Raw genomic sequence first — 57,671 nt, forward strand, 5'->3', positions numbered from 1 at the left:
CTCACACTACCGGTAACGGTGACCATGCCACCTGCTTCGCTGGCATTGACAATGTTGTCGTCAGTGATTGGATCAATCGTTAGGATAGCTGTAGGTGGCTTGGTATCTATTTCATAATTTTCACTAATAGCACCCGTTCCACCATTCCCCGCAGCATCAGTATAGGTATTCGCCACAGTAATAATATTGGTTGTATCTTCAATATCTGCAGTTGGTGTAAATATCCCAGTCCAGGTGATACCACCATCATTACTGGTTAAAGTGCTTAGTGTGCCGTTCTCAACCGTTACATCCGTATTGTCAAATCCGGTCACAGCTTCACTAAAGGTAATCGTTACAATAGAAGTCTCACCACTTTTTAGCTGTGTATCGCTCATCACAATTGAGGTTACTGTCGGTGCTGTTGTATCTCCTCCACCGCCACCTCCACCTCCACCGCCACCGACTGCTGCCAATGGACTTAAACCGAGTAACCACCATGGATTAAAAGCAAAAGCTGCTGGTACCAAGGCTTCACCACCTAGTGCCTGTGCAGAAGTAATTTGGTCAGCGAGCATGCTGACTGCACCTTCTTGCAACCCACTTTCAGGCACATACGCGTAATAACTGCCATTCTCACTTAAACCAATCAAAAGATTGCTAGACCCTCCATTCGCCTGGTAATAGTTCGTGATGATCAGGTCTGGATCATTTGGAAGACCATCCGCATCTTCAAAAGCAATATGTAGATCTTGGCCTACGCGTTGAATTTTAATGTTCTCAGGCGCGAACTGAGTCATATCATCAACCAGCTCATAATTGAGATTCGCTTTTGCCTGAATAATGACTGGCTGATCATGAGTCTTGGTAACTTGAAAGGTTGAAATAACTTTTTTAGCGTCATGGATTTTGACGGTAACTGTTTGTGTAGACATAGTGCTTCATCCTCTTCGTGATGAATCAATCATTCAAATGATTCAAATTCTTTTAATTATTTGTATTTATTAAAAATCTATTCGGGTTTAACACCATACGAGATAACTTCAACTCGTCGATTTGGCAGGTTGCATTTATCACGCGCGACTTTATTTTTAGGAAAGCGTGCACGACAATCTGAAATCAGCGGTTCAGTCTCACCACGGCCTTCGATGTTGATGGTTTTATTCTGAATACCACTGCTCATCAATAGACTACGTACAGTTTCAGCACGATGGATAGAAAGCTGCTCGTTATACTCGTTAGTGCCTTCTGGATCAGTATGTCCTACAACCATCACATGCATGATATGGTCACCGTCTTTCGCAATATCTTGCGCAACCGCATACACCTCTTCTCGACCTTTTTGCAAAATGTCGTTGATTCCTGATTTTCCAAATGCAAATAATGCATTGGTTTGTAAGGTATATTTTTTATACGGAACCGGTACACGCTGTTTGACGACCTGAGGACAAACTTTTTTCTGGTCGACACGTGAAATGGTGTTTATTTGTTCAAGATACTTTGGCATCAAGTCTCTGGTGGTCTGCTCATCAAGATGCTGTAACTGGATTTGTCCATTTGTACCTGGAATAAACTTGATAAAATTGACCGAACCCGGCTTGAATGTCTGGACATTTTTTTGACGGCGAATGTTGTAATAATCTGCTTTGGGATCAGTAAAATTTGCCACGATGTTGCCATATGCTGCGCAGACTGACGTGATTTTATATCCCCCATCCTGTAAAGAAGTAAGATATTCACCATCAATAAAAACATTCACAGCAGGCCCTGAAATTTGTCCAGGTTCACGAATAAACACCACCAAAGCACGATCCACAGGAAGCTTACTTGTATCTGCATCAATTGCAGTCACGGGTTTAAAGGTTGTCCACCGTTCTAACGGCAGTTTTTTCGGAGTTGATGTGCAGCCAATTGCACTTAAGACAACCGCGGCAATCAAAGCTGTTTTTTTAATATTCATATAAATCCAACCCTCTTATTTTTCTTAAAAAGCCCGGTAGTTCAACTGGGCACTTTCAGGTTTATTTCTTTATCATCATGTTTTATTTTTAACCCACATTACTGATCAAGTACTCCCCAACCAGAAATATAATAAATACTATTTAACACCTTTCGAATAAATAATAAACCTAAAACACAAACCCCATAATCAAAAACCAAAACCCACAAAAACAAAAGTTCACAAAAACAAAAACACCAAAAACAAGGAAATTAGGGGCTTTGGCTTATTTTTTACAAAACAAATCCCATAACCAATAATATAAAACACCGAAATATTTATTTTCAATTTAACTACTACAAAAAATTAAAAATAAATTAATTTTAAATCAAAAAAAATATTAAATTTATCTATAAATTATTGTTTTACAAAATTTATTATATTTACAAATCAAGCAATAGCATCTTTTGAAAATAAAAAAACCAACCAGAAAATTAAAATTAAATAAAAACTCCAAAACCAAAGAAAAAATTAGAAAATTAAAAACCACAAAAATACATTTAAAATTAAATTAAAAATAAATAATAAAAATATTAAATATATTTAATAAAAACAAATCCAATAAACTTTAAAATTCAACAAAATCATAAATCAATAAAACCTTAAAAACCCTATGGTTTTAACATGTAAATTTAAATCAATATTAAAAATAAAAAACCATGCAAAATAAAAATAAACAACAATATAAAATCAATTCTACCCTTCAATATAAAAATAAAATTCAAATAATAATTTCACTTTCAGAGCAAGAATATCTCAATATAATTTATTTATTTTCAATAGCTTATTTACTCTTTTCCTAAGCTCATAATTTCATTTAAGTAAATTCTTTTTAAATTTTTTCTTTAATATTCATGCGTTGTTATATGTGAAAAATCAAACAATAAATATTTCTATAAAATCAATAAGGTAAACCCGATTTATTCTTATTTTTTACATTCTTTCTTACTTGATGAGACTCTAACTTTCCTGGAGAAGATCTCCTAAATGGATGAATAATTCATAAAAATTTCTTGCGAGATTTAGCTATAAACAGCATCAATCACCTTACATTTTTTCGTATTCCATGCAGAAAACGGTAGATTCATATCGCAAAAAACTATCTAAAGGTTATACAATTCTCACTTGAGGAAGGCTATCATTGCATTTCAATACAATTAACCATTGAATGCTGCCAGGACTTTCCTTGATGATTTTGGCTCAGCGTGAGCGCATCCCTCGATTAGACCTTTCATCAAAGTACTGTCATATGGCACAAGGAACGGTTTTATAATTCTGGAAAGATCATCATTTACTTGAATGATTCACCCGAAAAAACTGCCTCCCGCTGAAACCCAAACGATGCCTCAGCAGCTCAAATTGGATCGTAAAGCTCAATTTGAATCAGCCTGATGTCTCTTTTTTACAGTCTTTTGACCACCTCAGTTTAGAAGGCTATTCGAGAAAGAAATCCAAAAATTGATGGAAAGCTGAGCAGTTTTACCCTCAAATCTACATTCAAGAATAAAAAACAATTCAACAATACGGTCGATGGTCTGCAAATAAAAATCCCCAGAGCCAAAACTCTAGGGATAGTCTTCTTTCCAGCTAGATTCGAAAGTTACTTTACTTTTTGTAAACGTAGGGCGTTCATAACGACCGAGAGCGAGCTGAGCGACATGGCCAACGCTGCCAACATCGGCGTCAACAACAGTCCGGTGATGGGATAAAATAACCCAGCAGCAATCGGAACACCCAAGCCATTATATACAAAGGAAAATGCCAGATTCTGTTTCATATTGCGCACACCGAGTTTAGCCATATGCAAGGCATCCGCTACACCACGAATATCCCCTTTGACCAATGTCACCTGCGCGGTCTGTTTGGCAATATCCGTGCCGTTGCCCATGGCAATCCCAACATTCGCCTGTGCCAGTGCAGGTGCATCATTAATTCCATCACCCGCCATTGCCACAATACGGCCTTGTTGCTGATATTTTTTCACAATATCTAGTTTCTGTGTGGGATCCAGATTGCCATAGACATACTGGATTCCAAGCTCCGCAGCCACCCATTGTGCATTCTGCTGATGATCTCCCGTCGCCATGATCACTTCGATATGGTCAGCGCGTAACTGCTGGATCACTTGCTGTGCATTCTGCTTAATCGCATCATAGACAATAATATACGCCAGCACTTCCTGTTCACTGGCCAGAAAACTGACCACATCGCCTTGAGCACGGGACTGATCCAGTTGTCGTTGCAGGTCAGGTGTTAAAGACAATTGCAACAGTTCCAGTAATTTCTGGCTGCCTACATAGAGCAATTGTCCCTGTAAAGTACCTTTTACCCCAAAGCCTGTGACTTCTTCAAAATCATTCACCGCAATTAAAGCTGAAGGATCCGCGAGTTTCGTCAAGCTTTGTGCAATCGGATGAGTGGAATACTGCTCAATCGATGCAATCCATTGCTGCATTTGCTGTTGGGATGCGGATGTACTGAGTGCAACAACCTCTTTCACACTCGGTTTCCCTTCAGTTAAAGTACCGGTTTTATCAATGATCAGTGTATTGACTTTACTAAGTGCTTCAATCGCTTCAGCATCCTTGAACAGCACCCCTTTTTGTGCAGCACGTCCTGTTGTTGCCATCACGGACATTGGCGTAGCCAATCCCAAAGCACATGGACAGGCAATAATCAGAACTGCCACGGCGCACATTAAGGCCAAATCAAAGCCAACCTGCCCGATCAGCATCCAGGCGGCAAAGGTAATAGCACTAATCAGTAACACCACAATGACAAAATATTTTGCCACCACGTCCGCCAGACGTTGTAAAGGAGCTTTTGAACGCTGAGCCTCTGCCACAGTTTGAATCATTTTCGCTAAGACCGTCTGATTCCCAACCGCTGAGGTTTTAATCCGGATACTGCCTTGCTGGTTGACCGTGCCTCCAATGACCCGGTCATCCTTTTCTTTTTTGACTGGCACCGGTTCACCCGTCATCATGGCTTCATCAATGTAGGTTTTTCCTTCAACAACAATACCATCAAGTGGTACCTGCTCACCCGAAGAAATCTGCAAAATGTCGCCCTGTTTAATTTGGCTAATCTGCACATCAACTACCTGGCCATTCTCTACACGCTTGGCTTTGGCAGGCTGCAAGCGCAATAAGGCACGTAGCGAATCAGCGGTCTGAGCTCGTGCTTTCAGCTCCATGACCTGCCCAAGCAAACTCAAAGACACAATGGTACAAGCCGCCTCGTAATACACTGCGACACCATGGCCAGTTTTAGCCGCATCCGGAATCAGGCTTGGGAAAATGGTTGCCACCAGACTATAGAGAAAAGCAGCCAATACCCCTACCCCGATCAGGCTCCACATATTGAGATGACCGGTTTTATAAGAAATCCAAGAACGCTGGAAAATCGGATATCCCGCCCAAAGAACGACCGGCAGGCTCAATACCAGTTCGATCCAAGGCTGCATATGCTGTGGAATCAGTGGATACAGATGCGATCCCATCGCCAGCACCAGCACGATCAAACTCAAAGGTAAGGTCCACCAGAAACGTCGGCTGAAATCTACAAGTTCCGGGTTTGGACCTTCATCTAAAGTAGGTTGCATCGGCTCAAGTGCCATACCGCAAATCGGACAAATCCCAGGACCTTTCTGCACAATTTCTGGATCCATTGGGCAAGTATACAAAAGGTCTTCTGCACCTTCAGGCACAGGTCGCTGATCTGCTGGAATCAGATAAAACTCCGGATCCTGCTGAAACTTATCCAGACAAGAGGGATTACAGAAATGGTAGATTTTACCCTGATAATCGGTTTTTAAATCGGTGTTAGGATCAACTTGCATCCCACATACCGGGTCAATTTCAGCCGTCGTTGTGGCTTGATCATGACTCCCACTACAGCAAGATGACTTTTTAACAGTTTGCTGCTGCACAGATTGAGGACTACAACAGGTGCTAGCAGCAACTGTTGGCTGCTTGTCAGACTCGCCACAGCAGGAGGATTTTTTTGCCGTCGTTTTCACATACTGCTCGGGAGTCACCAAAAATTTATCCAGACATTTTGGATTACAAAAATAGTAGGTTTTACCCTGATATTTGGTTTTTAAATCAGTGCCGGGATCAACCTGCATCCCACACACCGGGTCAATTTCAGCCGCCATTGTGGCTTGATCCTGGCTCCCACCACAACAAGATGACTTTTTAACAGTTTCCTGCTGCACAGATTGGGGGCTACAACAGGTACGAGCAGCCACTGTTGGCTGTTTCTCTGATCCGCCACAACAGGTAGATTTTTTTGCCGTCGTTTTTACATACTGCTCTGGAGTCGCCAGAAACTTATCCAGACATTTTGGATTGCAAAAATAGTAGGTCTGTCCTTGGTATTCGGTCTGTGGTTTTGCAGGGTCACTAACCTGCATGCCACAGACAGGGTCAATGGCCGTAAACACTTCTTTAGATTTACTTCCACAACCACAGCCTGTTGGAGTACTTGCATTTAAAGATGTCCGCACACAACCTGAGTCCACTACACTCGGTTTAGTTGATGACGCACAGCAACTGGTTGCTGTCGCTGAATCGGAATCGCCAGACTGTAAATACTGCTGCGGACTCTGACTAAACTTCTGTTGACAGCTCGCGCTACAAAATAAATAGCGTTGATTTTGATAATCGACGAAATACGCTGTGTCCTCTTGAACGGACATCCCACATACGGGATCTCGCTGGATTACTTGTTCAGAATTTTTTGCTGCGGAACAACAGACCGGTTTTTGTTGTTGTGTCATCAGAAGTTCCTCCTTTGCAATGACGTTTATGCTAAGATAAAGTCCGTACTCGGGTACAGAGTCAAGTCTTTTTTGTGAGGTGGTCAATGCTCACGATTGGAAAACTGGCAAAGCATTGTCAGATAAATGTGGAAACCATCCGTTACTATCAGCGTATCGGTTTGATGCGGGTGCCAGAAACCACGCAGAGTTACCGCTATTACAATGATAAAGACATCGAAACCCTAAGTTTTATTCAAAAAGCCAAAGATGCCGGCTTACAGTTAAATGAAATTCAGGAATTATTGCAGCTCGAACTGGATGACCGTACACAGGTGCGTCAGGTCATCGAACAGCGTCTGGCCAAAATTGATCAACGTATCGAAGAATTACAGGCCTTAAAAAAACGTCTGTCCAGCTGGATTGCCGAATGTAAAAATACTCAGGAAAGTAGCTGCCCGATTTTAAAACAGCTTAAACATAAGCCACTCTAGTCTGTACTCGTCTTAAACCGCTTTGTGCGTGTTTATCATGAGGTGGATATATGAGGGTCACCTTTTATTCAGGATTTAAGATTCATGCGCGTTTCACTGCAGCAACTCCGTCAAACTCTGCGCCGCCAACGCAGAAAGGTGAACCGTTTCCAGCAACGTCAGGCTGAACAACGGGTTTGGCAACAGTTGATTCGTTTACCTGAATTTCATCAGGCTAAAAACGTTGGCGTATACCTTGATGCCTTCGGAGAGATCGCGACCCAGCGTATTATCCGCTCCTGTTTTCAGCAGAAAAAAAACGTCTATTTACCGATGATCTGTAGCATGAACCAGCATCTGGTCTGGGTCCGAATCAATGCGAATCAGTATCAAAACCGACGCTTTTCCCATCACCCCCTTGGGATGCGTGAACCGATGGCAACTCGTGGACATCAGGTCAAAACACTCGATATGCTACTCATGCCATTACTCGCGTGTGATATGCAAGGAACCCGTATTGGCATGGGTGGCGGCTATTATGATCGAACCCTGTCCCGTGCACCTCGACAACCCTTTCGTCTAGGTCTCGCCCATGAATTTCAGCGCATCGTGTTCCCTTTACCGCGCGAAGTATGGGATCAGCCAGTCGATGCGTTATTGACACCAAAAAACTGTTACCGTTTTAAACGCTAAAAAGAAAACCTTATAAATCGTATTGTTATAAAACTCTTCATCATGTAAGCAATTTTTGAACAATTTATTAAAACTCACCCTTGTAATTTCTAAAATACCCATCACTATAAAAAACATGGCAACACCGTTGTCACTCATTAGGAGTGCCCATGTCTGAACTTATTATGAATGAACAAACCTTAGAGCCTCAGGTTCCAAGTGTATTACCACTTTTAGCGTTACGCGATGTGGTGGTTTATCCACATATGCAAATTGCGCTATTCGTAGGTCGTGAAAAATCGATCAATGCAGTTGATGTGGCTCGTAACAGTGACAATTTAGTATTTGTAGTTGCACAAAAAGATTCGCTTACAGAAGAAATTGATCACGACAATCTTTATCAATACGGTACTGTCGCGAAGATTGTGCAAGTTGTGAATCACGAAAATGATGAAAACTGTATTAAGGTTCTTATCGAAGGCTTGTATCGATCTAAACTCGACAAGATTATCGATGCTGATACGCACCTGACGGCAGAGCACAGCTTAAGCCCGATGAGTATGCATCTTGATGAAGCCACTCGCGGCACACGTCTGCAAGAGCTGAAAGTTCTCTTTGCACAATATGCAGAAGCTAAATTACGTAATGCGCGTGAACTGGTCGCTGCGGCAAATAAAATTGATGATCTTTTGCAACTGCTGTTTTTTGTTGCTACTCGTGTCCCATTAAATATTGATATCAAACAGAAGTTTCTGGAACATGACGAATTCGAAGCACACTTGCAAGAATTGATGACTTATTTGTTGCAGCAGTCAGAAGAGCAACAAATCGAGCAAAGTCTGCATGAAAGCGTAAAACGTCAGATGGAGAAAAACCAACGCGAATACTTCCTCAATGAAAAGATGAAGGTCATTCAGCGTGAACTGTCTGATATGAATGGCGGTGCAGAAGATGACGTCGCTGAAATTGAACGCCGTCTGGCAGAAGCCGATCTGCCGGAGCATGTCCGCAAAAAAGCCGAGGCAGAATTCCGCAAGCTGAAAGCCATGCAGCCGGCATCGAGTGAAGCAGCCGTGGTGCGTAACTATCTGGAAGTCATTCTGGATACTCCATGGAACAAGGCCAGCAAAGTCAGCATCAACCTGAATAAAGCGCAGGAAATTCTTGATGCTGATCACTACGGTCTGGACGAAGTCAAAGAGCGTATTGTTGAATACCTCGCGGTACAGTCACGTGTGAAAAAACTTCGTGGTCCAATTCTGTGCTTGGTTGGTCCTCCAGGGGTAGGTAAAACTTCTTTAGGTGCATCGATTGCGAAAGCCACAGGCCGTGAGTTTGTACGTATGGCCCTCGGTGGTGTGCGTGACGAAGCGGAAATCCGTGGTCACCGTCGTACCTATATTGGTGCGATGCCAGGTAAAATCGTGCAGTCATTGACTAAAGTCGGTGTGAAAAACCCATTGTTCTTGCTCGATGAAATCGACAAGATGGCGCAAGATTACCGAGGCGATCCGGCTTCTGCATTGCTTGAAGTACTTGATCCATCACAAAACAACAAGTTCAACGATCACTATCTTGACCTTGATCTTGACCTGTCTGAAGTGATGTTCATCTGTACCGCAAACAGCATGAATATTCCTGAAGCATTGTTGGACCGTATGGAAGTGATTCGTCTGCCAGGTTATACCGAAGATGAAAAAGTGAACATTGCCGAGCGTTATTTAGTGCCAAAAGCCATCAAAGACAATGGCTTGCGCAGTAAAGAACTCAGCGTGCATGAAGAAGCAATCCGTGACATCGTACGTCGTTATACCCGTGAAGCCGGTGTGCGTAATTTGGAGCGTGAAGTTTCTAAAATTGCCCGCAAGGTCGTGAAAGAAGCAGTTAGCTCGAAAGCGAAAAACCTGCATGTTGAAGTCACTGAAGCAACATTGCCAGATTATTTGGGCCCGCAAAAGTTCGATTACGGCATGGTGGAAGAAGAAGCTGAAGTCGGTCGCGTTAATGGTTTGGCGTGGACGTCAGTCGGTGGTGAACTGCTCACTATTGAAGTGGCAACCATGAAAGGGAAAGGCTCTTTCATCACCACCGGTTCACTCGGTGATGTGATGCAGGAATCGATCAAGGCCGCAATGACCGTCGTGCGTACACGCGCAGACAGTCTGGGCATTGAATCTTCCGTGTTTGCCGAAACGGATGTGCATGTGCATTTACCGGAAGGTGCAACACCCAAAGATGGTCCATCAGCAGGTTTGGCACTGACGACTGCTCTGGTCTCTGCATTTACTGGAATTCCGGTACGTCCAGACATCGCCATGACCGGTGAAACCAGCTTGCGTGGTCGTGCAATGCGCATCGGCGGTTTAAAAGAGAAACTTCTGGCAGCCCATCGCGGTGGTATTAAACTGGTGTTTATCCCTCAGGAAAACGTGCGTGACCTGGCAGAAATCCCAGAGAATGTAAAAGAGGGGCTGGAAATTAAAGCCGTACGCAGCATTGATGAAATCTTGCCGCTGGCTTTAATCAGCGCACCAAAACCGTTGGCAAAAACACCGATTGTCAAACCGGTAGAAGAGTCTAAAGTGGCACGTCATTAATTGAAGTGTGCAATCAAAAAAAGAGAGCTCCGGCTCTCTTTTTTTGTAAAGACAACTTGAAAAATGCGACACACACCTCATTTTATTTTTATATGCGATTGGTTTCATCATGATTTGATTGCCGAATCGTATGGCCATCTGTATCTCCAGACAGATGGTCTTTTTCGCAGTCCGGATTCCCCCTTGAAGGACTGCGTTTTTTTATCTTATGTATTCCCTCATTGATGTTAATGATGTTTTTTAAATCATCAAATTCCCCTCCCGTAGCGATCTATCTGCAATGCTCGTTATAATGCTGAAAATTCACGGCGACCAGTAATTATGAAAATTCGGATTCTGACCATTGGCCAAAAAATGCCTGCCTGGGTACTGACCGGGTTTGAAGATTATTTCAAACGTATTCAGCCTTTTGTGCAAACCCAGGTCATTGAGCTTCCCATGGCTAAACGCGGAAAAAATGATTCTGAAGCGGATATTCTGAAATATTGCCAGTCAGAAGGTGAAAGTATTTTAAATGCACTAAAACCCAATGAAACCCTGATTGCACTGGAAGTGGGTGGCCGTGAACTCAGTACCGAAAAATTGGCCGAAACCATGAAGAACTGGATGCTGGAAGGCAATGATATTGCCCTCGCGATTGGTGGCCCTGATGGTCTCTCCGATCAAGTCCGTCAAGCAGCAGCTTGGCACTGGTCACTATCCAAATTGACCCTGCCCCATCCATTGGTGCGTGTCATGCTGATCGAGCAGCTGTATCGTGCCATGAGTATTAACCATAATCATCCGTATCACCGTGCCTGACCCTCGCTGTACAGCGTTGCAGTATTGCAACAATATGTTGAAGCAATCGTGCTTTTCAGCCCTAGCGAATGTTTGGCATCATGGCAATATCGCTTTCATTGCAAGGTTTCTCCCATGAATATGCAAACTTTACCTGGCCTTTTTGTTTCACATGGCTCACCAATGTTGGCTATTCATCCGGAACAAGTGGGCCCTGCACTACAACGGCTCAGTCTGAATCTTCCTAAACCACACGCCATTATTGTCATGTCGGCGCACTGGGAAAGTGAGGCCCTCGAAGTCAGCACGGCGACTCGTCCGGAAACATGGCATGACTTTCGCGGCTTTCCTGCTGAACTCTATCAGTTACGCTATCCCGCTCCGGGGCATCCGGTACTGGCAGAAGAAATTCTACAACGTTTAGCCGAAGCCGGTTTTAATGCACATGCACATAGCACCCGTCCACGCGATCATGGGGTGTGGATGCCGTTATTACATATGTATCCTGAAGCTGATATTCCGGTTCTGGAAATTTCCCTGCCCATGTCGATGAGTGCACAGGAAATTTACCGGATTGGGCAAACCTTGGCTCCCCTGCGAGAACAGCAAATCCTGCTAATCGGTTCAGGTAGCATTACCCATAATCTGGCAGAACTCTCCTGGCAAGGTCAACACAGCGATGTGCCACATTGGGCCTCAACGTTCCGCAATGAAGTGGTTCGTAAACTCAGCCATAGTGATTTTGAGGCGGTATTGGACTGGCCAAGCCTGCCTTATCTACAACGCAACCATCCGACCCTTGAACATTTTGCACCACTGTTTTTTGCAATGGGTACTGGACCACGCTTTAGCCTGGTGCATAGCAGTTTTACCATGGGTGCCTTGGGAATGGATATTTATCGATTTGATTAAAACACGAGGAGTTTAGTTTCACTCGATACCCTCTGTTCGGATTGGTAATCATCATTCAGCCATAAAAAAACCGATGCATGTGCATCGGTTTTTTTATAGCTTGTACGCGGTATGAATTAATAAACGCCTTGAGCGAGCATCGCATCAGCCACTTTCACGAAGCCTGCAATGTTAGCGCCGTCTACATAGTTCACTGTACCGTCTTCTTGTGTACCGTATTTTACGCAGTGGCAGTGAATGTCTTTCATGATCGCATGCAGACGTTCATCAACTTCAGCAAAACTCCAGCCCAAACGAATCGCATTCTGTGACATTTCTAAGCCAGAAGTCGCAACACCACCCGCGTTAGATGCTTTACCTGGTGCATAGAGAATTTTCGCAGCAATAAACTTCTCAACCGCTTCAAGGGTTGATGGCATATTGGCACCTTCAGCCACACAGATCACGCCATTCGCCAACAATTTATCAGCATCTTCGCCATCCAGCTCATTTTGTGTCGCACATGGTAACGCGATATCACATTTGATACCCCATGGACGTTGACCTTCGAGGTATTCAAAACCGTGCTTAGAAGCAAATTCAGAAATACGGCCACGTTTAACGTTTTTCAACTCCATCACTTCAGCAAGAAGTTCAGTGGTTAAACCGTTTTTGATGTAAACTGTACCATTCGAATCAGAAAGTGAAACCACTTTCGCACCCAAGAACATGGCTTTTTCAGCTGCGTATTGAGCAACGTTACCAGAACCGGAAATCGCAACAATTTTATCTTTGAAGCTTTCGTTACGAGTTTTTAGCATTTCTTCAGCAAAGTACACCGTACCAAAACCTGTCGCTTCAGGACGTGCCAAAGAACCACCAAATGAAATGCCTTTACCGGTGAATACACATGAAGTGTCATTGCTGAGTTTCTTCATCATGCCAGCCATGTAACCGACTTCACGACCACCCACACCAATATCACCCGCAGGGATATCTGTATTTGAACCCAGATGACGATACAATTCGATCATCAAGGCTTGGCAGAAACGCATGATTTCGCCTTCAGATTTACCTTTAGGATCGAAGTCTGAACCACCTTTACCACCGCCCATCGGCAAAGTAGTCAAAGCATTCTTGAAGGTTTGCTCAAAACCCAGGAATTTCAAAATAGACAGGTTAACGGATGGGTGAAAACGCATGCCGCCTTTGAATGGACCAATTGCTGAGTTGAACTGCACACGGAAAGCACGGTTCACCTGGGTTTGACCTTGGTCATCAACCCAAGATACGCGGAACTGGATCACGCGTTCTGGTTCAACCAAACGTTCAAGTAAACCATGTGCAGCATATTGTGGGTTCTTTTCAATGAACGGCCACAAACTGGTCATAACCTCTTCCACAGCTTGTAAAAACTCTGGTTGATGCGGATCACGTGCTTTCACGTAGTTTAAGAAGTCGTTAAGGCTGTTATATTTCAACGCTTAATCCTCAGCAGAAGGTGATTCAAAATTGGTCAAATTTTCAAATAATGATAAATTTTGGCGCAAAATATTAAATATCTTTTAACCTTGATCTACAACACTTTTTTGTAAATATTTTAATAAAACAATATTAATCAAAATGTTATTTAAAAATAAATTCATAAGTTAAGCTTAATTCCTGGCTTTCTTATTGTGCATCTGATGAAAATTTACGCACCATAATAATGCTATAAACGAACCATAATGGCGCAATAATAGTTCTAAAAAACATGATAAAATTTATTGATAGAATATCCTTTTTCTCGCAATATCCTCTCGTTTTATTTCACTGGTTCTCGGCATGAATTCGCACATTTCCCTCATCCAGCAAATTGATGCGCTGTTACCTCAGACCCAATGTGGGTTATGTGGACATCGTGATGGTTGTCTCCCTTATGCAAAATCCATTGCGGAAGGCGAGGAAGCGAATAAGTGCATCCCGGGTGGCCAGCCTGTCGCAGATGAACTGGCAAAATTACTACAACGCCCTCGCCTGGTTGCTGAACCGAGCGTATGGCCGATTCAGCATGATGGCCGTCCACAACGCATGAAAGCACTAATCCGTGAAGATGAATGTATTGGCTGTACCAAATGTATCAATGCCTGCCCGGTCGATGCGATTATTGGTAGCGGCAAGTTGATGCACAGTGTGCTAAACGACCTATGTACTGGCTGTGAATTATGTATTCCACCCTGCCCGGTGGACTGTATTGAGCTGGTGGAAGATCCCTTACCCGTACCAGATGAAACACAGCGCATCGCAGAGCAGGATGATCTGCGCCGACGTTATTACGCACATATTCAGCGTGAGGAACAGCGTCGACTTCATCGTAAAGGCCCAGTTGTTCGTGCTGAAATTTCAACCGAAATCTTTGCGGAATTTTCCCAGCACGTCAATGTGGTGCCGACGATTGAACTGGTTGAAACGGCACATCTGGGCCAGCCTTCAGCTGATGCAAAGACAACCATTGAACTGGCCAAGCTGCGTACACAGATCAAGAAATTGGAAAAACAGCTCAGCGTACGAGAAAACCCACAAAAACGTCAGGAACTGATGAGCTTACAACAGCATCTCGCGGATTTGCAGGGAGTCTGACATGGCCGTGAAAAATATGACAAAAAAGCAGATTCAGCTGTTTTTTGAACGTCTGCGCGAACAACGCCCTAAGCCGGAAACGGAACTGAATTACAGTAGTCCATTTGAACTTTTGATTGCCGTCATGCTCTCGGCTCAAGCCACCGATATCAGTGTCAACAAAGCCACGGATAAACTCTTCCCGGTAGCCAATACCCCACAAACCATTCTCAATTTAGGTCTTGAAGGACTCAAGGACTACATTAAAACCATTGGCCTGTATAATTCCAAAGCCGAAAACGTGATCAAAACCTGCCAGATCCTGCTAGAGCAACATCACGGACAGGTACCTGACAACCGCAAAGATTTGGAAGCGCTGCCGGGGGTAGGTCGTAAAACCGCGAACGTGGTGCTGAATACGGCGTTTGGCCAACCAACCATGGCCGTCGATACCCATATTTTTCGTCTGAGCAATCGTACTGGCCTAGCGATTGGTAAGAATGTACTGGAAGTTGAACAACGCCTGGTCAAGGTCATTCCTAAAGAATTTATTCTGGATGCCCATCACTGGCTGATTTTGCATGGCCGTTACTGCTGTATCGCACGCAAACCGAAATGCCACGAATGTGTGGTCGGTGATGTATGTAATTGGCCAGATCGTTTTGAATTTGGTGCAGCCCGTATTCCGGTCAAAAATATCAGCAATGATGCCGATTAACGTCCTGATTTTTTCTCTTTCTGCTGCTCGAGCAATTTAGGATGTAATTGACGCTCAGGTTTCCGCTGGACTTTTTCTTGAGCTTCCTGTTTTTGCACCTGACGCAGCATTTTCTGGCTGATGTAGAATAAAAACAGTAGCACCGCGAGAGCAACAATCACTAGTGCAATCATGGCTATTTTCATCACAGTTCACCTTTAAAAAGAAAAAGAGCCCTATATTAACTAGGACTCTTTCATCTGCAAAATATTAAAACTTATTTTGCTTGATCGAGAATCGCAAACAAATCAGTTTGTACATTTTCGATTGGACGTAAACCGTTCAGTTTGTCATAGGTCGGTGCATTTTCACCTGCAGCCGCACGGCCCTGATAGAAACCAACCAATTGTGCAGTTTCAGCATGGTATGCACCTAAACGCTTACGGATCGTTTCTTCTTGGTCATCTGGACGTTGTACCAGATCTTCACCCGTTTCATCATCTTTACCTTCCACTTTTGGTGGGTTGTAAACGATGTGATACACACGACCCGATGCAGGGTGCTGACGGCGGCCAGAAAGACGTTGAACGATTTCCTCATCTGGCACATCAATTTCAATCACGTGATCAATCGTGATGCCTTCATTTTCCAGTGCTTCAGCTTGTGGAATGGTACGTGGGAAACCATCGAAAATGCAGCCATTCACGCAGTCCGGCTGTGCAATACGCTCTTTGACCAAACCAATGATGAGCTCATCGGATACCAGACCACCCGATTCCATTACACTTTTAGCCTTTAGGCCTAATTCAGTACCTTCACGAATTGCAGCACGGAGCATATCACCGGTTGAAATTTGTGGGATATTGTAGCGCTTACAGATCAACTGAGCCTGAGTCCCTTTACCTGCTCCAGGTGGTCCGAGTAAGATAATGCGCATAAATAAACATCCTCATTATTAAACAATGAATGACACCTGAAGCCTGAACAATCACATATTGTTCATTTTTCGGCATCTAATTATAAGAAAGCGACAAACAAATGTATTAAACCAGCAAAAAATCCGGTCACCCCACCCAACACAATCAGAATCCATTCATCCTCCTGAAAAGCAGGGCGTAACAAATTCTGAAACTCTCTAGGCGTCAATTCGCGAATACGATCTCTGAACATTTGATAGATTTTCTGTGCACGGCTCGCATTAAACGCTGGGTCGCATACAGGCACCATCGTAATTTCAATTGAGCGATCGATCAAGTCTGTCTTGAGTTTTGCATATTCACGTGGCCCCAAAGAGAGCTGCAAGGTGGTACGCACCAGCGGTGTTTCCATGATTTCATTGACATGTGCCTTGATAATCCGCCGGGTTCGATCCTTTTTAGCACCATACATCATTTCTGTCATGATGGATTTCAAGGTAATCAACTCTTCAGTCACAACTTTAGCAAAAACATCAGACACTTCATCCTGACGCTTCATAAAAGCACCTTGAATATTATACGAACCGATTCGTGGCAAAACGGGGACAATCCAAGGAAACTTTCGACTTTCAGTTCGTCTAAAAAACTGCGGATAACGGACCGGATGAGGTTCGATCGGATTAAAGACCATCCAGATCGCGATCCAGTTGGTCAAAAAGCCCCAGATCGATGCCCAGAACGGAACCGTCCAGTGCCATGGCACAACAAACCAGACGATCATCTGGAATATGCCAAAAAACATCCCGATCAGGGCACTAATATGCCAGATAAAATTGATTTCTTTACGCCCAACCTTAAGGAACATGCGCACCATCAAACGGCGGTCATTTTCCATCTGGCGGACTACCATTTCGCGCATATCGACCAGTGATTCAACGTTCACTGATAATTCGAGAACCAGATCTTTTAACACGTCTGGCAGCTGTTTATGGGCCTGTGCATAGATACGGCGCTTGATCGAATAAGGCAAATTTTCCCACAAGACAGCATTACGGTCGACCATCACCTCATCAATCAGGTGCTCTAATTCAAACCCCACTTGCTCCCCGATAATGCGTGCCATATCTTCAGGATCCATCGCCTGCAAAAATTCATGCAGCGAACCCAATTTAGACAACGTATTGTCGGTGATAATCCCTGAAATTCGTCCAGCTTTGCGTGGCACAATCCCCTGCCAGCCCACGGGAATAGACCCCAGATGAAAACCCCAGAAGTGGATTGGATAAAACACCATTTTGAGTGCCATCCAGACATGTGCCCAAGTAACAAATGCGGTGACAGGAATAATACTCAGCACCGCCCATAAATCCGGGCGATTCAGAAAGCTTTGCCACACTGCACTTACGTACTCAAACATGCACCACTCTCGATTTTATCTCTGCATAAACAGATTTTTCCGGTTCATATATAGACATCATCTGGATCGCTCTACCATCTCAAACATTCAACAAAGAACAGCAACCATGAAATATGAAGATCTTGATCTATCATCATCGACATATTCTGTTTTTAGAAAAGCAGATTGCAAGCAAAGTCACCCAATCCTGCTCGACTCTTTCACTTGCACTCAATGAACGTCAGTGACGTTAAACCTGGCTGGGTCATTGATATGGTTACATAATTCATGTGTTCTATCCAGATATCCGGCAATCTGCGAATACTACGCGAACCGGACAATATTTCTGTTTTTCTATCGTTACACCTTGGTTTCAAGGAATGGATACCCAATCATGAAGAGCATCATTGCGCTGACTGTAACAGAATTCACTAAGGGCTTATAGATCACACGGCGGATTTTTAGTATTCCACAAGTCAAAGTATAGCGGCAATAAATTACAGCTTTATGGGAAAAAGATGCGTGCGAGACCTCAATCCTGGGTTAAAATAGTTGCCCTTTAAAGCTCTCCCCCGTTGTTCTGGATTAAAAGTCGATCGCGTATGAAGCAGCATTTTCCTCTCAAAAACGTACAGCAAGAAAAGCGCATCTACCGTGGTCGAATTTTTTTCGCGATTGGTCTGGTGGCATTCTTCCTGTCACTCTTGTTGGCACGCTATGCATATCTGCAAATTGTGCATTATGACGAATTTACTACCGCTTCAGATAAGAACCGTATTCGTCTACAACCATTGCCACCCGCCCGTGGCTATATTTATGACCGCAACGGCGTGTTATTGGCAGATAATTATCCTGTCTTTTCTGCAACACTGAGCAAGGCCGATGTCGAAGATATCGAAGGCACCATCAAACGGCTGACCCCCATCCTCAGCCTGAATGAAGAAGATATTCAACGCTTCCGCAGTCGAATCAAGACAGCACGTAAAACCGAGCGTGTGTCTATCAAACTGAATTTGACCGAAACGGATATTGCACGCTTCAGTGAAATCAAGCATGAATTTCCGGGTGTCAAAATTGATACCCAAATGACCCGCTACTATCCACACGGTGATCTGTTTGCCCATGTTGTCGGCTATGTGGGACGGATCAACGACCGGGAATTGGCAAAAATTGACCCAGATTTATATGCAGGCACTAACCTGATCGGTAAGATTGGTGTGGAAAAATCGTATGAAGATTTACTCCACGGGGTACCAGGCAATGAATCGATTGAAGCCGATGCCCATGGCAATGTGCTCCGCCATTTAGGCCGTAAAGAACCCATTCGAGGGAATGATTTATATTTATCAATTGATTATGGTTTACAAGTCGTCGCTGCCGAGCAGTTGGCAGATCGCCGTGGTGCGATTGTCGCGATGGATCCACGAACCGGTGAAATTTTGGCGTTGGTTTCCAGCCCAAGTTTTAACCCAAATCTGTTTGTAACCGGGATTAATCATACCGACTATAGTGCATTACGTGACAATCTGGATCAGCCACTGTACAACCGTGCGGTACAAGGGGTCTATCCTCCAGGATCGACCATCAAACCCATGGCTGCTTTAGGCGGTATTCATTATGGCTTAGTAGACTGGAACACTGCCATTTCTGATCCGGGCTATTTCCATTTACCTGGAGATTCGCATAAATTCCGTGACTGGCGCAAAGGCGGTCATGGTGTGGTGAATATGCACCGTTCGATTGTAGAATCCTGTGATACCTATTTTTATACCCTTTCCTTCCAGATGGGTATCGAGAAAATGAATATCTGGATGCGTCAGTTTGGTTTTGGCCAAAAAACCGGAGTCGATTTACCTAGTGAGAGCGACGGACTCTATCCAAATCCTGAATGGAAAATGCGCACCCGCAAAAGTAAATGGATGAAAGGTGAAACCATCTCGGTCAGTATCGGCCAAGGTGCATTTACTGCAACACCCCTACAATTAGCTATGGCCACCGCGATTACCGCCAATCACGGTGCACATGTTACCCCGCATGTATTAAGAGCTTCGCATGGTGCCAAAGTCCATAAGGTCTTGAATGCGCCTGATGGTCGCATCCAGTTCAATGGTACCGAACAGGATTGGATCAATATGCGCAGTGCAATGGTTGACGTGATTGAATCCGGTACTGCACGCGGTATTAAAGGCGGCTTGCAATATCAAATTGCGGGCAAAACCGGTACCGCTCAGGTAAAAAGTATTGCCCAAGGCAAAAAATATAATGAAGCTCTGCTCACTGAGCGCCAACTTGACCATGCATTATTTATAGGATTTGCACCAGCAGAAAAACCAGAAATCGTGATTGCGGTTATTTGGGAAAATGGTCGCCATGGTGGCTCAGCAGCTCAACTGTCACGTCCAATTTTCGATTACTGGTTACTCAAGCGTCAAAAAAATCCAATTCGCCCTGCTGCGCATCAAGTCAGTGGTGGTCTAATGACAGCAGGAATCAAGCCAGGTGAATTACCAAGTGGAGCTGGCATCCTGCAAGCGGATCCCAAAGCCAATCCTAACCAGAGCAAACCTGAAACAAAGCCACAAGCGACTTCACCTGCTAGTAGTGAGATTACCGAATAAATGAAAAATCAGCTTCGTATTATCGGTGGGACATGGAAACGCCGCCAGTTACCATTCGCCAGCATTGAAGGTTTACGCCCAACGCCTGACCGTGTACGGGAAACTTTATTTAACTGGCTGATGTGGGATATCCAAAATGCTCGTGTCCTTGATCTCTGTGCGGGTTCAGGAGCTTTAAGTTTTGAGGCACTGTCTCGAGGTGCCGTATCTGTACTGATGATTGAACCACACCCTGCACAAGCCAAGATCTTGAAAGCCAATATTCAACTGTTACAGGCAGAAAACTGCCAACTCAAAACGGCTACAGCACAGCAGGCATTGAAGGAATTAACTGGATCTTTTGATCTGGTCTTTCTTGATCCACCTTATAGCTTAGATCTATGGCAAGAATTAGCGAGATTAACAGATCCTCTTATTGCCCCAAATGGGCTGATTTATGTGGAAGCTGATCGTGAGTTAGATCAAATCGTTTTACCTAATTCTTGGCAGCAGATCAAAAGTAGTAAAGCAGGCAGCGTACGTGCGGGTCTGTACCAAAAGAATGTGATATAAATCAACTTTTAATTAATTTTATGTGATTTATATCAAATTAAAAATTTATACCATTCATTTAGGCTAAACTATAAATGCATAAAATGGCATGGCTTTAGCCAAAGACTAAACTGATAAAACTGCATCAACTCAATACCATGATTTATCCACTCCTCCCAACAAATAATATGACAAAAATGATTTCTGGCTTAAGCCTTAGCCTCTTACTCAGTGCTTGTGCACTTGGTGGTTCTAGCGAAATTCAACAAGCAGAAAAATTGCTGCAACAATTTCAATGCCACAATATCGAAACTTTGCAAATGCAACACAGTCCACTCAATAGTTTTTACCAGCAGTCATTGGCTGCCAGTCGTGAAAAAGTCGAAACTTATATTGAAAGCTATAAAGCAGGCGATGAACTCTTCGATGTACCCTTACGTGACGTAGTGCAGCAACAATTCCAGCTCTACACTTCCGCTTGTGAAGCACTGGGTGGGATTCATCCAAAGCTGGAAATTGAATAAGGTCTTTTATTCTTTTTTTTAACCAAATATGATTGATCTTAAAGCATAAAAAACCCACTCAATTGAGTGGGTTTTTTGATTCAATTCAATGCTTAGTGAGCAGCGAACTGGTTCATTGTATTTTTCGCATCGTCACCCGCTTTAAGCGCGTTGTCACCAGCGAAGATTTCTTTGTGGTCGTCACCGATGTCAGAACCCGCCATTGCTTGGTGTTTCACACAAGCGATACCGCCACGGATTTCTTTACGTTGTACGCCAGCAACATAAGCCAACATACCTTCAGAACCGAAGTAACCTTGTGCAAGCTCATGTGTAGAAAGAGCAGCAGTGTGGTAAGTCGGAAGTGTGATCAAGTGATGGAACACACCTGCTTCACGAGAAGCATCTGCTTGGAAGGTACGGATTTTCGCATCAGCATCAGCAGCCAATTCAGTGTTGTCGTACTCAGCGCTCATCAATTTAGCACGGTCGTATGCAGATACGTCTTTACCTTCAGCAACCCAACGGTCATACGCTTGTTGACGGAAGTTTAAAGTCCAGTTGAACGATGGAGAGTTGTTATAAACAAGTTTCGCATTTGGAACAACTTCACGTACACGGTTCACCATGTGAGCGATTTCTTCAACGTTTGGAGTTGCAGTTTCGATCCAAAGCAGGTCAGCACCGTTTTGTAAGCTAGTGATACAGTCAAGTACAACGCGGTCGATTTGAGTGCCTTCACGGAACTGATACAAGCCAGACGCTAAACGCTTAGGACGGTGTAACTTACCATCACGTTTAATTAAGATTTCGTCTTCAGTTGCTTCAGAGATATCAATTTCTTGAGTGTCTAAGTAGCTGATGTATTGAGAAGCGATGTCGCCTGGCTCTTTAACCACTGGGATTTTTTGAGTCAAGTCAGCGCCTTCAGAGTCAGTACGTGCAACGATGATACCGTCTTCAAGACCCATTTCTAAGAACGCGTAGCGTAATGCATGGATTTTAGCGATGAAGTCTTCGTGTGGAACAGTTACTTTACCCGCTTGGTGACCACATTGTTTCGCGTCAGATACTTGGTTTTCGATTTGTAGTGCACAAGCACCCGCTTCGATCATTTTCTTCGCAAGCAAGTAAGTCGCTTCTTCGTTACCAAAACCAGCATCGATGTCCGCAATGATTGGCACAACGTGAGTTTGGAAGTTGTCGATTTGTGAAGTAATTTCAGCTGCTTTAGCAGTGTCGCCAGCTTCTTGTGCTTTTTTCAATGCACGGAACAAGTCGTTTAATTCTTTCGCGTCAGCTTGACGTAAGAAGGTGTAGATTTCTTCGATCAATGCAGGAACAGAAGTTTTTTCGTGCATAGATTGGTCAGGAAGAGGACCGAATTCTGAACGAAGAGCAGCAACCATCCAACCAGAAAGGTAGATATAACGCTTGCTAGTCGTACCGAAGTATTTTTTGTTCGCGATCATTTTTTGTTGCGCGATGAAACCGTGCCAGCAACCCAATGATTGAGTATATTTGCTAGAATCAGCATCATATTCAGCCATATCACGACGCATAATCGCAGCTGTATATTTAGCAATGTCTAAACCAGTTTTGAAACGGTTTTGCATTTGCATACGTGCAGCATCTTCAGGACTGATGTCTGCCCAAGTGTTGCCGAATTTTGCTTTTAATTCGCGGATTGCATCAATCGCTGTTTGGTATGTAGTCATGATATTTTCCTGTATAGAATTAGGATTTTGATCAAGCGAAGGACTAAATCGTGCTCGGTATTATTTGTTCAGATTTAGAGCGCTTCGTTACGATAATCACAGCTTAGATGGGTTATTTTTTTTTATCCAATATTCTCCGATGATTCTCGGTATTTCTTGAAAAAATATGTAGATCAAAGTCTTATAATAATTCAAATAAAATTAAACAAGTATTTGTTTTTATTAAATATAGTTAAATAAATCTTTGTTTACAATTTCAACATTTTGCTGTTTTTTTCCTCATTAGACTTAAGTCTTGTCTGCTAGAAAAAACCTTTTTTCTAACGTTGAACAGGGAAAATTAAGGTCTTTTCACAGCCTCTAAAGTCTTTTCAAACGCCTATTTAATAATCAAAAACTATATATCTTACCTTATCCATACGAACAAATATTCGCCAATAATCATGCATTCTCTGAATTTTAGTTCACAATCTCCGTTAGAATAAACATGCTGTAGATCATAAAAAACAAGTTGGGTTTCACGCCTCACCTCTCTACCTGCGCTCCACTTCCCTAAGTAGTATTTTCAATGAAATAAGCACGGTTTTTTCTTGGTGCTCTTACACAAGCTTGTGGAACTGTGGCATAATTCGACATAATTTCACGATTTTATTCTCGGTATTTTTTTTATGAATCTGGAGCGGGTCGATCTCAACCTATTAATTTATCTTGATGTCCTTCTTCGTGAAAAAAATGTCACTCGTGCTGCAGAACAACTCGGTGTGACACAACCGGCTATGAGTAATATTTTACGCCGTTTGCGTAATCTATTTAATGATCCGTTATTGATCCGCTCATCCGAAGGCATGACACCAACTGAACGTGCCTTGGAACTACAGCCACGGATTCGCGATGCACTTTCTGATCTCTCAATGATTCTGGAGCCACGCACAGAATTTAGACCATATACCAGCAACCGCGTGTTCCGTATCATGACTTCGGACTATGCAGAAGCAACCTTAGTTCCGCGTCTAGTTAAGGCTTTGCGTTCTGAAGCCCCAAATGTTGTGCTGGACTTTTTAACCCCAAGTGACGTGTCCTATCGTGATATGGAACAGGGTAAAGTGGACTTAGCAATCAACCGTTTTAACGAAATACCACAGAGCTTCCACCAAGTTTTGGTTTGGCGCGACAGTTTTTCTTGCCTGCTCAACAACAAACACCCTGCAGTGAATAACCTCAACTTGAAAAGTTATCTAGATGCCCAACACATCTGGGTCTCTAAAACAGGGATGGGGGTTGGTTTTGGGGTTAATCCTGAAAAACAAGCCGGTTTGGGTTGGATTGACCAGGCACTCGAACGGATTGGCCAGAAGCGTAAAATTTCCGTTTTTACCCGTCATTATCAAATGCCAGGCTTATTGGCCTCAAATGTTGATCTGATAGCGACCCTACCCACACGAATTGCCCGCTTACAAGCCAAGAACCAGAATTTGATGATTAAGGATCCTCCGTTTTATATTCCTGAGTTTGAATTAAAAATGGCTTGGTGTCCGCTGCTGCATCATCATCCTGCGCATCGCTGGTTACGTCAGCTCATTTTATATGTCGCTCGGCAGATGATCGAGGAAGAAAATCGTGAATTCCTACTGAACAATTCACAATTTTCACAGTACTAAGGCACACCACCTGTTAAAATAATCTCACTTCATGCTTATACTAAGCTTAGGAAATGATCTGTTTCCTAAGCCTTTATCTAAAAAATGATTCCAAAATAATGACGAACCACAGGTGAATTGTGAGTCTCTTTCAAAATTTTCTTATTATCGTCTTACTCATTATTGGGGCAGGCTTTCTTTCTCTCACTGAAATTGCCTTAGCAGGCGCACGCAAAGTAAAACTTAAAATCCTCGCTGAATCGGGTGAAGAACGTGCACAGAAAGTCTTGGACCTTCAGGAAAATTCTGCCGATTTTTTTGCTGCCTCTCAAATTGGCCTGAATGCAATTGCAATTCTCGGTGGTATTTTAGGTGAAGCAGCTTTCCGCCCCTATTTTGTCAGTATCGTCCAAGGTTTTTATCAAGGTCCATGGGCTGAAACCATTGGCTTCAGCTTATCTTTCACCTTTGTCACCTCATTGTTTATTTTGTTCGCCGACTTGATGCCGAAACGCTTGGCCATGATTGCCCCCGAACGAATTGCCGTGAGCGTGATTAACCCCATCCAGGTGTTTATCAAAGTTTGTAAACCACTGGCTTGGTTTATCAATGCGATAGCCAACATCCTTTTCCGTTTGTTTAAGGTCAATACTACTCGCGAAGACAATATTACTTTCGATGATATCTCGGCAGTCATGGATGCTGGTGCACAGGCTGGTGTGTTACAGAAACAAGAACATCACTTTATCGAAAACGTTTTTGAACTAGAAGAACGTACAGTTCCTTCAAGCATGACCACACGTGAAAATGTTGTATTCTTTACATTAAAAGAGTCAGAGGCCAGTATTCGACAAAAATTGGCTGAATATCCCTATTCCAAATTTGTGGTATGTAACGAAACCATTGATCAGGTGATTGGCTATGTCGATGCCAAAGATATTTTGGTGAGAATTTTAAACAATCAGTCCCTGCTACAATTAAATGAAAGTACCATTCGTACTGTACTGACTATTCCTGACACCTTAACGTTGTCCGAATTACTGGACCGTTTTCGCTCTACCAAGGAAAAATTCGCGGTGGTGATTAACGAATATGCCCTCGTCGTCGGTGTCATTACCTTATCCGATATCATGATTACTGTGATGGGCGATTGGGTCGTTCAGATTGAAGAAGAACAGCAGATCATTAAACGAGATAGCAATTCTTGGCTGATTGATGGCAGTACACCAATTGAAGACCTCAAACATGCCCTCGAAATTGATGAAATGCCAGATGATGAAAACTATGAGACCCTGGCCGGTTTTATGATGTATCAGCTGCGTAAAATTCCCCGTCCGGCAGATACGGTCGTGTATAGCAACTATAAATTTGAAGTAGTCGATGTCGATCATTTCAAAATTGACCAACTCCTTGTCACTCGTCTATTTGATGAAAATCAACGCCTAATAGAGACTGATTCAGCCAATACCCAATGATCTATTCATCCAAAAGATAATCGCTAGAGATGATCTAAAGTAAAATTCTGGCAATGCTACTCAATAAAAAAAGAGCCCGAAGGCTCTTTTATGCAGTTTCATCCAGCAGTCTATCTAACATCATCTGATAATGAATAGTGATATCTTCCGCCAGAATTTTATAAGCATTGTCAAACTGAACCATCGGCCAGCCTTCTTTCCAGAAAGGGAAAATATCATGCAAATCATGCGTTACGATTGCATCTTCGCGACTAATCGCTTGAGCAATCTGCGACAAGACTTGTGCCGTTTCAGCCCCATCTACTGCAAGATAGTCAATTCCTTTAGCTTTTAAAATCCGGACCCGGTCTTTTTTATAACGGATCTTTTTAGCCTGTGCCTCATTTAAGCCCAAAGCTAAACACACAGCTTCAACAAAATTCTGCTCAAATGCCTGATGCAGCGCCACCAAAGCATTTTTGTGTGCCTCTTGACGCCCCTGCTTACCTCCTTCGCGAATCAGCTTATTGGGCTCTGCAGTTAAATCTACCTGCTTAAGTTGGTGAAGATGCTCTTGCACTGATAGCGATGACATAATGTTTCCACAGCAAATTTTAACTCACTCTATTGTGACACAGCCTTACAGAGAAAGCTTTGCTTATCTCTTCAAAGCACAACAGATACAAGCTTGAGTGAACGAAACGGATCACTAAAACTAAAAAATCCGAGAAAATTACAATACTAAGCAGCATTTAACACGAATTAACACTTACTTACCTGAAGCATCATGAACGAGGTCTCAACTCAGCTTATGATAATTACATGTTCAGGAACTCTTCTGAGCGAATGACATTTCTCCTTAACCGATCTGTGAAAGCAGATTCGTTGTTCTACGCAATGATCACCCCAATCATTGCGTATTTTTTTATCTAAAATTTATGTTTCTGTAAAGCGCGTTTATTACAAGTTATCAGGAAATATAAAAGCTCCCGAGGGAGCTTTATAAAGCAACTACTTTAAACCAGACCTTTTTGCTTCATCACTTGTAACATGGCCGATCCAATTTCAGCTGGACTACGAGTATAAGCAATTCCTGCTCTCTCAAAAGCGGCAAATTTTTCTTCTGCCGTGCCTTTTCCCCCAGAAATTATTGCACCCGCATGCCCCATGCGCTTGCCTTTAGGTGCTGTTACTCCCGCAATATACCCAACGACCGGCTTGGTCACTTCTGATTGGATAAACTCTGCAGCTTCTTCTTCCGCAGTTCCACCAATCTCACCGATCATGATGATGGCATCAGTGTCTGGATCATTTTGGAATAGTTTTAGCGCATCAATCTGGTTCATTCCCGGAATAGGATCTCCCCCAATACCAATACAAGTCGATTGCCCTAAACCCAATTTGGTCGTTTGTGAGACAGCTTCATAGGTTAGAGTACCCGAACGGGATATGATTCCAACTCGACCCGGCTGATGAATATGCCCTGGCATAATGCCAATTTTACATTCGCCCGGTGTAATCACGCCTGGACAGTTTGGTCCAACTAAACGTGTGCCATTGCCATTGGTTTCCAGATAACGCTTGGCCTTCAACATATCCAGGGTCGGTACACCCTCAGTAATCACCACGATCAGGCCAATACCTGCATCAACTGCTTCGACAATCGAATCCAGAACAAAAGGGGCAGGAACATAAATTACGGATGCATCTGCAGCAGTTTCTCGAACAGCTTCTTTCATCGAGTTAAATACAGGCAATCCTAAATGTAAGTGACCACCTTTACCCGGAGTGACCCCGCCGACTACTTTGGTACCATACGCGATAGCCTGTTCGGAATGGAAAGTCCCATTTTTTCCAGTGAAGCCTTGAACCAAAACCTTCGTGTCTTTATTAATCAGTACGCTCATGATTGATCTCCTTATGCCTTAACTGCCGCTACGACTTTTTCTGCTGCATCTGCTAAGCCTTGTGCAGAGATGAGCGTCAATCCGGATTCATCCAACAATTTAGCGCCTAATTCAGCATTATTCCCTTCCAAACGTACCACCACAGGGATGGTCACATTCACTTCCTGTACGGCAGCAATAATCGCCTCAGCAATCATGTCACAACGGACAATACCACCAAAAATATTGATCAGCACCGCTTGTACTGAGTGATCCGATAAAATGATTTTAAATGCCTCAATCACACGTTGTTTCGTTGCTCCCCCACCCACATCCAAAAAGTTTGCAGGTTGTCCACCATAAAGCTTGATAATGTCCATGGTCGCCATCGCTAAGCCCGCACCATTGACCATACAACCAATATTACCTTCGAGTGCAACATAGTTCAGATCAAACTCTGATGCTTTAAGTTCTCGATCATTTTCTTGTGACTTATCACGCAACTCAATAATTTCTGGCAAACGATACAAGGCATTAGAGTCAATCCCGATTTTGGCGTCCACACATAAGATGTCACCATTTTCCCGGATCGAGAGCGGATTAATTTCGAACAGTGCAAAATCATTCTCAACAAAGGCTTGATAAGCACTGGTCATGACTTTAACAAACTGATTCACTTGCTTATCTTTTAAACCTAAGGAAAAGGCTAAATCCCGCGCCTGAAACGGCAACAAGCCCACTAAAGGATCGATGCTCACCTTTAAAATTTTTTCTGGCGTCTCTTCGGCGACCTTTTCGATCTCTACGCCACCTTCCGTAGAAACCATAAAAGTAATACGACGTGTAGAACGGTCTACCACTGCACCAAGATAAAGTTCGCGCTCTACGGGATAAACATCTTCACAAATCAAGATGCTATTAACAGGCTGGCCATGGGCATCGGTTTGATAGGTCACTAAGCGGTTACCGATCAATGACTTTGCCACATCAAAGACTTCGTCTTTGGAACTTACAACTTTTACTCCACCTGCCTTACCACGTCCACCCGCATGGACCTGAGCTTTCACTACTGCAAATTTATGTCCCAATTGTTCATAAGCATGGACAGCTTCTTTCGGCGTATTGGCGATAATGCCTTGTTGCACTGGCATTCCATATTTTTTAAGCAGGGCTTTGGCCTGATATTCGTGCAGATTCATGAAGGTACCTTTTTTTTACTTGTCGCTTTGTTATGTAGTTACCAATACTTAAACATCCATCGTCTTGCATATTGGTATTTATTTAATAGCTTTATCGTTATTTTTAGAGGATTATTCAAACAATTACAACAACTCAAAATAAAAAAGAGCGGTATAAACCGCTCTTTTTTTTGAGTTTCTCTTACTTGCGCTTACGCTGGATCGCGTGAATCGCGCGGCCGTCTACTGCCAGTGCAGCTTCATGTACCACTTCAGAGTAAGTTGGGTGACCAAACGTCATCAACTGTAAGTCTTCAACACTTGATACAAACTCAAGTGCGATCATGCCTTGGTGTACGATGTCAGAAGCACCTGGGCCAATCACATGCATACCTAACAGACGGTCAGTTTTCGCATCAGCAACAAACTTCACAAAACCAGCCGCTTCATTCGCAGCAAGTGCACGACCATTCACAGCAAATGGGAATTGACCAGTTTTCACTTCGTGGCCTTTTTCTTTTGCTGCTTCTTCTGTCAAACCAACCCATGCTGCTTCAGGGTGAGTATAGATTACTGAAATGATGGTGTCGTAGTTGATTTGCGCAGCATGGCCATGCATACGTTCAGCCACCATCACGCCTTCTTCCATAGCTTTATGGGCAAGCATTGGACCACGAACCAAGTCACCGATCGCATATACACCTTCAACAGAAGTTGCACACCAATCATTTACTTCAACTAAACCACGTTCAGTCAATTTAATGCCTGAATCTTCAGCCAATAGACCTTCAGCATAGGCTTTACGCCCCACACAAACGATTAACTTGTCAAAAGTTTGTGCTTTGTCTTCACCACCTTGGGTATATTTAACTGTCACTTCACGACCGTTAATTTCCGTGCCAGAAACTTTCGCACCAACACGGATATCAAGACCTTGTTTAGTAAGCAGTTTTTGGAATTCTTTCGCAAGAGCTTTGTCTGCCATTGGCAAGAAAGCATCCATTGCTTCAAATACCACAACTTCTGCACCTAAACGACGCCATACTGAGCCCAATTCAAGACCAATCACACCTGCACCGATCACACCTAAACGCTTAGGTACTTCAGGGAATTCAAGCGCGCCAGTTGAATCAACAATCAGGTCTTGATCTACAGGAGCAACAGGGATGTTCACTGGCACAGAACCCGTTGCAAGAATCACGTATTTAGGTTCTAAAACTTGAACTTCACCTTCGAATGGCGTGAATTCAACTTTTTTGCCAGCAAGTAGTTTACCTGTACCTTGTAACCATTCAATGCCGTTACCTTTAAGTAACTGAGCAACACCACCAGTTAGGTTATCGACTACTTTGTCTTTACGAGCAAGAAGTTTCGCAAGGTCAAAGTTCACTTCACCCGTTGTAATACCATGATCAGCCAAGTGGTGAACGGTGTCTTCATAACGGTGAGAAGAATCAAGTAATGCTTTAGATGGGATACAACCCACGTTTAAGCAAGTACCGCCTAAAGATGGTTTGCCTTTATGAATACGTTTTTCAATACACGCAACTTTAAAGCCAAGCTGTGCAGCACGAATCGCTGCTTCATAACCACCTGGGCCACCGCCAATCACAACAAGATCAAATTGCTGAGACATTTTTATCTCCAAAGGCCAAGTTAGAGGATCACCCTAACTCGGCTTTAATATTTTATGGTCAGAAATTAAAGGTCAAGAATAAGTTTTGCTGGTTCTTCTAGCAATTCTTTGATCGTTACCAAGAAACCAACCGCTTCTTTACCATCGATTAGACGGTGGTCATAAGAAAGTGCTAGATACATCATTGGTAAGATTTCAACTTGACCATTCACTGCCATTGGACGCTCTTGGATCTTGTGCATACCCAAAATAGCCGTTTGTGGCGTGTTTAAAATTGGTGTAGATAACAATGAACCGAAAGTACCACCGTTGGTGATTGTGAACGTACCACCAGTCATGTCTTCAATGCCAAGTTTACCGTCACGTGCTTTGTAAGCGTAGTCACGAATGCCATTTTCAACTTCAGCGTAGTTCATACGGTCTGTATCACGTAATACAGGAACCACTAGACCACGGTCAGAAGAAACCGCTACACCGATGTCGTAGTAACCGTGATAAACGATGTCTTCGCCATCAATTGACGCATTTACAGCTGGGTAACGCTTAAGTGCTTCAGTCGCAGCTTTAACAAAGAAAGACATAAAGCCTAAACGAGCACCATGGCGTTTTTCAAATGCATCTTTGTATTGTGCACGCATTTCCATGATTGGCTTCATGTTTACTTCGTTAAACGTCGTTAACATTGCTGTTTCTTGAGTCGCAGCAAGTAGACGTTCAGCAACACGCTTACGAAGACGAGTCATTGGAACACGTTTTTCAACACGCTCACCGACTGCTACGCTTAAAGGCGCTACAGCAGCGGCAGCAGGTTTAGCTGCATGACTTACCACATCTTCTTTAGTGATACGACCACCACGGCCAGTGCCTTGTACGTCAGCTGGGTTAACACCAGATTCCGTTAATGCTTTGCGCACTGCAGGTGCTTGATCTTGAACTGGTTGAGCACGCTCAACAACAGGTGCATTACCCGCCTGAGTTTGTGCAGATGCAGATTCAACAGTCTCAGCGCTTTGCACTGCTTGAGTTTGAGCAGCGCCAGAAACAGCACCGGCTTCAAACTGAGCGATCACTTCGTCAGAAAGAACAGTATCGCCTTCAGCTTTGATGATTGCACTTAAAGTACCATCTGCAGGAGCAACAACTTCTAAAACCACTTTGTCAGTTTCGATGTCACAAATCACTTCGTCACGTGAAACTGGTTCACCCACTTTTTTATGCCATGTTGCAATCGTTCCGTCTGCAACAGACTCTGGGAATACCGGTGCTTTAATTTCGGTTGCCATTATTGAGAATCTCCTGATTGTTCAGCCACAATCGCAAGTGCATCATTGATAAGCTGAGCTTGTTGTTTTGCGTGCAAATAAGGTGAGCCACATGCAGGTGCAGCAGATGCTTCACGGCCTGCGTAGCTGATACGAATTTGTTTACCAGATTTTAATACATCTTCATACAAACGTGGAGCGATGAATAGCCATGCACCTTGGTTTTTCGGCTCTTCTTGTGTCCAAACAAGCTCTTTGACGTTCGGATAAGCAGCAAGGACTTCAGCCAAACGCTCTTCTGGGTACGGATAAAGCTGCTCAATACGCACAATCGCTGTATTGTTAAGCTCAAGTTCACGACGTTTTTCCAGCAAATCGTAGTAAACCTTACCACCACAAAGCACAAGACGGGTCACGTCTGCCTTGTTGATGTTATCGACTTCATCAATCACTGTCTGGAATGTACCAGTTGCAAGCTCATCAAGTGTAGAAGTTGCAAGCTTGTGACGAAGCAATGATTTCGGTGACATGATAATCATTGGCTTACGGATTGGACGAATCGCCTGACGACGTAATGCATGGAAAATCTGTGCTGGAGTCGTTGGTGTCATGACCTGCATGTTTTCTTCAGCACATAGCTGCAAGAAGCGCTCTAGACGTGCAGAAGAGTGTTCAGGACCTTGACCTTCAAAACCATGTGGTAGAAGCATAGTCAAACCACATACACGCTCCCATTTGGTTTCACCCGATGCGATGAACTGGTCAATCACCACTTGCGCACAGTTTGCGAAGTCACCAAATTGCGCTTCCCAAATGATCAAACCGTGTGGAATCGTCGTCGCATAACCATATTCAAATGCCAAGACCGCCATTTCTGACAACAATGAGTCATAAATTGCAGTACGTGGCTGGTTTTCTTTGATATGGCAAAGCGGGATGTAGGTTGAACCATCGACTTGGTTATGCAATTTCGCATGACGGTGTGAGAAAGTACCACGACCAACGTCCTCACCAGTCAAACGCACGAGGTAACCTTCATCTAACAGCGATGCATAAGCAAGCGTTTCTGCCGCACCCCAGTTTAAAGGCATTTCACCGGTTTGCATTTTCAAGCGATCGTCAATCACTTTCGCTACTTGGCGCTGCATCACAAAGCCTTCTGGAAGCTCGCGCATTTTTTTGCCGAGTTCAATTAAACGATCTTTGCTGAAAGTCGTATCCCAAACGTCTGTATATTCATGACCCAAATATGGTGTCCAGTCTACAAACATTTTGGTGTTCGGTTCTAATACCAATGCATTGGCAACGTGTTTACCCGCTTCAAGATCGGCACGGTAGTTTTCCACCATTTGATCCGCATCTTCGCGTGATAATACTTTTTCTTGCACCAATTGATCAGCATAAAGCGTACGAGTCGTCGCTTTCTTGTTAATCACTTGATACATCATTGGCTGAGTTGCAGATGGCTCATCTGCTTCGTTGTGACCACGACGACGGTAGCAGATCAAGTCAAGGACAACATCTTTACGGAATTCTTGACGGAAGTCATGCGCCAATTGAGTTGCAAAAATTACGGCTTCAGGATCATCACCATTCACATGGAAGATAGGTGCCTGAATCATTTTCGCAATGTCAGTACAATATTCTGTAGAACGTGAATCACGTGGATCAGAAGTCGTGAAGCCCACTTGGTTATTCACAACGATATGCACTGTACCGCCCACGGTATAACCACGGGTTTGTGACATTTGGAAAGTTTCTTGGTTCACACCCTGACCTGCAAATGCAGCGTCACCATGCACAATGATTGGCAATACATCGTCACCGCCGATATCTTTACGACGAACCTGACGCGCACGTACCGAACCTTCAACTACTGGTCCTACGATTTCTAAGTGTGATGGGTTAAATGCAAGCGCCAAGTGTACTTCACCACCTGGAGTCATGACATTTGAAGAGAAACCTTGGTGGTATTTAACGTCACCTGAACCTTTCTTATGAAGTGATTTGCCTTCAAATTCACCAAAAAGATCGGCTGGGTTTTTACCCATAATGTTCACAAGAAGGTTCAAACGGCCGCGGTGAGGCATACCGATCACAACTTCTTTACAACCGACAGCACCCGCACGCTGAATGATTTCATTCACCATTGGAATGAAAGATTCGCCACCTTCCACACCGAAGCGTTTAGCACCAACGTATTTGTTACCCAGATATTTTTCTAAACCTTCAGCAGCAGTTAAACGCTCAAGGAAATGCTTTTTCTGTTCTGCCGTAAAGGTAAACTTACCACGTGCACTTTCAAGGCGTTGCTGAATCCAGCGCTTTTCTTTACTGTCCACGATATGCATATATTCAGCACCGATCGAAGAACAGTAGATCGCCTCCATGGCTTCAACCATTTCACCAAGCGTTGCTTCTGCCTTACCGATTGCAAGGTTACCCGTATTGAATACAGTATCTAGGTCAGATTTAGTTAAACCGTGAGAGGCCAAGTCAAGATCAGGTACATCTTCACGCTTCATTAAACCTAATGGATCCAATTTAGCTTTTTGGTGACCACGGTTACGGTATGCAGCAATCAGTTGCAACACACCGATTTGACGACGCTCATGCTCAGAACTTACTGTACCTTGGACAACTGCTTGCACACGATTTGAATTGCGACCAAGCAAAAGGAACTGTTCACGTACATTGCTGTGTGGCTGATCACCTTTTGGGAATTTATCGAAATATTGGCGCCAATCCTCACCGACAGAGGTTGGAGAAGTCAGATACTGCTCGTAAAGCTCTTCAATATACGCTGCACTATCAGCGGAAAGTTCAGTGTCAAGACGCAATGCGTCAGCAACTTCTTGCATTTGTGGACCCATTTCCTATTGCAAAAACATTACAGGTCGCCTGTTTGGCAAACCCATGATTGATAATGCCAAATTGGTAACATGGCATTAATACCCATCCGGCGCTCAGACCATGGGGGCGTTATAACAACACCGAGAAATTCTCGGTGTCTACAATGAATCATAACGCCCTCATTGGCATCATCACTCACTTAATCTACTCGACAATCATCGAGCAATTTTTTGCAAATCGTCTTAGAAAAACTAATTCAGGTTTAGCTTTTCTAAAGCGACTTATGACATTTTCAACCACCGTTTTTCCCAGATAAATCATGAAAAATTTATACGGTAAGACTTCCACTTTTTATAAGTACAGTGGTCTTTTAAATCGTAACATGATCTCATTCATGCATAGATTTTTTTAAAATATACCTCATATAAAACAAGAAAATACTAGTTGCATAGTATATAGAATATGGTGCTTGATTTAAATCCTAGATTCAATGTAGACCAAAGTCCTATTTATTAAAATGCAAATAAACAAAAAGAGCGCACATCAAAGATGTACGCCCTTTGGTCAGTAAAATTAACCTGCTTGGTCGAGCAACATGCTACGGATATGACCGATTGCTTTTGTTGGATTCAGACCTTTAGGACATACTGATACACAGTTCATGATACCTTTACAGCGGAACAGGCTAAATGGGTCGTCAAGACGAGCCAAACGCTCTGCTGTAGCAGAATCACGAGAGTCAATAATGAAACGGTATGCATTCAACAATGCTGAAGGACCCAAGAATTTATCAGGGTTCCACCAGAATGATGGGCATGAAGTTGAACAACATGCGCAAAGAATACATTCGTACAAACCATCCAAGTGCTCACGCTCTGCTTGAGACTGTAAACGCTCTTTTGCTGGCGCTGGCTGGTTGTTAATCAAGAATGGCTGAATTTTATGATATTGATCATAGAACTGATTCATATCAACAACCAAATCCTTAATCACTGGTAAACCAGGAAGCGGACGGATCACAATTTTCTCAGGCAAATCATTCAGGTTTTGCAAACATGCCAAACCATTTTTACCGTTGATGTTCACACCGTCAGAACCACAAATACCTTCACGGCATGAACGGCGGAATGTCAAAGTTTCATCTTGAACTTTCAACTCAAGTAACGCATCAAGCAACATACGATGCTTGTCTGTTAACTCAAGTTTAAATGTTTGCATGTACGGTGCTTTATCCTTATCAGGATCATAGCGGTAGATTTCAAAGGTACGAGTGCCTCTACTCATCTTAATTCTCCCGATTAGAATGTACGTGGTTTAGGTGGAATAGTGTCCACTGTCAACGGCTTCATGCGTACTGGCTTGTACTCAAGATGGTTGTCAGATGAATACCATAAAGTATGCTTCATCCACTCATCATCACGACGACCGTAAGAATAAGTTGGGTGATCTGCTGGCAATTCATAATCTACAACAGTGTGCGCACCACGACATTCTTTACGTGCAGCAGCAGAAATAAGCGTTGCTTTTGCCACTTCGTACAAGTTTTCAACTTCTAACGCTTCGATACGCGCCGTGTTAAAGACTTTAGATTTGTCTTTCAATGCAATGTTGCGAACACGTGGCTCAAGTGCAAGAATTTCTTTCACACCCTTTTCAAGCAACGCTGCAGTACGGAATACACCTGCGTGATCTTGAACGATATCACGGATAGCATCAGCAACTTCCTGAGCATTTTCACCGTTTTCGTTTTCTTCAAGACGACGGATACGTGCAAGCGATTGCTCAAGTACGTCATTTGGAAGAGGTGCGTAATCATCACCGTGATGTTTAGTCACGTAATCCACAATGTGCTCACCCGCTGCTTTACCAAATACCACAAGGTCAAGCAATGAGTTAGTACCTAAACGGTTTGCACCGTGTACAGACACACATGAACACTCACCAATCGCATAGAAACCTTTTACAGGTTGGGTGTAGTTGTCAGTACCAGGAACTGGGGTAACAACCTGACCATGCATATTGGTTGGAATACCGCCCATTTGATAATGGATGGTTGGTACTACAGGAATTGGCTCTTTAGTACAATCTACGTTCGCGAATTTCTTACCAATCTCAAATACAGATGGAAGACGTTTCATGATCGTATCAGCACCCAAGTGCGTCAAATCAAGCAAGATGTAATCTTTGTTTGGACCACAACCACGGCCTTCTTTGATCTCTTGGTCCATAGAACGTGATACGAAGTCACGTGGTGCCAAGTCTTTCAAAGTTGGTGCATAGCGTTCCATGAACGGTTCGCCAGAAGCGTTACGAAGGATACCACCTTCACCACGACAACCTTCTGTCAACAGTACACCCGCGCCCGCAACACCCGTTGGGTGGAATTGCCAGAACTCCATATCCTGCAATGGAATACCTGCACGAGCAGCCATACCAAGACCATCACCAGTGTTGATATAAGCATTGGTAGAAGCACGGTAAACACGACCAGCGCCACCAGTAGCGAATAAGGTCGCTTTAGCCTGGAATACAGCAATGTTACCAGTTTCTTGGTCGATTGCAGTCACACCAAGCACATCACCTTCTTCGTTACGGATCAAGTCAAGTGCGATCCATTCTACGAAGAATTGTGTACCCATTTTCACGTTGCTTTGATAAAGCGTGTGAAGCAATGCATGACCGGTACGGTCAGCTGCTGCACATGCACGTGGAACAGCTTTTTCACCGTAGTTTGCAGAGTGACCACCAAACGGACGCTGGTAAATTGTACCGTCTGCGTTACGGTCGAATGGCATACCCAAGTGTTCAAGCTCATAAACAACTTTTGGTGCTTCACGACACATGAATTCAATTGCATCCTGGTCACCCAACCAGTCAGAACCTTTAACCGTGTCATAGAAGTGATAGTGCCAGTTATCTTCTTGCATGTTACCAAGAGATGCACCAATACCACCTTGCGCCGCAACTGTATGAGAACGAGTTGGGAATACCTTGGTCAGTACAGCAACTTTCAAACCAGCTTGAGCAAGTTGGTAAGAAGCACGCATACCTGAACCACCACCACCAACGATGACTGCATCGAAAGTAAGGGTTTGAATATTTGAATAATCTTCTTTAGGGGTTATCGCGCCCATGATATTTTCCTATCAATTCGCCCAAAAAATCTGGATTGCCCAGATCGCATATGCAAATACAGCAATAATGACTGCTGAAGTCAGCACAAGGCGTAAACCTGAAGCTGAAGGACCCATTTGACGAGTAGTCACGTAGTCAGTGAATACTTGCCACATACCGATCCAAGCGTGTGCAACAAGCGATAAGACAGCCAACAAAGATAAAACTTTCATTGGCAAAGTCATCATAAAGCCAGACCATTGCTCGTAGTTAAATCCGCCATTGAACAGGATCCAACCAAACACGACAACAGTATAAACAGCTAACACTACAGCACTGACACGTTGGATAAACCAATCGCGAGAACCTGAACCCGTTAAACCTGTAGCACTTTTCATTAGAGTACAATCCATACAAATGCTGCAACAATACCGATTGCAGACAAGATCAATGAAATAGTAGCTGCAAGACGGCCACTTTCTAACTCTTCAGCAACGCCAAGATCAGCAAGTAAATGCTTGATACCAGCAATGAAGTGATAGATTAAGCCGGCTACAAATACCCATACGATAAAGCGAACAACGAAACCATTGAAGATTTCTTGAACTTGAGCAAAACCTTCTGGTGAAGACAAAGATTTGTCTAACAACCACAAAAGTACCGGTACGAGTAAAAATACGATGACACCTGAAAGACGGTGTAGAATTGATGCAATAGCCACAGGGGATTTTAAGTTTACGTCTAAAACTTGACCCATGGACAAATTGACAGGTCTGTTGCTTTTCACAGCGGGCATCCTGTAAGTAAAAACTCCATCCGGAGTTTGTTGGAATTAATTCGAAGGAACGCTGGCATTGTCAGGCAAGCAAATGCCTAAACTTAAACGACATCGAATTATAAAACGCGGATTATTAAAATACAAACTATCGAATTTGGCTTTTGCTCAAAAAAATATGCAAATGAGAATTATTCTTATGGTATTTGTTTTTTTTAACACATAAAACCGATATAAAAATCACATTAAGCAATTAATTTTAAAAAGATAATTTTAATTTTTTATAATATTTTTCAGTATTATTAATTTTTTCACTTTTTTAGACTAAAGATCAACGCTTTCAGTCAGCCTTTTATCTAGAGGCTTGTTATTCGTGCAGTTTTCAGTTTGATGTTTTATAAGGTCAATTTATAGATCACTACATATATACTCCTGCACGCAAGGACAGTTTCAATCTATGAATACGGATACCACCTCAAACAAATAATGCTTTATTAAATATCCGAATGCCTCATATTGAGTTTCTCTAAAAGTAGAGATAGATGACTCACCCAAATACCACACAACTATTTAGATTATAAATAACCAGTATTCACCAAAGCTATTTGGTTGTGATTTTCATATGCAGAAAGAATGACTTAGATTGTGATTAACATCAGATCAACTTGTTATTTTTTCGACAAATCCGTGATTTTCTGCCACTTAAAACACATTAAATTGATTATTTTTTACTCCATCAGCCTATTTTTTAGTGCTATTTTTTATACAAACAAACCCATTAAATCATCCGACTAATTCTTTTTAAATATGAACAAATTTACATCAGTTTTTTAACAAAAATAGCGATAAGTTATGAAATTTATAAAAATTAAATTTACATCAGGATAAATTAGGTTTTAACCACAAGAGTTTTTTAAACTAAAAACTTGCTTACAATAACAGCAGACAAGATTTTTTTTTACTGCACCTTGCCAATAATTTGACTTATGATACTGTGTCGGTGCTGCGATTTTTCTCAGACTTTCCTTAACCGGTTTATTGACTAAGCTCCTGTGAGCACGTCATTTTTATCCATAAGTATAATTGACAAAATTTCAGCACTCACTAATCCTATAGCAAATTTTCGATCCGTCTGATTCACGCATTAGAAGATTTTAGTACTTCGAGTCAGATAAACATTCATCCAGGACAGGAGATCTATTGAATGTCTGAAGCAACTGGCAAAAAAGCCGTTTTACAGCTTGATGGCAAAGAAATTGAATTACCAATTTACAGCGGTACATTGGGCCCAGATGTAATTGACGTTAAAGATGTGTTGGCCGCAGGTCATTTCACTTTTGATCCTGGTTTTATGGCAACTGCTTCTTGCGAGTCAAAAATCACTTTTATCGACGGTAATAAAGGTATCCTTTTACACCGCGGTTACCCAATTGATCAATTGGCGACTAAAGCTGATTACCTCGAAACTTGCTATTTGTTATTGAACGGTGAGTTACCAACTCCAGAACAAAAAGCTGAATTTGACGCTAAAGTTCGTAACCACACTATGGTTCATGACCAAGTGAGCCGCTTCTATAACGGTTTCCGTCGTGACGCTCATCCAATGGCGATCATGGTGGGTGTTGTTGGTGCGCTTTCTGCATTCTATCACAACAACCTTGACATCGAAGATGTGAACCACCGTGAAATCACTGCGATCCGCTTGATCGCGAAGATTCCTACACTTGCAGCGTGGAGCTACAAGTACACAGTGGGTCAACCATTCATGTACCCACGTAACGACTTAAGTTACGCTGAAAACTTCTTGTACATGATGTTTGCTACTCCAGCAGACAAAGACTACAAAGTTAACCCTATTCTTGCGAAAGCAATGGACCGTATCTTTACGCTTCATGCTGACCACGAACAAAATGCATCGACTTCAACTGTACGTCTTGCAGGTTCTACTGGCGCTAACCCATATGCATGTATCTCTGCGGGTATCTCTGCACTTTGGGGTCCAGCTCACGGTGGTGCGAACGAAGCTGTTCTTAAGATGCTTGATGAAATCGGCTCTGTTGAACACGTTGCTGAGTTCATGGAAAAAGTTAAAACTAAAGAAGTTAAACTCATGGGCTTCGGTCACCGTGTTTACAAAAACTTCGACCCACGTGCTAAAGTCATGAAACAAACTTGTGACGAAGTTCTTAGCGCGCTTGGTATTAACGATCCGCAACTTGAGCTTGCAATGGAACTTGAACGTATTGCGTTGTCTGATGAATACTTCGTAAAACGTAACTTGTATCCAAACGTAGACTTCTACTCAGGTATCATCCTTAAAGCGATTGGTATCCCAACAGAAATGTTTACTGTAATCTTCGCACTTGCACGTACAGTAGGTTGGATCAGCCACTGGTTAGAAATGCACTCTGCACCTTACAAGATTGGTCGTCCACGTCAGCTTTATACAGGCTACACGCAACGCGACATCGAAGGCCGTTAATTCTCCAAGAATTAAAAGTCTTAAAAAACCACCCTCTTGGGTGGTTTTTTTATATCGGCAAAAAAGGGATACACTGCTGATAAGAAGAGCATTCATGGCCGAGGTGCTTTTTCAAGAAATAATCCTGTACCATTTGTGCCTGTTGTTCAATTCCATAGTTAAGAAAAGTCTTATTCGGTTGCAGTTGATAGCGATAACGCCGATCCAACAATGCCTTGCGTACCACAGCAACCCCCTGCTGTACCTGCCAGACATGTGTCATCTCATGAATAAACCATGATTGCTTTACCAAAGGCATGACTGAAAAGTCTTCGCACCAGTCCGCCGGATTAAAATAGATATTGCCATTCGGACTCATTGCGTAGTGCCGCAAGATTGCTCGGTGAGCCACGATCTTGACTCGATCAACATCCAAAGCATCACCAAATACCGAACGAATCAGCTGAATTTCCCCAACGGTTAATCCTCTACTTTTGACCACCAGTAAACGCCTATATAGACATTTTAACCCTCTCAGGATTCTCCACATTACTCCCCCCCTTTTTATTACCATCCATCTGAACACACTCAAACCCTATTACAACAGTCTAGCTATGTAATTTTTTTAGGCGACTATAAAAAAATCGTGTTATTTTCTCTCTCTAAAACATGGGATTCGTATATAGTAACCAGCACATTATTTCTAATTTTATGACTGCATGTCGTTTTGTCATCATCTGCACAATGTTGAATAATTATATCCATAAAAATCAACATGTTGTGTAACACACCTATAGGAATAGGATTAAGTTTGAATGAAAAGTTTTAAAATTGCCCTTGCTCAGTTCTCTCCGCATATTGGCAATATTCCGTCGAACGCTCAAAAAATGATTGAGCAGGCAAACGAAGCGAAAAAACAAAATGCGGATATTATTATTTTCCCAGAGCTTTCCACGCTCGGCTATCCTGCAGAAGACCTATTGGTACGACCAAGCCTTGCCAAACGCACTGAAAAAGCCTTTGAAGCGCTTAAAGCTGTTAAAGATATCATCATGGTGTTTGGTTTTGTTAATGTTACTGCAGAAGGCCAACGTTACAACTCAGCAGCCGTAATGAAAGATGGAGAGATTCTCGGAATTTATAACAAGCAGAATCTACCAAACTATAGCGTATTTGACGAAAAACGTTATTTTATCGAAGGCCATCAGCATCTAATTTTCGAATATCTCGGACATAAGTTTGGTGTGCTGATTTGTGAAGATGTGTGGTCGATTAACACAGTCAACCAGCTTAGCAAGTTGAATGTCGAAACTTTACTGGTATTGAATGCCTCTCCGTATGAAGTGGGCAAACCACAGCACCGCGTCACGACAATGCGCGAGTTGAGCAAACATCTGAACCTACATCTCGTCTATGTCAACCAAGTCGGTGGACAAGATGACTTGATTTTTGATGGCACCAGTTTTGTATTAAACAACAATGGTGATGTCGCTTTACAAGCACCAAGTTTTATTGAATCAATCTACTACACTGATTATGTGCTTGAAAACAAGGCCTATCAGGTGACTGAACCCGCTCCGGCACTCAGCACTATGGCTGAGATTTATCAAGCGCTGGTGATGGCTACACGTGATTATGTGCAACGCTCTGGCTTCCCGGGTGTAATTCTTGGTTTGTCTGGTGGTATTGATTCAGCCCTGACTCTGGCGATTGCTGTCGATGCGATTGGTGCGGACAAGGTTCAAGCCGTCATGATGCCCTATACTTATACTGCTCAAATCAGTATTGAAGATGCTGCCGAGCAAGCTAAACGCATGGGTGTCACCTTTGGTATCGCCGAGATTCACCCGATCGTAAACAGTTTTATGCAAACACTATATCCATTCTTTGGCAACAGCCCTGCCGATGCGACAGAAGAAAACTTGCAGGCACGTTCACGTGGTACGCTCCTCATGGGATTGTCTAACAAATTCGGCAACCTCGTGCTGTCGACAGGTAATAAATCTGAATTATCTGTAGGTTACTGCACCCTTTATGGTGATATGGTTGGTGGCTTTGCAGTATTGAAAGACGTTTATAAGACGATCGTGTTTGAATTGGCTAAGTACCGCAATAGCATCAGTGAAACGCCAGTGATTCCTGAACGTGTAATCACACGTCCACCTTCTGCAGAGCTTCGCCCAGATCAGAAAGACCAGGACTCGCTCCCTGCTTATGACGTACTCGATGCGATTCTTTATGCTTATATTGAAGAAGATCTGAGCCAAGATGACATCATCGCGAAAGGTTTTGAACAAGCTGTGGTCGAAAAAGTAATTAAGCTCGTGGACCGTAATGAATATAAACGCCGCCAAGGCGCGATTGGTCCACGAATTAGCTCGTGCTCATTTGGCCGTGACCGTCGCTATCCAATCGTGAATGGCTGGAAACCAGGCGAATAATTCACTCTGAAAAGCAAAAATCCCCAGCTTCATGCTGGGGATTTTTTTATGCTAAACCAAACAACTCTAGTTCAAATCAGTGAATATAGAAAGGATTACTCAAATACAAGATCAAACTTTCCCATCCTAATAGGATTTAACATTCAATCATCACGCCACATCGACGCCATACAGCAGATCTATCATGAAATAGAAAATTTCTAACATGTAGAATTTTATGGCTAGAATAATTAAATTTCAGGATTTTAATGATCTTTAAAGATTGGATCCATTCAAGAATGACCCACTGCCTCGGTGATGGCACTAAAATATAGATACACAGCACGAGAATAGCCACTTACCACACCGTGATACAATCAAAAAAGCAGGCATAAAAAAACCACAACAATCGGTTGTGGTTTTTTCAGAATATGGTGGCTATGACGAGACTTGAACTTGTGACCCCCGCATTATGAGTGCGGTGCTCTAACCAACTGAGCTACATAGCCTTAAACTGTGCGCACATTATCTAAAGTTATTATCGCAGCGTCAATAACCCCATCTATATTACTGTCTATGCTTTAAGCAATTCATCTTCAATTAGATATTTTTTAAACAATTTTTCAATAAATTCTCTTAAAGCCATCTTACTTATTTTTGATCATTTAAGATTCTCCAACGAGTTTCATAAGACTTTTAGCTAACTTCCTCAGCGCGACATTGAGTGCACAAAAAAAAAGATCACGCAGGAGCGTGATCTATAAAATGGTGGCTATGACGAGACTTGAACTTGTGACCCCCGCATTATGAGTGCGGTGCTCTAACCAACTGAGCTACATAGCCGTAAACTGTGCGCGCATTATCTTCGCTTCTTGAGCAAAGGTCAAGCACTATTTATAAGAAAATTCACTGAAGTGGGCCTGTAAGCCGGGTTCTGTCGTGAACGATCATTCCTCTAGGCGTACAATCACTTGTACGCTCAAGCAACCTACCCGAATCCAGTACGGGCCGTACCTCAGGATTCCTATTTGGTCTTGCTTCTGGTGGGGTTTACCATGCCGTATACTGTTACCAGATACGCGGTGCGCTCTTACCGCACCCTTTCACCCTTACCTCACGAATGAGGCGGTCTACTCTCTGCTGCACTTTCCGTCGGCTCACGCCGCCCAGGCATTACCTGGCACCCTGCCCTATGAAGCCCGGACTTTCCTCCCCTGCTTCAGTCACGAAGACCTCCACAGCAGCGACCGTCCAGCCCACTTCAAGCGCGCATAGTAGCAAAGATTAATCCAAATTGCTCGCACTTTTTTCAGCAATCAGCCGTTGATATTTTTCCAGTAACTGCTCTTGTGTTTCTACATGTTGTGGATCTTTTGGAATGCAGTCTACAGGACAGAATAACTGGCATTGTGGCTGCTCATGATGTCCCACACATTCAGTGCATAGATCAGGATTTATTTCATAGATCAGCTCACCCATCAAAATTGCTTCATTCGGGCAAACCGGTTCACAAACATCGCAGTTAATGCATTCATCCGTAATATATAACGACACCTTACCAACCTTGCTGATGTTTAAGTTGAAATGCCTGTTCAACGGCAGGAGGAACAAATTTGGTCACATTACCTTTTAAGCGGGCAATCTCACGCACCAAAGTGGATGAGATAAATGAATATTGTTCTGACGGCGTCAGAAAAACCGCTTCATATTTACCATCAAGTTGGCGGTTCATATTAGCCAACTGAAATTCGTATTCAAAATCAGAGACCGCACGCAAGCCGCGCAATACTGCCGTCGCTTTCTGCTCATTAAACAGAGTGACCAGCAAACCATCAAAACCAATAAATTCAACATTACTGAGATGACTCAGTGATTTTTGTGCCAAATCAACACGTTCTTCCAGACTAAAAATCGGGTTTTTATGATGCCCAATCGCGATTGCAACAACGACTTCATCAAACATTTTTGCTGCCCGTGTCACCAAATCGATATGGCCATTCGTGATCGGGTCAAATGTTCCTGGATAAATGACTCGCGTTTTAGACATCCTTGCAATCTCGAAGCTATTGATGAGGGTTTCCATTCTAGCAAAAAGTTGTTTTTGTTTTGTAGTGAAGAAGTTGTTTGATTTGAAATAACTTCACCTTATCTTGAGTTTAGGGCACAATAGTGACAACTTTGGAATTGCATGATTATGGCGAAAGCAACTGTCGTAAAAAAACATAATGGTGGAACCATTGCGCAGAATAAACGCGCACGCCACGATTATTTTATTGAAGAAAAATTTGAAGCTGGACTGTCCCTACAAGGCTGGGAAGTAAAATCCCTGCGCGCTGGTCGTATGAGCTTGACTGAAAGCTACGTCATTTTTAAAAATGGTGAGGCATTTTTGTTTGGTGCTCAAATCCAGCCATTACTTTCAGCATCAACTCACGTGGTCCCTGAAGCGACGCGTACACGTAAGCTGCTACTTTCACGCCGTGAGATTGAAAAACTCATGGGTGCCGTGAATCAGAAAGGTTATTCCTGTGTACCTTTAGCTTGCTACTGGAAAGGCCATTTGGTCAAACTTGAAATTGCCCTAGTGAAAGGGAAACAGCTGCATGACAAACGTGCCTCCGAAAAAGAGCGTGATTGGCAGCGCGACAAGGCTCGCATTTTTCACAAATAAAAAAACCTCCTGTTGGAGGTTTTTTGTATCTATCATTTTTCAAAGAGCTTTTAATCGGTTTAGAATCCCCGCAAGGTATTCACCAAACCATAACGCTGTATCGAGATCACCTTGTGGCGGTGTGATTTCCACTGGTGCATTGTCCGATTGCGTCATCAACCCCATACAACTAGATAAACGGTTCAGATCGGTGTCCTGCGAACCCGTGGTCATCAAAGGTAAACCTGACCACAGCATGCCATGCTGCATGGCAAACAGGTTAATTTGCTGCAATACCGAAAGCTTATCTCCGCTTAGACCACCCGAATTGGTAAAACCAGCGGCCAATTTCCCTTGCCAAGTGCGATTTTTCCAGCGTTTTGAGCTAGCATCCATAAACTTTTTAAAGTCGGCTGTTACACTTCCCATATAAGTCGGACAACCAAATACGATACATTGTGCCTGATCGAGCTGCTCCCATTCCAAATGTTCAATTGACATCAAATGAACCTGTGCCCCCATCTTTTGTGCACCTTGAGCAATATAAGCGGCCACTTTTGCCGTATGCCCATATGGGCTATGGTAAACAATCGCTAGCGTGTGTGGTGATAGAGACATAAGCAGATAAAACCAAGATATTTAGTCAATTTTAGCAGAATTTTCACGCATAAACACAAAGGTTGCCATACGTCCAGTGTTTGCATTGCGGCGATAGGAAAAATAATCCTCGGCCTGACGGTAGGAACATTGTTCACCCCCCAGAACGCGCTCAACACCATGCTTTTTTAAGATATAACCGGCGATAGCATATAAATCAGCATAAAATTTGCCAGGTTTATGACCCGCAATAAACGCCACTTCGACATCCGGATATTTATCACAGAATGCCTGCTTGACCTCAGCACCCACTTCAAAACAGGCTTGGCTAATTGCTGCACCTAACCAGGCCCAGGCGGGAGGAGTCTGCATTGCGGCAATCGTGTTTTCAATAATCCCGCCAGCCAAACCGCGCCAGCCGGCATGCAGGTTTGCAACTTCAGTGCCCTGTGCATTTCCCAAAACCACAGGCAAGCAGTCTGCTGTCATCATCATCAAGGCATGCCCCTTGCGCTGGGTGACCAAACCATCGCCTTCCAGTGCATCAAAGGTCATTTTTTCATTGATGGTATGACAAATGGTGCTATGGGTTTGGGTCATCCAGGTGATTTTTTCTACTCCGTAAGGGATAAACTCTTGTAACAGCGTCATGCGATGCTGTTGCACGCGCTTTGGCTCATCATTGACATGTAAAGCCAGATTAAATCCTGTGAGTTCTGGACGGGAAGCAGGCAAAGCATGAGGATGATGAATCTGGGTCTGCCCCACATATACGCCCTCGGGTACACCTTGTACAAAATCCATATCATCCCCCTCCGAAGTTAGTAAGCCGCATTTTCCTGACGTAATACATCAATCAACTGTGCAAAATCTGCAGGCCAAGGCGCTTCAAATTGCATCTGCTCACCAGTACGTGGATGAACCAGACCCAATTTAGCAGCATGCAAGGCCTGACGTTTAAAACCACGCAAAGTCTCAATCAGCAATTCAGATGCACCCGGTGGTACACGCACTCGACTGACATATACCGAATCACCGACCAGGCCAAAACCCAAATAACTAAAATGGACGCGGATCTGATGGGTACGTCCAGTTTCCAGCTGAGCCTGCACTCGGGTAAAATCACGGAAACGCTCTTTAACATTATAATGTGTTACGGCATCTTTACCGCCCGGTAGCACGGCCATTTTGATTCGGTCAACCGGATGACGCTTGATGGGTTCATCAATTGTTCCACCCGCAATGATATTGCCATACACCACGAGATCATAAACACGATAGACTGATTTATCTGCCAGTTGTTTACTCAAGGCAAATTGCGTTTCGAGGTTTTTAGCCACAACCAACAGACCACTGGTGTCTTTATCAATACGATGCACCAAACCGGCACGTGACAGTTCTGCAGATTTTGGATAATGATAAAGCAATGCATTAACCAAGGTGCCACTTGAGTTCCCCGCCCCTGGATGCACCACCATCCCAACCGGCTTGTTGATCACCAAAAGGTCATCATCTTCATAAACGATGTCTAAAGGGATATTTTCCGGCTGGCTAGAGGTTTGTACTTCAAGTTCGACATCCAGCGTCAAGAGCTCATTACCCTCACACTTATATTTCGGTTTGACGATGTTACCATTTACCAACAAATGGCCATCCTTCAGCCACTGCTTGAGTTTTTCGCGTGAAAAATCATGCCATACGCTCGCGGCGACCTGGTCGATGCGCTGTCCCAGATAGCTTTCATCCAATTGAAATTGCAACGATAAACGGGTTGCAGTTGGCGCTGAAGTATGGTTATCTGCATCCTCAGAATCTTCAATTAAATCGAGAATCGTTTCAGGGACATTAGAATTAGAAGATTGTGCTGAAGTCATTTGATCATTAAGACAAAAGTGGTTTAATAGCGCAATTGTAGCTCATTGCCCGTGATAACAGAGGAATTTTTATGTCGCTACCACGTTATAAAATGACAATGCTCGCTGTTTCCCTTGGTATTGCCACGGCAATGACTGGCTGTAGCAGCAATCCAAAAAAAGAAGTGGTGGATACCGGCCCTCAATCAAGCGAGCAGATTTATATCCAAAATGCAGAAAAAGCATTGGAACGTGGTCAATATATTGAAGCGGCAAAACAACTCGAAGCGCTCGATACTTACTACCCAACGAGCAACTATGCCCAACAGGCACAGCTCGAATTGCTCTATGTAAAATTCCAACAGAAAGATTATGAAAATGCCGTTGCACTGGCTGAGCGTTTCATCAAGTTAAACCCACAACATCCAAATGTGGACTATGCTTACTATGTTCGCGGTGTAGCAAACATGGAACAAAACTATGCGGGTCTGCTGCGTTACACTTCATTAAAACAGTCTCATCGCGATGTTAGCTATATCAAACTGGCTTATCAAAACTTTGTCGACTTAATCCGCCGTTATCCAAGCAGCCAATATGCCGTAGATGCCGCACAACGCATGAAATTTATCGGTCAGGAACTGGCTGAACATGAAATGGTCGCGGCACGTTTTAACATCAAACGTAAAGCCTGGATTGCTGCGACAGAACGTGCTCAATGGGTCGTGGAACACTATCCACAAACCCCACAAATTCCAGAAGCCTTAGCCACATTGGCCTATAGCTATGACAAGCTCGGTGACCGTGCGACTTCACAACAATACATTGAGCTGCTCAAACTGAATTATCCACATTTGGTGAAAGCGGATGACAGTGTCAATTTACGTGCAGCGCGTCAAGATGGTAGCTGGCTAAATCGCGCGACGCTTGGAATTTTAGGTCGCAGTGAAAAGAATACGGTTGAAACCACTCAACCTGCTGCAACTGAAGATTCATCACGCAGCCTGATTAACCGTTTAAGCTTTGGTTTACTGGATAAACCAGAACAACCGGCGACTACCTTACCAGCACCACCAGCAACGCAATAAGTCATTCTTCTTTTCACTCAAATGAAAGGAAAACCCAAAAGGCAAGTGAAATCACTTGCCTTTTTTTTATTTCAATACCTTGCATATTTGACAACAACCGGCTTGGGTATTCTCTCCATTCGGATTCAATACGAGGCTGGTACATTCTGTTATGATATATCAGCGAAAGACAACAGCTGTAAAATATCGGGTTACTCCGATTTTATGGTTTTGAGCAGAATAGAAATTAAACGGTTTATCTCCTATGGCAATTCCTCAGCATACGATTGATCAGATTCTGGATCGGATTGACCTTGTCGATCTGATTGGTCAGCGTGTGAAATTGAAAAAGACCGGACGTACCTATTCCGGCTGTTGCCCATTTCATCAGGAAAAAAGCCCCTCTTTTCACGTCTATCGTGATAAACAGTACTACCACTGCTTTGGCTGTCAGGCTAATGGCAACGCAATCCGTTTCCTGATGGATATTGATAACCGCAATTTTATAGATGTCATGAAAGATCTCGCCAGCCAAGCCGGTGTAGAACTGCCTAAAGACAATCAGGAATCCAAACGACTTTCCTATAAACGCGAAAATAAACCGACTCCCGCAGCAACAAAAACCACAACGTCTGTGCATACAGATACAGTTGCTGCCGAGGTTAGCCCTCCGCTAGTCGATGATCCTTTTGAGCAGTTTCAGCCTTTCCATGATCCTTTTGCTGGTTTTGAACCGATGGCTGACCTGCACGACCAGCCTGTGCAAGAAGGAAATCTGTATGATTTACTGGAAAATGTCGCACATTTTTATGAACGGCAATTACCGAACAGCAAAACTGCCCAACAATACTTTAAACAGCGCGGTCTGACAGCTGAAACCATTCAGTTTTGGCGCCTCGGTTATGCACCGGAAGACTGGCAACATCTCGAAAAGGCTTTTCCACAAGATATCGAAGGTTTAAAACTGCTGGGACTGATTCGTACCAGCGATAACGGACGTGATTTTGACCTGCTGCGTGATCGAGTAATTTTCCCGATTCGTGACAGTAAAGGCCGCGTGGTCGGTTTTGGGGGTCGTGCCCTGAATGATGAAATTAAACCGAAATATATTAACTCGCCTGATTCAGAAGTGTTTCATAAGAATCAGCTGCTGTATGGCTTGTATGAAGGCCGCAAACTGAAAGCCCAGGACTGGATGATGGTCGAAGGCTATATGGATGTGATTGCATTACAACAATACGGCGTGCATGGTGCAGTCGCCACACTGGGCACGGCCAGTAACAGTGAGCATTTGAATATTTTATTCAAACAAAACTCACGCATCACGCTGGCCTTTGATGGGGATACTGCGGGGCAGAAAGCCGCACGACGCACCTTAGAAATCACCTTACCCTTGCTGAACGATGGCCGTGAACTGAAGTTTTTTGTGCTGCCACCCGACCATGACCCCGACTCGCTCATTCGCCGTGAAGGCCTGGAAAATTTCCAGAACCTGCTACAGCAGTCGCCTTTATTATCCGATTTTATTTTTGCCCAGCTCACGCAACAACATGATATCTCTACACCGGAAGGTAAAAGTCAGGTGATGGGTGACTTACGTGAACTGACTGATCTCTTGCCGAAACAAGGTTCGTTCCGTTATTTGTTAACCCAATCCTTCAGGGAAAAACTCGGACTAGGCCGACGTTTTACCCCACAGGTCAATCATGATGCCTCATTGTCTTTCAATATTCAGACCCGGGATGAAGATTTTGCCATTGCGTTGCTAATGCATCATCCTTTTTTGTATATTCATTTCGAGACCTTACGAGCATTTATCGATCCCGAGCAACTGCTCGCCCATGTTCTGAGCATCCTTGACGGTATCTTTGATCATTTGCCAGAGAATCAGGAATTGGCCACTTATTATGTGCTCGGTGCCTGTAGCGGTTATAGCCAGCATATTGCAGATATTATAGAGTGCACCAATATTGAAGCTCTAACTCAAGCTCCGGAAATGGCCGACAAACTGGCAGCAGATTATGCAATGGGATTACAGGAAAAGTATTTACGCCAGAAACTCAAAGCACCACTGTCTCTGGTGGAATCGCGTAATTTACGCCAGCAGTTGAATGAACTCAGCAAAAAAATCAGTTTAAGATTGGTGTCATAACCTCGCATTGCATTCAAACTCAAAGTATCAGTAAAAATCAAAAACGCTCATTGAAGCCATAAACCATTCACTTGAGCGTCAATTTATTTAGATCAGGAGCTGTTACGGATGCCACTCAATCCTTTTATTTATCAAGCCCAACCCATCCGTGTGGTTTTTGGTACGGGTAGCTTACAGCAACTGCCTGAAGAGGTTGCCCGATTAAACGGTCAACGTGCGTTAATCTTGTCGACCCCAGGACAAATCAAGCTTGCACGACAGGTCAGTGAGTTACTGGGTGGTAACGCTGCGGGAATTTATGACCAGGCCAAGATGCATGTGCCGCTTGAAATTGCTCGGGATGCACAAGCACATGCAGAACAGTTACAAGCTGATTGTCTGATTGCGATAGGTGGTGGTTCTACCACAGGGCTGGCCAAAGCGATTGCACTGGAAACGAGTTTACCCATTATTGTCATTCCAACAACCTATGCGGGTTCTGAGATGACCGCTGTGTATGGTATTACCACGCAGCAAAGTAAAAAAACGGGTAAAGATCCGCGCGTATTGGCGAAAACCGTAATTTATGATCCTGCCTTAACTGTTCAGTTACCACTAGAGGTTTCCATGACTAGCGGTATAAATGCGATAGCCCATGCCGCAGAAGGCCTATATGCACAAGATGGCAACCCCATCATGAATCTGCTGGCTCAAGAAGGCATCCGTGCACTGGCACAAGGCATGAAACAGCTACAAGAGGATTCAGCAGATCTCGATGCGCGCTCACAATGCCTTTATGGAGCCTGGTTATGTGGTACGGTACTCGGCAATGTGGGTATGGCTTTGCATCATAAACTTTGCCATACCTTGGGAGGCAGCTTTAATCTACCGCATGCAGCAACACATACGATTTTATTACCGCATACGATCGCATTTAATGAAGTGGCACGCCCTGAAATCACCCCAATCATCAGCCATGCACTTGGCAAACCCACATTAAGCGCAGGGCAAGCCTTGTTTGATTTTATTCAGGACATCAATGCACCGACACGACTGCAAGATCTGGACTTTCAAGCCGCTGATCTTGAAAAAGCAGCAACATTGGCGCTGGCGAATCCCTACTGGAATCCCCGACCTTTTACCCAACAGGATCTAGTCACGCTGCTTGAGCAGGCTTACACTGGTACACGTCCACTCTAAATTAATCTCCCCAATCTGATGAGGGATCAGATGGGGTTACTTTTTAGTTGAACGTTGATGGGCCAAAATATCTACCAACTCCTGCTGCATCCACTCCATATAAGCCGGATCTTCGGATTGGGCAGCCTGACGTAGCAGCAATGAGGTGGGATGGAGCAATTTTTGTGTCAAACGATGAGCAAATTCTTGTAACACCTGCGGTGCAACCGCGCCTTGTTGCAAGGCCTGAAGTGCATGCTCTAACTCAGTTTGTGCCAACTGCTGACCTTGGGCGCGATAGGCCTGAATCGTTTGACCCGCCTGTTTGACTTTTTGCTGGGTCATCAATTGCGTTGCCAGCTGACTAACCATCAGCTCGGCTTCTACCGCGGCCTGACGACGTTGCGCCAAATTATCATCGATCACACTTTGCAGGTCATCTACACCATACAAGTAAACACCATCGAGATTTTCCACTTTCGGATCAATATCCCGCGGCACAGCCAGATCCACCAGCAGCATCTGTTGATAACGGCGCTTTTTTAATGCCGCTTTGACATCGGCATAACCAATCACCTGATGCAGACTTCCGGTACAGCTTGACACCACATCCGCACGATGCAAATTGGCGGCCAAGGTTGCAAAATCGACAATTTCCACCTCGGCCCGATGCATGATTTCCTGTGCCAGTTGCTCGGCACGTTCACGGGTACGGTTACAGATCAGAATTTTAGCCACCCCCATTTCAGCGAGGTGTTTGGCGACCAAACTATTCATTTCACCGGCAGCGACCACCATCACGGTGAGTTTTTCTGGTTGACTAAAGACTTGGGTGGCTAACTGTGCAACAGCATAGCCCATAGAAACGGCATGGCTTCCCACGGCAGTTTCGGAGCGCACCCGTTTAGCGGCATAAAAAGAATATTCAAAGATCCGGTTCAACTGAGTAGAAACAGTATGTGCCTCTTTGGCCAGCGATAAAGCAGTTTTAACCTGCCCGAGAATCTGCGGCTCACCCAACATCAGCGAATCAAGACCACTGGCCACCCGCATCAAATGATTGACCGCTTGACCATTTTCATAACGGTAGACATGTTTTAACAATTGCTGAACATCGAGGCCATTTGCACGGGCGAGCCATTCCAATACCATATCAGCATTGTCCGCCATGGCATACACTTCGGTGCGGTTACAGGTAGAAACCACGACCAGATCGTTCAGTTCGCCATGATGGCTTTGTTCGGCAAGCAGCTCACTTAAGCGCTCGGCGTTAAAAGCAATTTGCTCACGTAGTTCTACTGACGCGGTTTGATGGTTGACACCCAATGCAAAGAAAGACATATCAGATCATCATTTCGCTAAATTTATGCTATTGTGCAACATTGGTGTCATAAAAAGCATTACTTGGAACAAGAAAAATTGCGTCAAATCAACGGCCGGCATTACGGCATGACCATTAAGCAATATTCTACCACATTCTTATTGGTGGGAAGCATGGCCTCTAGTGTTCCAGTGAGAGCATCTGGAGAAATCTACCATGCCACTGCCCACCTTGATGCCATAAAACAGAGCATGATCGCCGAGTTTTCTCTTGCCTCTCATGATATTCCCACGGCTTTACATAACTATACGGTTCTGGCGATTAAAAGCAATTCAACCGTGGTACGCCAGAGAGCTTTAAATGTCGCCTTAGAACAAAATGATTTAAAAGCGGCTTTAGATATTGCAACACACTGGGTGGTACAAGAACCCGAAGATGTACCTGCGCTATTTTATCTCGCACATATTTCGCTGAGGGCTCACGAATATCAACTGGCAGCCCAAACGCTGGATAAGATTCTCACTATTGATTCAAATGCCGACCTCGAACAAATTTTGGCGGGTATTGCCCCGGAAACACCAACAGATCGGGAAGATTTGCTGCGCACCTTACATTCAAGCAAAGAAAAACATAATCCATCGATTTTGGTGTTAATCGCAGGTCTCGAAGCACAAAATGGCGAGCTAGAGCAAGCCTTAAGCACCATTAACCGTGCATTGCGTAAACGTCCTGATGTCACAGGCTTTATCCTGATGAAAGCCAATCTGCTCATTGCCCAGGGGGATGAAGAGGCTGCGCTGAAATGGTTTGCAAAATCCAGCCGTAAGCATAAAAAAAATCAAGATGTACAATTGGCCGAAATCCGCTATTTGATCAAGGTCAACCAACCAGAACAAGCCTTAAGTAAGCTGGAAAACTTATTAAAGAAATGGCCGAATGCCGAAGAAGCCTTGTTTATTGCAGGATTAACCAGTATTGACCTAAAAGAATATGACAAGGCAGAACAATATCTGGTGGCATTACGCTATTCCAATCAATATCAAAATGAAGCCTATTATTATCTGGCCATCAATGCTGAACGTAAGCAGCATTTTGAAACCGCCAAAGCCTATTACCGGCTGGTAGATGGGAGTCTATATACCGTTTCACGCCGCAATTTGATCACCATCTTTGACAAACAAAACAAACTGGAAGACGGCCTGCGTTTTCTCACACAAGAGCGGGTGAACTATCCGCAACATGCCAGCTTCCTGTATCAGGCCCAAGCCGAAATTCTGAAAAAAATGGGCAACAAGAAAGCCGCGCTCAGTTTGCTGGATGAAGCCATCAAAAACCTGCCCGATGATCCAGAACTGATTTATGCACAAGTTTTATTACTCGATCCCTTCCAGGATAAAGTTCTGCTTGATCAAACCTTAAAGAAACTGTTGCAAATTGAACCCAATAGCCCCACTTATTTAAATGCCTATGCCTATACCCTGGCATTACAAAATCGGCGTCTGGATGAAGCCCGCGGCTATGCAGAACATGCGTTGGAATATGCACCGGAACAGGCCTCCATTCTGGATACATTGGGTTATATCGCCTTTTTGCAGAATGACTATGAGACAGCGGCAAATGTTTTAGAGAAGGCCTACCAGATCAGCAACAGTCTCAATATTGGCGTACGCTTTGCCAAAGCTGTATTTATGCTGGGTGACATGGAAAAATTTACTAATGTGTTACAACAATTAAAACAAAAGCATCCAAATGATCCGCAATTAGATCAATTAGATAGCTTATTGTTACCTGCAAAATCCCACAAGAGTTAAGCATCGCCATGCGTCATTTTCACAAATTGTGTCTAGCCCTGTGTGCAACCGGCAGCTTATTGCTAACGGGCTGTCAGCAATATGTCAAACCGCAGCCACCTACTGAAAGTCAAACACCGCAAGTGCAGAATCAGTTTAGTTTACAAGGCAAAATTGGGGTCAGAACCCCACAACAATCCGGTAGCGCTTTTTTTAGCTGGGCACAGCAACAAGACAATTTTGACATCGAACTCAGCGGCATTCTAGGGGTAGGTAAAACTCAAATTGAAGGAAAACCTGGACAAGTCACACTAAATAGTGCCAAAACGGGACTGATTCAGGCAGAAACTGCAGAGGAACTGCTGCAACGTGCCACAGGATGGCAAGCCCCTATCAGCCATCTGGTGCACTGGGTTCAAGCACGTCCAGCAACCTTAAATGCCCAGTTAAATAAAGATCAACTCCTGCGCCCGTTGCAGATTATTGAAGATGGCTGGGTCGTCAACCTTAGCTATGATGAAAATGCCTTGTTACCCAGCAAGCTGATTTTAAAACAAGCACTTGAATCAGGTCAGGAAAACCGTATTACAATGCTGATTCAAAACCGTGAATGATGCCTGTTTATGATTCGTGTACCTTCTCCTGCCAAACTCAACCTGTTTTTGCATATCACTGGCCGTCGTGACAATGGTTATCATGAGCTGCAAAGTATTTTTCAGCTGATTGACCTGTATGACTGGCTCGAATTCAGCCCACGGCAGGATCAGACCATTTGTATTGCGGGGATTGACGGTGTCGAGCTGGACAATAATCTAATTTACAAAGCCATACAGTTGCTTAAACCGTATGCGCAAAAAATCACCGGACTAGACATCAAGATCGAGAAAAATATCCCGATGGGTGCGGGTTTAGGCGGGGGTTCCTCCAATGCGGCCACAACCTTGATCGTGGTCAATCAACTCTGGCAATGTGGCTTAACGACCGATCAACTGGCAGAGCTGGGTGTCAAGTTGGGTGCCGATGTACCGATCTTTGTGCAGGGTCGCAATGCCTGGGCAGAAGGCATCGGTGAACACTTAACATTCATTGACTTAGAACCCAAACAATACATTGTGCTGAAACCTGATTGTTTTATCAGCACTCAACTGCTTTTTTCACAAAAAACGTTGACAAGAAACACAAAGCCCTCTAAATTTTGCGCCTATCAGTTAAAGCCATCTGACTTTGGCAATAACTTTGAACCTCTGGCTCGAACGTTATACCCACAAGTCGATGAAGC

45 protein-coding genes, 2 tRNA genes, 1 other RNA gene and 1 pseudogene (1 of these 49 running past the window's edge) are annotated in these 57,671 nt (G+C 43.6%); 21 read left to right on the plus strand and 28 right to left on the minus strand.

Features of this window, described 5'->3' with window-relative positions; translation table 11 throughout:
- The 3 genes from PAE54_RS05840 to PAE54_RS05850 all read right to left on the minus strand — a co-directional run.
- Nucleotides 1-914, minus strand: a 914-nt coding sequence (locus tag PAE54_RS05840) for an Ig-like domain-containing protein (protein ID WP_326518778.1), incomplete at its 3' end; no start/stop codon positions are given.
- A gap of 77 nt (nucleotides 915-991) precedes the next feature.
- Nucleotides 992-1,939: an OmpA family protein gene (locus PAE54_RS05845; RefSeq protein ID WP_326518779.1), complete on the minus strand. Its 948-nt coding sequence runs from the start codon at nucleotides 1,937-1,939 to the stop codon at nucleotides 992-994.
- Nucleotides 1,940-3,578: 1,639 nt separating this feature from the next.
- Complete coding sequence (locus tag PAE54_RS05850) at nucleotides 3,579-6,761, minus strand: heavy metal translocating P-type ATPase (RefSeq protein ID WP_326518780.1); 3,183 nt, start codon at nucleotides 6,759-6,761, stop codon at nucleotides 3,579-3,581.
- Nucleotides 6,762-6,847: 86 nt separating this feature from the next.
- Between PAE54_RS05850 and PAE54_RS05855 the strand changes: the two genes are divergently transcribed.
- The 5 genes from PAE54_RS05855 (at nucleotide 6,848) to PAE54_RS05875 (ending at nucleotide 12,174) form a co-directional block, all read left to right on the plus strand.
- Nucleotides 6,848-7,234 (plus strand): MerR family transcriptional regulator, encoded by a 387-nt coding sequence (locus PAE54_RS05855; protein WP_326518781.1) that lies wholly within the window; start codon nucleotides 6,848-6,850, stop codon nucleotides 7,232-7,234.
- Nucleotides 7,235-7,318: 84 nt separating this feature from the next.
- The gene (locus PAE54_RS05860; protein WP_326518782.1) at nucleotides 7,319-7,906 is read left to right on the plus strand and encodes a 5-formyltetrahydrofolate cyclo-ligase; all 588 of its coding nucleotides are present in this window, start codon (nucleotides 7,319-7,321) and stop codon (nucleotides 7,904-7,906) included.
- A gap of 149 nt (nucleotides 7,907-8,055) precedes the next feature.
- Nucleotides 8,056-10,482 (plus strand): endopeptidase La, encoded by a 2,427-nt coding sequence (gene lon / locus PAE54_RS05865; protein ID WP_273778742.1) that lies wholly within the window; start codon nucleotides 8,056-8,058, stop codon nucleotides 10,480-10,482.
- Nucleotides 10,483-10,803: 321 nt separating this feature from the next.
- Nucleotides 10,804-11,283, plus strand: coding sequence for a 23S rRNA (pseudouridine(1915)-N(3))-methyltransferase RlmH (gene rlmH, locus PAE54_RS05870; RefSeq protein WP_326518783.1), 480 nt, complete (start codon nucleotides 10,804-10,806; stop codon nucleotides 11,281-11,283).
- Between the two features lie 114 nt (nucleotides 11,284-11,397).
- Nucleotides 11,398-12,174 (plus strand): dioxygenase family protein, encoded by a 777-nt coding sequence (locus PAE54_RS05875; protein WP_326518784.1) that lies wholly within the window; start codon nucleotides 11,398-11,400, stop codon nucleotides 12,172-12,174.
- 116 nt (nucleotides 12,175-12,290) lie between these two features.
- On the opposite strand, the gene gdhA is transcribed toward PAE54_RS05875, so the two are convergent.
- Complete coding sequence (gdhA, locus tag PAE54_RS05880; protein WP_273778739.1) at nucleotides 12,291-13,634, minus strand: NADP-specific glutamate dehydrogenase; 1,344 nt, start codon at nucleotides 13,632-13,634, stop codon at nucleotides 12,291-12,293.
- A gap of 343 nt (nucleotides 13,635-13,977) precedes the next feature.
- Here gdhA and PAE54_RS05885 point away from each other — a divergent pair, with 343 nt between their 5' ends.
- Both PAE54_RS05885 and nth read left to right on the plus strand, forming a co-directional pair.
- Nucleotides 13,978-14,772: an RnfABCDGE type electron transport complex subunit B gene (locus PAE54_RS05885; protein ID WP_326518785.1), complete on the plus strand. Its 795-nt coding sequence runs from the start codon at nucleotides 13,978-13,980 to the stop codon at nucleotides 14,770-14,772.
- A gap of 1 nt (nucleotide 14,773) precedes the next feature.
- A complete protein-coding gene (gene nth, locus PAE54_RS05890) occupies nucleotides 14,774-15,469 on the plus strand; it encodes an endonuclease III (protein ID WP_326518786.1) in 696 nt (231 codons plus the stop codon).
- Here the strand turns inward: nth and PAE54_RS05895 are convergent.
- From PAE54_RS05895 to PAE54_RS05905, 3 genes are all read right to left on the minus strand, one after another.
- On the minus strand, nucleotides 15,466-15,654 hold the full coding sequence (locus tag PAE54_RS05895; RefSeq protein ID WP_326518787.1) for a hypothetical protein: 189 nt from the start codon (nucleotides 15,652-15,654) through the stop codon (nucleotides 15,466-15,468). The two genes, nth and PAE54_RS05895, sit on opposite strands and share 4 nt — an antisense overlap.
- A gap of 71 nt (nucleotides 15,655-15,725) precedes the next feature.
- On the minus strand, nucleotides 15,726-16,385 hold the full coding sequence (gene adk, locus PAE54_RS05900) for an adenylate kinase (RefSeq protein WP_273778735.1): 660 nt from the start codon (nucleotides 16,383-16,385) through the stop codon (nucleotides 15,726-15,728).
- 80 nt (nucleotides 16,386-16,465) lie between these two features.
- On the minus strand, nucleotides 16,466-17,782 hold the full coding sequence (locus tag PAE54_RS05905) for a DUF445 domain-containing protein (RefSeq protein WP_326518788.1): 1,317 nt from the start codon (nucleotides 17,780-17,782) through the stop codon (nucleotides 16,466-16,468).
- Nucleotides 17,783-18,363: 581 nt separating this feature from the next.
- On the opposite strand from PAE54_RS05905, the gene mrdA reads away from it, so the two are divergent.
- The 3 genes from mrdA to PAE54_RS05920 all read left to right on the plus strand — a co-directional run bounded on the left by mrdA (nucleotide 18,364) and on the right by PAE54_RS05920 (nucleotide 21,434).
- Nucleotides 18,364-20,379 carry a penicillin-binding protein 2 gene (gene mrdA, locus PAE54_RS05910; protein WP_273778733.1) on the plus strand — a complete coding sequence of 672 codons (2,016 nt, stop codon included), beginning with the start codon at nucleotides 18,364-18,366 and terminating at the stop codon, nucleotides 20,377-20,379.
- Complete coding sequence (gene rsmD / locus PAE54_RS05915; protein WP_326518789.1) at nucleotides 20,380-20,931, plus strand: 16S rRNA (guanine(966)-N(2))-methyltransferase RsmD; 552 nt, start codon at nucleotides 20,380-20,382, stop codon at nucleotides 20,929-20,931.
- 167 nt (nucleotides 20,932-21,098) lie between these two features.
- On the plus strand, nucleotides 21,099-21,434 hold the full coding sequence (locus tag PAE54_RS05920) for a hypothetical protein (protein ID WP_273778731.1): 336 nt from the start codon (nucleotides 21,099-21,101) through the stop codon (nucleotides 21,432-21,434).
- Nucleotides 21,435-21,526: 92 nt separating this feature from the next.
- Here the strand turns inward: PAE54_RS05920 and PAE54_RS05925 are convergent, their stop codons facing one another.
- A complete protein-coding gene (locus PAE54_RS05925) occupies nucleotides 21,527-23,131 on the minus strand; it encodes an isocitrate lyase (RefSeq protein ID WP_273778730.1) in 1,605 nt (534 codons plus the stop codon).
- Between the two features lie 668 nt (nucleotides 23,132-23,799).
- On the opposite strand from PAE54_RS05925, the gene PAE54_RS05930 reads away from it, so the two are divergent.
- Entirely contained in the window at nucleotides 23,800-24,789 is a 990-nt protein-coding gene (locus PAE54_RS05930) for a LysR family transcriptional regulator (RefSeq protein ID WP_273778729.1), read from the plus strand.
- A gap of 119 nt (nucleotides 24,790-24,908) precedes the next feature.
- Nucleotides 24,909-26,243, plus strand: a complete 1,335-nt coding sequence (gene paeA / locus PAE54_RS05935) for a polyamine export protein PaeA (protein ID WP_273778728.1) — start codon at nucleotides 24,909-24,911, stop codon at nucleotides 26,241-26,243.
- Between the two features lie 88 nt (nucleotides 26,244-26,331).
- On the opposite strand, the pseudogene PAE54_RS05940 reads toward paeA, so the two are convergent.
- The 10 genes and pseudogenes from PAE54_RS05940 to sdhC all read right to left on the minus strand — a co-directional run.
- Nucleotides 26,332-26,751: pseudogene (locus PAE54_RS05940) on the minus strand (hypothetical protein); the annotation flags it as partial.
- Between the two features lie 487 nt (nucleotides 26,752-27,238).
- Entirely contained in the window at nucleotides 27,239-28,129 is an 891-nt protein-coding gene (gene sucD / locus PAE54_RS05945; protein WP_326518790.1) for a succinate--CoA ligase subunit alpha, read from the minus strand.
- A gap of 11 nt (nucleotides 28,130-28,140) precedes the next feature.
- Nucleotides 28,141-29,307, minus strand: coding sequence for an ADP-forming succinate--CoA ligase subunit beta (sucC, locus tag PAE54_RS05950; protein ID WP_326518791.1), 1,167 nt, complete (start codon nucleotides 29,305-29,307; stop codon nucleotides 28,141-28,143).
- Nucleotides 29,308-29,488: 181 nt separating this feature from the next.
- A complete protein-coding gene (gene lpdA, locus PAE54_RS05955) occupies nucleotides 29,489-30,922 on the minus strand; it encodes a dihydrolipoyl dehydrogenase (protein WP_273778724.1) in 1,434 nt (477 codons plus the stop codon).
- 65 nt (nucleotides 30,923-30,987) lie between these two features.
- Entirely contained in the window at nucleotides 30,988-32,205 is a 1,218-nt protein-coding gene (gene odhB, locus PAE54_RS05960; protein WP_273778723.1) for a 2-oxoglutarate dehydrogenase complex dihydrolipoyllysine-residue succinyltransferase, read from the minus strand.
- Nucleotides 32,205-35,045, minus strand: a complete 2,841-nt coding sequence (locus PAE54_RS05965) for a 2-oxoglutarate dehydrogenase E1 component (protein WP_273778722.1) — start codon at nucleotides 35,043-35,045, stop codon at nucleotides 32,205-32,207. The genes odhB and PAE54_RS05965 overlap by 1 nt, the downstream gene beginning before the upstream one ends.
- Nucleotides 35,046-35,610: 565 nt before the next feature.
- On the minus strand, nucleotides 35,611-36,321 hold the full coding sequence (locus PAE54_RS05970; RefSeq protein WP_273778721.1) for a succinate dehydrogenase iron-sulfur subunit: 711 nt from the start codon (nucleotides 36,319-36,321) through the stop codon (nucleotides 35,611-35,613).
- A 14-nt stretch (nucleotides 36,322-36,335) separates the two neighbouring features.
- A complete protein-coding gene (sdhA, locus tag PAE54_RS05975) occupies nucleotides 36,336-38,171 on the minus strand; it encodes a succinate dehydrogenase flavoprotein subunit (RefSeq protein ID WP_273778720.1) in 1,836 nt (611 codons plus the stop codon).
- A 12-nt stretch (nucleotides 38,172-38,183) separates the two neighbouring features.
- A complete protein-coding gene (gene sdhD / locus PAE54_RS05980) occupies nucleotides 38,184-38,549 on the minus strand; it encodes a succinate dehydrogenase, hydrophobic membrane anchor protein (RefSeq protein ID WP_273778718.1) in 366 nt (121 codons plus the stop codon).
- Complete coding sequence (gene sdhC / locus PAE54_RS05985) at nucleotides 38,549-38,947, minus strand: succinate dehydrogenase, cytochrome b556 subunit (protein WP_273778717.1); 399 nt, start codon at nucleotides 38,945-38,947, stop codon at nucleotides 38,549-38,551. Before sdhC ends, sdhD begins: the two co-directional genes overlap by 1 nt.
- A gap of 1,183 nt (nucleotides 38,948-40,130) precedes the next feature.
- On the opposite strand from sdhC, the gene gltA reads away from it, so the two are divergent.
- Nucleotides 40,131-41,408, plus strand: coding sequence for a citrate synthase (gltA, locus tag PAE54_RS05990; RefSeq protein WP_273778715.1), 1,278 nt, complete (start codon nucleotides 40,131-40,133; stop codon nucleotides 41,406-41,408).
- Nucleotides 41,409-41,457: 49 nt separating this feature from the next.
- Here the strand turns inward: gltA and PAE54_RS05995 are convergent, their stop codons facing one another.
- Nucleotides 41,458-41,937: a type IV secretion protein Rhs gene (locus PAE54_RS05995; protein ID WP_273778713.1), complete on the minus strand. Its 480-nt coding sequence runs from the start codon at nucleotides 41,935-41,937 to the stop codon at nucleotides 41,458-41,460.
- 265 nt (nucleotides 41,938-42,202) lie between these two features.
- On the opposite strand from PAE54_RS05995, the gene PAE54_RS06000 reads away from it, so the two are divergent.
- On the plus strand, nucleotides 42,203-43,828 hold the full coding sequence (locus tag PAE54_RS06000) for an NAD+ synthase (RefSeq protein ID WP_273778712.1): 1,626 nt from the start codon (nucleotides 42,203-42,205) through the stop codon (nucleotides 43,826-43,828).
- A 411-nt stretch (nucleotides 43,829-44,239) separates the two neighbouring features.
- Here PAE54_RS06000 and PAE54_RS06005 read toward each other — a convergent pair.
- The 5 genes from PAE54_RS06005 to coaD all read right to left on the minus strand — a co-directional run bounded on the left by PAE54_RS06005 (nucleotide 44,240) and on the right by coaD (nucleotide 45,854).
- Nucleotides 44,240-44,316, minus strand: a tRNA-Met gene (locus tag PAE54_RS06005).
- Between the two features lie 257 nt (nucleotides 44,317-44,573).
- Nucleotides 44,574-44,650: transfer RNA gene (locus PAE54_RS06010), tRNA-Met, on the minus strand.
- Between the two features lie 64 nt (nucleotides 44,651-44,714).
- Nucleotides 44,715-45,070: RNase P RNA component class A (rnpB, locus tag PAE54_RS06015), an RNA gene on the minus strand.
- A gap of 21 nt (nucleotides 45,071-45,091) precedes the next feature.
- Entirely contained in the window at nucleotides 45,092-45,361 is a 270-nt protein-coding gene (locus PAE54_RS06020) for a YfhL family 4Fe-4S dicluster ferredoxin (RefSeq protein ID WP_273778710.1), read from the minus strand.
- A 1-nt stretch (nucleotide 45,362) separates the two neighbouring features.
- Nucleotides 45,363-45,854 (minus strand): pantetheine-phosphate adenylyltransferase, encoded by a 492-nt coding sequence (coaD, locus tag PAE54_RS06025; RefSeq protein WP_273778708.1) that lies wholly within the window; start codon nucleotides 45,852-45,854, stop codon nucleotides 45,363-45,365.
- Between the two features lie 147 nt (nucleotides 45,855-46,001).
- Here coaD and smpB point away from each other — a divergent pair, with 147 nt between their 5' ends.
- Nucleotides 46,002-46,478, plus strand: a complete 477-nt coding sequence (gene smpB / locus PAE54_RS06030; protein ID WP_273778707.1) for an SsrA-binding protein SmpB — start codon at nucleotides 46,002-46,004, stop codon at nucleotides 46,476-46,478.
- Between the two features lie 39 nt (nucleotides 46,479-46,517).
- Here smpB and PAE54_RS06035 read toward each other — a convergent pair whose 3' ends face one another.
- From PAE54_RS06035 to rluD, 3 genes are read right to left on the minus strand one after another with little or no spacing between them, the layout of a single operon-like run.
- Nucleotides 46,518-47,075, minus strand: a complete 558-nt coding sequence (locus PAE54_RS06035) for a flavodoxin family protein (protein WP_273778706.1) — start codon at nucleotides 47,073-47,075, stop codon at nucleotides 46,518-46,520.
- Between the two features lie 21 nt (nucleotides 47,076-47,096).
- Nucleotides 47,097-47,858, minus strand: a complete 762-nt coding sequence (gene pgeF / locus PAE54_RS06040; protein ID WP_273778705.1) for a peptidoglycan editing factor PgeF — start codon at nucleotides 47,856-47,858, stop codon at nucleotides 47,097-47,099.
- A gap of 17 nt (nucleotides 47,859-47,875) precedes the next feature.
- On the minus strand, nucleotides 47,876-48,928 hold the full coding sequence (gene rluD / locus PAE54_RS06045) for a 23S rRNA pseudouridine(1911/1915/1917) synthase RluD (protein WP_273778704.1): 1,053 nt from the start codon (nucleotides 48,926-48,928) through the stop codon (nucleotides 47,876-47,878).
- A 71-nt stretch (nucleotides 48,929-48,999) separates the two neighbouring features.
- Between rluD and PAE54_RS06050 the strand changes: the two genes are divergently transcribed.
- From PAE54_RS06050 to PAE54_RS06060, 3 genes are all read left to right on the plus strand, one after another.
- Nucleotides 49,000-49,992 (plus strand): outer membrane protein assembly factor BamD, encoded by a 993-nt coding sequence (locus tag PAE54_RS06050; protein ID WP_326518792.1) that lies wholly within the window; start codon nucleotides 49,000-49,002, stop codon nucleotides 49,990-49,992.
- A gap of 244 nt (nucleotides 49,993-50,236) precedes the next feature.
- Nucleotides 50,237-52,123, plus strand: coding sequence for a DNA primase (locus PAE54_RS06055; protein ID WP_326518793.1), 1,887 nt, complete (start codon nucleotides 50,237-50,239; stop codon nucleotides 52,121-52,123).
- Between the two features lie 108 nt (nucleotides 52,124-52,231).
- Nucleotides 52,232-53,302 carry a maleylacetate reductase gene (locus PAE54_RS06060; protein ID WP_273778701.1) on the plus strand — a complete coding sequence of 357 codons (1,071 nt, stop codon included), beginning with the start codon at nucleotides 52,232-52,234 and terminating at the stop codon, nucleotides 53,300-53,302.
- Between the two features lie 36 nt (nucleotides 53,303-53,338).
- Here the strand turns inward: PAE54_RS06060 and hemA are convergent, their stop codons facing one another.
- Complete coding sequence (gene hemA / locus PAE54_RS06065; RefSeq protein WP_273778699.1) at nucleotides 53,339-54,622, minus strand: glutamyl-tRNA reductase; 1,284 nt, start codon at nucleotides 54,620-54,622, stop codon at nucleotides 53,339-53,341.
- A gap of 78 nt (nucleotides 54,623-54,700) precedes the next feature.
- On the opposite strand from hemA, the gene PAE54_RS06070 reads away from it, so the two are divergent.
- The 3 genes in view from PAE54_RS06070 to ispE are tightly spaced (at most 9 nt apart) and all read left to right on the plus strand, a layout consistent with a single transcriptional unit that may run on beyond the window.
- Nucleotides 54,701-56,413, plus strand: coding sequence for a tetratricopeptide repeat protein (locus PAE54_RS06070; RefSeq protein WP_326518794.1), 1,713 nt, complete (start codon nucleotides 54,701-54,703; stop codon nucleotides 56,411-56,413).
- 8 nt (nucleotides 56,414-56,421) lie between these two features.
- Nucleotides 56,422-57,006: a lipoprotein insertase outer membrane protein LolB gene (gene lolB, locus PAE54_RS06075; RefSeq protein WP_273778697.1), complete on the plus strand. Its 585-nt coding sequence runs from the start codon at nucleotides 56,422-56,424 to the stop codon at nucleotides 57,004-57,006.
- A gap of 9 nt (nucleotides 57,007-57,015) precedes the next feature.
- Nucleotides 57,016-57,671, plus strand: the 5' portion of a protein-coding gene (gene ispE, locus PAE54_RS06080) for a 4-(cytidine 5'-diphospho)-2-C-methyl-D-erythritol kinase (protein WP_273778696.1). The gene runs 175 nt beyond the window's last position; the window shows 656 of its 831 coding nt (coding positions 1-656); it begins with the start codon at nucleotides 57,016-57,018; the stop codon falls past the right edge of the window.

The sequence above is a fragment of the Acinetobacter minutum genome (genome assembly GCF_035916735.1).
Classification (GTDB): Bacteria; Pseudomonadota; Gammaproteobacteria; order Pseudomonadales; family Moraxellaceae; genus Acinetobacter.

What these genes read in the sequence shown, in the direction of transcription:
- PAE54_RS05845 (WP_326518779.1), bottom strand. Translation starts at nt 1,939, where the DNA reads ATGAATATTAAAAAAACAGCTTTGATTGCCGCGGTTGTCTTAAGTGCA.
- PAE54_RS05850 (WP_326518780.1), bottom strand. Translation starts at nt 6,761, where the DNA reads ATGACACAACAACAAAAACCGGTCTGTTGTTCCGCAGCAAAAAATTCT.
- PAE54_RS05855 (WP_326518781.1), top strand. Translation starts at nt 6,848, where the DNA reads ATGCTCACGATTGGAAAACTGGCAAAGCATTGTCAGATAAATGTGGAA.
- PAE54_RS05860 (WP_326518782.1), top strand. Translation starts at nt 7,319, where the DNA reads ATGCGCGTTTCACTGCAGCAACTCCGTCAAACTCTGCGCCGCCAACGC.
- lon (WP_273778742.1), top strand. Translation starts at nt 8,056, where the DNA reads ATGTCTGAACTTATTATGAATGAACAAACCTTAGAGCCTCAGGTTCCA.
- rlmH (WP_326518783.1), top strand. Translation starts at nt 10,804, where the DNA reads ATGAAAATTCGGATTCTGACCATTGGCCAAAAAATGCCTGCCTGGGTA.
- PAE54_RS05875 (WP_326518784.1), top strand. Translation starts at nt 11,398, where the DNA reads ATGAATATGCAAACTTTACCTGGCCTTTTTGTTTCACATGGCTCACCA.
- PAE54_RS05885 (WP_326518785.1), top strand. Translation starts at nt 13,978, where the DNA reads ATGAATTCGCACATTTCCCTCATCCAGCAAATTGATGCGCTGTTACCT.
- nth (WP_326518786.1), top strand. Translation starts at nt 14,774, where the DNA reads ATGGCCGTGAAAAATATGACAAAAAAGCAGATTCAGCTGTTTTTTGAA.
- PAE54_RS05895 (WP_326518787.1), bottom strand. Translation starts at nt 15,654, where the DNA reads ATGAAAATAGCCATGATTGCACTAGTGATTGTTGCTCTCGCGGTGCTA.
- adk (WP_273778735.1), bottom strand. Translation starts at nt 16,385, where the DNA reads ATGCGCATTATCTTACTCGGACCACCTGGAGCAGGTAAAGGGACTCAG.
- PAE54_RS05905 (WP_326518788.1), bottom strand. Translation starts at nt 17,782, where the DNA reads ATGTTTGAGTACGTAAGTGCAGTGTGGCAAAGCTTTCTGAATCGCCCG.
- mrdA (WP_273778733.1), top strand. Translation starts at nt 18,364, where the DNA reads ATGAAGCAGCATTTTCCTCTCAAAAACGTACAGCAAGAAAAGCGCATC.
- rsmD (WP_326518789.1), top strand. Translation starts at nt 20,380, where the DNA reads ATGAAAAATCAGCTTCGTATTATCGGTGGGACATGGAAACGCCGCCAG.
- PAE54_RS05920 (WP_273778731.1), top strand. Translation starts at nt 21,099, where the DNA reads ATGACAAAAATGATTTCTGGCTTAAGCCTTAGCCTCTTACTCAGTGCT.
- PAE54_RS05925 (WP_273778730.1), bottom strand. Translation starts at nt 23,131, where the DNA reads ATGACTACATACCAAACAGCGATTGATGCAATCCGCGAATTAAAAGCA.
- PAE54_RS05930 (WP_273778729.1), top strand. Translation starts at nt 23,800, where the DNA reads ATGAATCTGGAGCGGGTCGATCTCAACCTATTAATTTATCTTGATGTC.
- sucD (WP_326518790.1), bottom strand. Translation starts at nt 28,129, where the DNA reads ATGAGCGTACTGATTAATAAAGACACGAAGGTTTTGGTTCAAGGCTTC.
- sucC (WP_326518791.1), bottom strand. Translation starts at nt 29,307, where the DNA reads ATGAATCTGCACGAATATCAGGCCAAAGCCCTGCTTAAAAAATATGGA.
- lpdA (WP_273778724.1), bottom strand. Translation starts at nt 30,922, where the DNA reads ATGTCTCAGCAATTTGATCTTGTTGTGATTGGCGGTGGCCCAGGTGGT.
- odhB (WP_273778723.1), bottom strand. Translation starts at nt 32,205, where the DNA reads ATGGCAACCGAAATTAAAGCACCGGTATTCCCAGAGTCTGTTGCAGAC.
- PAE54_RS05965 (WP_273778722.1), bottom strand. Translation starts at nt 35,045, where the DNA reads ATGCAAGAAGTTGCTGACGCATTGCGTCTTGACACTGAACTTTCCGCT.
- PAE54_RS05970 (WP_273778721.1), bottom strand. Translation starts at nt 36,321, where the DNA reads ATGAGTAGAGGCACTCGTACCTTTGAAATCTACCGCTATGATCCTGAT.
- sdhA (WP_273778720.1), bottom strand. Translation starts at nt 38,171, where the DNA reads ATGGGCGCGATAACCCCTAAAGAAGATTATTCAAATATTCAAACCCTT.
- sdhD (WP_273778718.1), bottom strand. Translation starts at nt 38,549, where the DNA reads ATGAAAAGTGCTACAGGTTTAACGGGTTCAGGTTCTCGCGATTGGTTT.
- sdhC (WP_273778717.1), bottom strand. Translation starts at nt 38,947, where the DNA reads ATGCCCGCTGTGAAAAGCAACAGACCTGTCAATTTGTCCATGGGTCAA.
- gltA (WP_273778715.1), top strand. Translation starts at nt 40,131, where the DNA reads ATGTCTGAAGCAACTGGCAAAAAAGCCGTTTTACAGCTTGATGGCAAA.
- PAE54_RS05995 (WP_273778713.1), bottom strand. Translation starts at nt 41,937, where the DNA reads ATGTGGAGAATCCTGAGAGGGTTAAAATGTCTATATAGGCGTTTACTG.
- PAE54_RS06000 (WP_273778712.1), top strand. Translation starts at nt 42,203, where the DNA reads ATGAAAAGTTTTAAAATTGCCCTTGCTCAGTTCTCTCCGCATATTGGC.
- coaD (WP_273778708.1), bottom strand. Translation starts at nt 45,854, where the DNA reads ATGTCTAAAACGCGAGTCATTTATCCAGGAACATTTGACCCGATCACG.
- smpB (WP_273778707.1), top strand. Translation starts at nt 46,002, where the DNA reads ATGGCGAAAGCAACTGTCGTAAAAAAACATAATGGTGGAACCATTGCG.
- PAE54_RS06035 (WP_273778706.1), bottom strand. Translation starts at nt 47,075, where the DNA reads ATGTCTCTATCACCACACACGCTAGCGATTGTTTACCATAGCCCATAT.
- pgeF (WP_273778705.1), bottom strand. Translation starts at nt 47,858, where the DNA reads ATGGATTTTGTACAAGGTGTACCCGAGGGCGTATATGTGGGGCAGACC.
- rluD (WP_273778704.1), bottom strand. Translation starts at nt 48,928, where the DNA reads ATGACTTCAGCACAATCTTCTAATTCTAATGTCCCTGAAACGATTCTC.
- PAE54_RS06050 (WP_326518792.1), top strand. Translation starts at nt 49,000, where the DNA reads ATGTCGCTACCACGTTATAAAATGACAATGCTCGCTGTTTCCCTTGGT.
- PAE54_RS06055 (WP_326518793.1), top strand. Translation starts at nt 50,237, where the DNA reads ATGGCAATTCCTCAGCATACGATTGATCAGATTCTGGATCGGATTGAC.
- PAE54_RS06060 (WP_273778701.1), top strand. Translation starts at nt 52,232, where the DNA reads ATGCCACTCAATCCTTTTATTTATCAAGCCCAACCCATCCGTGTGGTT.
- hemA (WP_273778699.1), bottom strand. Translation starts at nt 54,622, where the DNA reads ATGTCTTTCTTTGCATTGGGTGTCAACCATCAAACCGCGTCAGTAGAA.
- lolB (WP_273778697.1), top strand. Translation starts at nt 56,422, where the DNA reads ATGCGTCATTTTCACAAATTGTGTCTAGCCCTGTGTGCAACCGGCAGC.